Below are 44494 nucleotides of genomic sequence, written 5' to 3'. Positions count from 1 at the left end.
CCCCCTCGGGGGCGGGCGGCGGGTCGGCGGTCACCTCCAGGCGGACCGGTTCGGAGACCGGTCCGGGGTCGCCGCCCTTGAGCGGGCGGACCTCGAACTCGTAGGAGGCCCCGGCGAACAGGCCGGTCGCCTCGTAGCTGCCGCCGCCGTCCGCCTCGGCCGCGACCTCGGCGAGGCGGACCCGCTCGTCGGGGTCGGGGGCGGTGCGGCGCTGGAACACCTCGTAGCGGGTGGCGCCGGGAACGCCGTCCCAGCTCACCCGGGCTCCGTCGGCGGTCTGCTCGGCGTGCACCCGCGGCGCGGCGGCGGGGCCGACCGCGACCTCGGGCAGCGGCCGGGGGTAGGGGCTGCCCAGCCCGAGCGGGTCGGCGAGGGCGTCGGCGAACGCCGCGGCGACCTTGACCTCGCCGCGCGCGTTGGGGTGGACCTCGTCCCAGTGGTCCTCGGCGGGCACGTAGTCGGCGGCCGTGCGCGCCACCACCACCGGGGAGTCGGGCCGGGTGAGCTGGTCGGCCAGGGCGGGCAGGGCGGCGTTGTACTCGGCCGCGGCGGTGTTGACCGCCAGGTCGTCCTCGGTGCCCCACACGGGCAGGATCTCCCCGATCACCACCTGGAGGTCGCCCTTGGCCGTGCGCGCGGCGGCGACGATGTCGCGGGTGCGGTCGAGCACCTCCGCGCCGGAGGCGCCCTCCACGAGGTCGTTGACCCCGACGAGCAGCAGCAGGTAGTGGGGATCGGTGTCGAGGACCTCGCGGCCGATCCGCTCGGCGACCTCGGCGGCGGTGGAGCCCCAGACCCCGGCGTGGTCGGTGTCGAAGTCGGCGACGGCGTAGCGGCTGTCGCCGTAGCGGCCGGAGACGGGGTCGAACAGGTCCGTGCGCGGTCCCACGAAGTCCACGTCGAGGCCCTCGCGCCCGGCCAGGTGCTCCCACAGGCGGTAGCGCCAGGTGTAGTCGCCCGTGCTGCCCTGCACGCGGGAGTCGCCGGAGACCAGGATGCGGGCCGTGCCCGCGGGCGGGGCCCACCCGCCGGTCGGCCGGGGCGCGGGGGGCGCGTCGCCGTCGACCCGGAAGCCCTCCCAGAGGGGCTGGAGCAGCAGCAGGGTGAGGGCCGTGGAGGCCGCCACGAGTGCGAGCAGCCCGGTGGCGGGCAGCCGGATCCGCACCCGCCGGCGACGGGCGTCGCGGTCCGTCTCCCCCTGCGGCGGGGTGGCTGCCTCCTCCACACCGGACAGCCTAGGACCTGCCGTTCCCGGGCGGTCAAGGGCGGGGGTGCCGCTGGGGGCGGCCCGCCGGAACGGATGTGATCCGGGTCTCGTGTTCTGCCCCACAAGGGGTTACTCTTGGGTAACCCGCGTTGGGGCGCACGCCCCGCACCCCCGTCCCCGGAAAGGCGGTCCGCCCGTGACCGGTCTGCTCGCCGCCCTGGCCTCGGCCGTGGTCTACGGCCTCGGCCTGGCCGTGGAGCAGCGCGCCCTGCACCGCTGCGCGGCCATCAGCGTCCGCCGCCCCCTGCACCTGGCGCGCGTCCTGTTCGGCAACCCCCGCTGGCTGGGCGGGTGCGCGCTGGCGGCCGCGGGCAGCGTCGGGCTGGTCGTCTCGCTGGGACTCGCCCCGGTCTCCGTGGTCCAGCCCGCCTTCGCGGGCGGGATCTCCCTGACCCTGCTGGTGGTGGCCCTCCTGCAACGCCAGCGGATCAGCCGCGGCGAACTCGCGGCCCTCGGGGCGATGCCCGTGGCGCTGCTCCTGCTGGCCCTGTCCCTGGGACCGCGGGACGCCGCGGCCGGAACCACCGCCGACCTGCCCCTCCTGCTCGCGGTCAGCGCCGTCACCCTCGTGGTGTGTGCGGGCGGCATGGCCGTGGCGGGCGGCGGCAACGCGCCCGCGGCGGTCATGGGAAGCGCCGCGGGCCTGGCCCAGGGGGTCGCGGGCTTGCAGGGCAAGGGCATCGGGGGGCTGCTGGCCGACCACGGCATCGTCGGCGCGGTCGGACCGGTCCTGCTCTCCCCCTTCCCCTACCTGTACGCGTTGGGCTGGGCGGTGGGCATCGCGCTCTTCCAGACCTCGATGCAGCGTTCGCGCGCCTCGGTGACCGCGCCCGCCGCGAACGTGGTCGGCAACGTCTTCATGGTGGTCGCCGGGACCGCGGTCTTCGCCGAGTCCCTGCCCGCCGAACCGCTGCCGCTGGCGCTGCGCGCCCTCGGCTTCGCGCTGACCCTGGCCGTGGTGGCGCTGGTGCACCGGGCCGCCGGGCGGGTGGAGGAGGAGACCGCGCGGCAGCGCGCCACTGCCCTGCCCGCCGTCTCCTAGACGGCCACGCTGAGGGCCTGGAGCAGTGCGGGCGCGGTGACCTCGGCCCAGGCGTCGATGACGCTCAGCGGCTCGGTGACCTCGGTGCCGGTCAGCACCAGGCCCGGCTCGGCCACCCACGCCCCCAGGTCGGACAGCAGCACCCGCAGGTCGCTCTCGATGTTGTAGCCGTTGCGCAGGTCCTCGACGGCCGCCAGCGGCAGCGCGATGACGTGGGCCAGGCCCAGCTCCGGCAGCCGGTCCAGGAAGACCTTGAGCAGGCCCGCGTAGCTGCCGTGCACCTGGGGGGTGGCCACGACGAGCACGTCGGTGGCGGCGATCGTGGCGAGCGCGTCGGCCACGCCGTCCGTCACCTCCTCGGCGAGCAGCTCCGGTCCGAGTTCGGCCAGGTCGATGGTGTCGATGTCAGCGGCGAGGCCGGTGTGTGCGGCGATCGCGTCGGCGGTGTGGACGGCCGCGGCGCGAAGGGCGGAACGGGTCTGAGGAGCGGCGACGAGCACGGTGAAGCGAGTCATATGTGGTGATCTCCAGGTGATTGCGGCCCGCGGGAGCCGCGTGGGACGTAGCGCGAGGGAATCGTCGGTATCGGGACGGCGACGGAGGGTTTCCCGGGCACGGCAGACGTACGTTCCTGTCACCGGGGATCCAGAAGGGGCCGGGGGCTCGAACGCACGCGTAGGGAAACCGCGACAACAGCAGCGGGGGCAGCGGCCCCGCAACAGGCGCTAGCTACGACAGAGTGCACTCGCCTGCTGCCGCAGATCGACATGCAGACGCTGGACGAGCAGCTCACCGGCAGACATGTACACCATGATGAAGCGGAGGCAAGGATAACGTCAATGTATGATCGACGGTTTTTCTGTGTTAACGGGTGATGAAGGACACAGGGGGTATGTCCCGGTGGCCACGTTCACCAACGCGCGTCTGGTGACCCCTTCCGGAACCGTCGAGGGCTGGCTGCGCGTCGCGGGCGAGCGGATCGCCGCGGTCGGCCCGGGCACCGCCCCGTCCTCCCCCGGAAAGACCGTCGACCTGGGCGGCCGCCTGCTCGCGCCCGGCTGCGTCGACGTCCACGTCCACGGCGGCGCGGGCGTCTCCTTCGACGAGGGCGACCCCGAGCGCGCGCTGGCCGCGGTCGCCTTCCACCGGCGGCGCGGGGTGACGACCCTGGTGGCCAGCCTGGTCACCGCCGCCCCCGCCGACCTGCTGCGCCAGGTGGCGGCGCTGGCCGAGCTGTGCGACGCCGGGGAGCTGGCCGGAATCCACCTGGAGGGCCCCTACCTGGCCCCCGGCCGGTGCGGGGCGCACGACCCGGCGCTGCTGCGCCTGCCCGACCCGGCCGAGTTCCGCCGCCTGCTGGCGGCCGGGCGGGGGCACGTGCGGATGGTCACCCTCGCCCCGGAGCTGCCCGGGGCCCTCGACCTGGTCCGCGCCGCCGTGGCCGAGGACGTGGTCGCGGCCGTGGGGCACACCGACGCCGACCACGCGACCACCCGCGCCGCCTTCGACGCCGGGGCCACCGTGGCCACCCACCTGTTCAACCAGATGCGCCCGCTCCACCACCGCGACCCGGGGCCGGTGGCCGCCGCGCTCAACGACGACCGGGTGACGGTGGAGCTGGTCAACGACGGCGTGCACGTCCACCCGGAGGCCGCCCGCATGGCCTGGAGGGCCGCCGGGGCCGCGCGGCTGGCCCTGGTCACCGACGCCATGGCGGCGGCCGGGCTCGGCGACGGCGACTACCTCCTGGGCGGCCTGCCCGTCCGCGTCTCCGGCGGCACCGCCCGCCTGGCCGCCACCGGGGCGATCGCCGGCAGCACGGTCACCCTGCCCGAGGCGGTCCGCCGGGCGGTCCGCGACCTCGGCGTGCCCCGGCACGAGGCGCTGCGCGCGGCGAGCGCGGTCCCCGCCGCGGCCCTGCGCCTGGCCGACGTGGGGGAGCTCACTCCGGGCCGTTACGCCGACCTCGTCGTGCTCGACGACTCCCTGGCCGTCACCTCCGTGTACCGCAGGGGACGCCCGGTTGCGGCCCCTCACGACGCCACCGCCGTCTACGAGCCGGATTCGCCTTTTCCGGCCGACTGACTCACTCTGTCAGCTTAAAGTTGGATACGGCCTTGGAAAGCGCTCCGGGAACACCTCGCCGGTGCGGACGGACGGAGACGGTACGGCGTCCCCGGGGTGCTCCAGGAGCCGGTGCGAGTCACATCCCCCGGTCTCGGTCGTTCGAGGCTGTTCCACACCACCGCGTCCCGCCGCGGGTCCTGTGACCCTCCTGTCACGGCTCGGTCCTGAGCCACGACGTCTGGAACATCCGGTGTCTTCACCCATCGGGAGAGAGATTGCCTAAGAAAGCTCAGTCCGGGTCCCATCCCCGGACCGTCGCCGTGGTCCTCGCAGGAGGCAGCGGCCAGCGCATCGGTTTGAGCACTCCCAAGCAGTTGCTCAAGATCGCCGGCAAGCCGATCCTGGAGCACACCCTCGCCCTCTTCGAGGAGGCACCCGACGTCGACGAGATCGTCCTCATGATGAACCCCGGCTTCGTCAAGGACGCCGAGGAGATCGTCCGCAAGGCCGGGTTCACGAAGGTCTCCCGAGTGCTGCCGGGCGGCACCTCCCGCAACGCCACCACCCAGCTCGCCCTCGACGTGCTGACCGACTACGACCCGACCACCAAGGTGCTCTTCCACGACGCGGTGCGCCCGCTGCTGTCGCAGCGCATCATCGCCGACTGCGTCAAGGCCCTCGACGACTACTCCGCGGTGGACGTCGCCATCCCCTCGTCGGACACCATCATCGAGGTCGACGACAACGACATCATCACCGACGTGCCCCGCCGCTCCCGGCTGCGCCGCGGCCAGACCCCGCAGGGCTTCCGACTGGGCACCATCAAGGACGCCTACGCCAAGGCGTGGGAGGACCCCGCCTTCGAGGCCACCGACGACTGCACCGTCGTGCTGCGCTACCTGCCGGGCACCCCGATCTTCGTGGTCCCCGGCGACGAGCACAACATGAAGGTCACCCAGCCCGTCGACATCTTCATCGCCGACAAGCTGTTCCAGCTCGCCTCCAGCACCACGCCGGAGTTCGGCGAGGAGGACTACCGGCAGCGGCTCACCGGCAGCACCATGGTCGTCTTCGGCGGCAGCTACGGCATCGGCGCGGGCGTCGCCGACCTGGCCGAGCAGTACGGCGCGCGCGTCTTCCGCTACAGCCGCAGCGCCACCCGCACACACGTGGAGAACCCCGCCGACGTGGCCGCCGCACTGGCCCAGGCGTACTCCGCCACCGGACGGATCGACTACGTGGTCAACACCGCCGGCGTCCTGCGCATCGGCCGGCTCGACCAGACCGACGAGGCGACCATCGAAGAGGCGCTGCGCGTCAACTACCTCGCCCCCGTGCACATCGCCAAGGCATCGTTCCCCTACCTCTCCCGCACCCGCGGCCAACTGCTGCTCTACACCTCCAGCTCCTACACCCGGGGCCGGGCCGACTACAGCCTCTACTCGTCGGCCAAGGCCGCCACGGTCAACCTGACCCAGGCGCTCGCCGACGAGTGGGCGGCCGACGGCGTCCGGATCAACTGCATCAACCCCGAGCGCACCCAGACCCCGATGCGCACCCAGGCGTTCGGCGAGGAGCCCGCGCACACCCTCCTCAGCGCCGAGAAGGTGGCCCGCACCTCGCTCGACGTCCTGCTGTCGGATCTGACCGGCCACGTGATCGACGTCCGCCGCGAAGACCCGGTCGCGGCCAGTCGCCAGGAGGCCGAATCCACCGGAAAGGGCTCCGAGTGAACCTGACACAACTGATCCAACGACTGGGCACGGGCACGCTCGTCCTGCTCGCACTGATCGGTGTCGGCTACCTCGCCCTGGTCGCGGGGACCTTCACCCTGTCGGTGTGGCTGTTCGCCCTGGGCGCGGTGCTGGCCTACGGCGCCGACGCGTTCGTCCAGGCCACCAGCCACGACCTGGGCAAGTACCTGACGCAGTTCCGCCTGGGCGGCACGACGCGGGCGCTGCTGCGGCAACTGCTCGTGGTGGGCTTCGTCGGCCTGCTGGCCTCCCCCTCCGTCGCGGGCTTCTGGTGGATGGTCGGCGGCGCCGTGGCGCTGTTCACCCTCCAGACGGGCTACGACCTGATGCTGCGCAGGCTGCGCCGCGTCCGGCAACTGCCGGTGGTCACCCGCAACATCGACCTGGGTCCGCTGAACATCCCCGACGGCCCGCCGAACTGGCTGGCCCGCAACGGGATGAACCGGGTTCTGCTGCTGGACGCCCCCCTGGTCGCGGGGGGCATCGGCTTCGCGGCGACCCACGATCCGGTCTACGCCGCCGGAGGAGCGCTGCTGTCGGTCGCGGGCATCCTGGTCGCGGCCGTCGTGCTGGCGCCGTTCCTGCTGAGCTCGAACCGCATCCCCGGCACCGGCAAGGTGCTCAAGTACGTCCAGCAGTGGCTGCGCGAGTACCGGCCCGAGGTGATCCTGTACTTCTCGGGGTCGGCCGACTCCGCCTACCAGATCAACATGTGGCTGGACTCCGTGGCCAAGCTCCCCCGCCGCTCCCTCATCGTGCTGCGGGAGCGGGCCGTGGCGGCGAACCTCGGGCTGACCTCCATCCCGGTGCTGTGCGTTCCCAAGGCCAACGACCTGATGGCGCTGGACTTCGAGCCCGCCGGGGTCTGCCTGTACGCGGCCAACACCGGCAAGAACATCCACATGCTGCGCAACCCGAAGATCAAGCACGTGTTCATCGGGCACGGGGACAGCGACAAGATCGCCAGCGTCAACCCCTACAGCAAGGTCTACGACGAGGTCTGGACCGCCGGCCAGGCCGGGCGCGACCGCTATCGCGTCGCCCAGGTCGGGGTGCGCGACGACGAGATCGTGGAGGTGGGGCGGCCCCAGCTCGACCCCATCCGGGTGGGTCCCACCGACAACCGGGTCCGCACCGTGCTCTACGCGCCCACCTGGGAGGGCTGGACCGACGACCCGGGCAACACCTCGCTGATGGCGGCCGGTCCCACCCTGATCGCCAAGCTGCTGGAGGTGCCGGGCATCAGGGTGATGTACAAGCCGCACCCCTTCACCGGCATCCGCGACCCGCGCGCCCGTGCCGCGCACCACCGCATCACCGCCCTGATCAACGAGGCCAACCAGCGTGCCGGTTACCCCTCCGGCACCGAGGAGGCCCGGCGTCGGCTCGCCCAGTTGGAGAAGCGCCTCGCCGAGGTGGGGACCTTCGACGAGCGGGTGGACGAGGCCCAGCGCTCCCGGGACAACGGACGCCTGGACCCGGCGCTGCTCGACGAGCTCAACCGGCTCGTCGAGGAGTGGCACCAGGTGTACTGGGCCGACCAGGGCGAGCAGCGCCACCTGGTCATCCAGGGTCCGCGTCCCACCCTGTACTCCTGCTTCAACCGCAGCGACCTGCTGATCAGCGACATCTCCAGCGTGGTCGCCGACTTCATCTTCAGCGGCAAGCCCTACGCGATCACCAACTGCGTGGGAATCTCCGATGAACAGTTCCGGATCGAGAACCCCACCGCCGGGGCGGCCTACCTGCTGCGGCCCGACGGCACCGGTCTGGAGCAGGCCCTGGAGGCGATGGAGAACCCCCTCTCCGACGCCTTCGCCGAGGAGCGGCGCAAGCTGAAGACCTACCTGCTCGGCCCGGACGAGCCGCCCTCCCAGGTCCGGTTCGCCCAGGCGGTCGACGACCTCTACGAGCGGGCCCGCGAGGCCGTGGCCCGGCGGGAGAAGTCCTCTGTGACGCTGTGATCGTCTCCGGCCCGTGAAAGGGGCGGCGGTCCACCGGACCGCCGCCCCTTTGCGTTGTCCGGCGTCTGTGCCGCGGGGCCGCGGGCGGGTCTCGCAGCGGGCGCGGTACGGCCGCGGAGTCCTCGGTTCCGGTCCCGAGGGCGGCGCCCGGACCGCTTTCCGGAAACCGCGGAGCACCGGGTCCTTTTCCGAAAGAACCGGAGATTCTCTTCAGGAAATTCTGCCGAGTCGGGTCCTGCCCGTCGGGAGCCGCGGCGGAAAAGAGGAGGACGAGGCGGATCCCCGTGGGAAGCGGGGTCCGCCGGGACCGCCCCGGCGTATTCGGCCCCGGCTGTCCGCCGTTGCACTGCCCCGGGAAACCTTGGGCAATCCATCCCCACTACTCCATGTTTTCCCTATTTCGGGCTTTTTCGGTAGATTGCCGGAAGCACGTGAGCCGAAACACTGCCGAAACACCACCGAAACAGTCCCGAAATCCCAGGCTGTCGGACGGCACCCGCCACCCCGGAGTCCCCCGCCGCACGCCCAGCCCGGACCACCCCGATCCGTCCGTGGTCCACCAGCGACAAGTCGGAGTCTCCTCGATGTCCCAACCTGACGTCAGCGTCGTCATCGGCGCCTACAACGCGATGCCGTATGTGGTCAAGTGCGTCGAGTCCGTGCTCGAGCAGTCGATCGGCGTCGACCGGCTGGAGGTCATCGCGGTCGACGACGGGTCCACCGACGGCACCGGAGAGGAACTCGACCGCTTCGCCGCGCGCTGCCCCAGCATGAGGGTGGTCCACCAGGAGAACTCGGGAGGCCCCGCCAAACCGCGCAACGTCGGGCTGGACCTGGCCACCGGCCGCTACGTCTTCTTCCTGGACGCCGACGACTGGCTCGGCGCCGAGGCGCTGGAGCGCATGGTCGCCATGGCCGACGCCAACGGCTCCGACGTGGTCCTCGGCAAGATGGTCGGGGTCGGCGGACGGACCGTGCCCGTCTCGATGTTCCGCCACAACCAGCCGAAGACCACCGTGTTCGACTCCAACGTCTACTGGGCGCTGGGGCCGACCAAGCTCTTCCGCCGGGCGTTCCTCGAAGACCTCGGGCTCCGCTTCGACCCGCGCCTCACCGTCGGCCAGGACCAGCCGTTCACCGCCACCGCCTACCTCAACGCCTCGGTGATCTCGGTGGTGGCCGACTACGACTGCTACTACGCCGTCCTGCGGGACGACGGCGGCAACAACACCTCCCGTCCCGACGGGGCGCTGCGGCGGCTCCCCTTCCTGCGCGCCGTGTTCGACCTGCTCACCCGCGAGGTCGAGGAGGGGCCGAAGCGGGACCGGCTGCTGCGCCGCCACTTCCAGAGCGACCAGCGCGAGTTCCTCACCCACCTGCTCGCCGAGGCCGACCCCGAGCAGCGGGCAGCGGTGTTCGAGGAGTTCCGCGGCTTCGTGCGCGCCTGGTGCTCCGAGGGGGTCCAGCAGGGCATGCCCGCCGCGGACCGGCTGCGGCTGTGGCTGATCCGGGTCGGGCGTCTCGAGGAGACCCTGGAGGTCATGCGGCACACCCTGGAGGGGCGCACGACCCCCCTGGTGGTCGAGAAGGGTCGGGTCTACGGCGCCTACCCCTTCTTCCGGGACCCGGAGCTGTCCGTCCCCGACGAGGTCTTCGACGTCACCGGGGAGCTCCCCGTCCACCACCACGTCCACGAGGTCTCCTGGAACGGCCCGCGGCTGCGGCTGCGCGGGCGGGCCGCCCTCGACCGGCTCGGCGGCCTGGCGGAGGGCAGCGAACTGGTGCTGCGCGAGCGGGAGAGCCGGGTCGAGCACCGCCTTCCGGTGGCGCCGCTCCCCGCGGCGGAGCCGGTGGACGGGGACGGGGGGACCGTGCCCGCGGAGTTCGACACGGTGGTGGACCTGTCCCGCGCCGCCGACGGCGCACCGCTCCCCCGCGGCCTGTGGGACGTCTCCCTCAACGTCGTGGTGCAGGGGGTGTCCCGGGAGGTGCGGATCGGCTCGCGGCGCTCCCCGGAGGTCTCCGCCAAGCGGCAGCACCGCGTCGTCCCCGCCCTCGGCGGGTTCGTCACCGCCTACTACACCCAGCCGTACAGCAACCTCACCCTCGACGTGGACGGGGCCATGCACAAGCCGCCCGCCTCCGCCGAGGTCGGCTCCGCGGAGTGGGCCGCACAGAAGCGGGCCGCCCTGCTGCTGCGCGGCTCGGTGGACGCCGTCGGCCCCTTCCTGCTCCGGGCCCGCGACGGGGACGGCCGGACCGTGGACCTGCCGGTCGAGGCGGCCGAGGACGGCTCGTTCACCCGCCTCCTGCGGCTGCTGGACGGCGAGGAGGCGCTGCCCTTCGGCAGATGGTCGTTCTCCCTCGTCCCGGCCACGGGCGGGGACCAGGTTCGCGGGCTGGCGCTGCGGGGGTCCCTGAGCGCGACCGGGCGGCGCTGGTGGCGGCGAGGCCGACCGGTCTACGCCAAGCTGTGGGCGGACCGCAGGGGAGTCTTCCTCACCGTGGCCCCGGTGCGCCTGACCTCCGCGGTGCGCAGGGCCGTCGGACTGCGCTGACCGTGCCCCGCCCCGGACGGCCGGGCGGCGTGTCACGGTGACAATACGTGATCGAAGGTGGCCCCACGTTCACAATACGTGAAAGCGAACTGGAGTTTACCCAGCTTGTGAGGACACCACCATGGCCCACTCCACCCACAGCCGCCGCGCCCCCGCGCCGGCCACGATCCTGACCCACTCCCTCCAGCGGCGGCGGCTCGCCCGCCTGGCCGAGGCGGTCGCCCCGCACGGGATCTGGGCCCGGGTCATCGAGGACGGCACGCCGTTCCTGCGGGTGAGCAACCCCCGGTCCGAGTTCGCCGTGGAGGACGTCTTCTGCGAGCGGCGCGAGGACGGCCACGTCTTCGTGACGTCGTTCGGCATGTACCTGGGCGACTGCGACGACCTGGCGCAGAGCGTGGAGCGGACCGCCCGCCTGCTCGGCGTGGAGCTGTCCTGAGCGGGCCGCCCGGCCTACTCCTCCCGCAGCAGGGTCTCGACCGCCTCGACCTTGCGGGTCAGGCCGTCGGTGACGCCCTCGCGGATGTCGGCCTTGAGGACCAGGCTCACCCGCGACGCGCCCTCTGCGGCGGCCTCGACGGCGCGCCGGACGACGTCCATCACCTCGTCCCACTCCCCCTCGATGCTGGTGAACATGGCGTCGGTGCGGTTGGGCAGCCCACTGTCCCGGACCACCTTGACGGCACGGGCCACAGCGGGGGCCACGGACTCGCCGACGCCTATCGGAGTCACGGAGAAAGCGACGATCATGCCGCCAGTCTAGGTCGCCGGGAGTAGGCACTCCGGAGCGCCGCGCCTCGGAGCGGGGACACGGAACGGTCCCGGGTCAGCAAACGGGGACTGCCGAAATCGCGTCTCAGGCGGCGATCAGATCCCGCGCCACACGGGGCTGCGGGGTGGCACACGCAGGCGTTCGGCTGTGCCCACGCCGCCCGTCTCCCACCCTGACGCGGTCGACGCCCTGACTCCGGTTCAGGGCTTGAGGGCTTCGCTGAGGGCCGCGAGGGTGCCCTCGACGAGGCGGTAGAACGCCCACCTCCCGCGCTGCTCGCGGACGACGAGTCCCGCGTCGACCAACTGCTTCATGTGGTGGGAGACCGTCGGCTGCGCGAGCCCGACCGGCTCGGTGAGCTCGCAGATGCAGGCCTCACGGTCGGGCCGCGCGGCGATCAGTGACAGCAGGCGGACCCGGGTGGGATCCCCCAGCGCCCTGAACACGCGTGCGAGCCGCTGCGCCTCCTCCACGCCGAGGACGCCGCCCGTGACCGGCGAGCAGCACGCCGCCGCGGCCGCTTGGACGTCCAGGACCGGCAGCACTGTTCGGGTGGCCATGGACCCATGATGCCAAACCCATTGACAATCGTCGATACATCGAAGAATCTCGATGCATCGAAACCCGTCGATGCGAAACCGGAGGAGCGTACCGCCGTGACCACGAGCAGCCCGCAGCCCCGCACGCAGACTCCCGACGAGGTACGCGAGGAAGTCCGCAACCGCTACGCCCAGGCTGCTGCCGCGGTCGCGGCGGGCACGGCCAACACCGAGCTCAACGACCAGCTTCAGGAGCTCGACGACCGCCGAGAGGCCTCCTCCTGCTGCGGCAGCGACAGCGCCGGGACGGTCGACGAGTCCTTCGGTGCGGCGCTCTACAGCAGCGACGAGCAGGACGCCCTGCCCGCCGAGGCGGTCGCGGCCAGCCTGGGCTGCGGCAACCCGACCGCGGTGGCCGACCTCCGCGCCGGCGAGCGGGTCCTCGACCTCGGCTCCGGCGGCGGCATCGACGTGCTCCTGTCCGCCCGCCGCGTCGGTGAGACCGGATTCGTCTACGGCGTCGACATGACCGACGAGATGCTCGACCTCGCCCGGGCCAACGCCGCCAAGGCCGGAGCCGCCAACGTGGAGTTCCTCAAGGGCACCATCGAGGACGTGCCCCTGCCCGACGCGTCGGTCGACGTGGTCATCTCCAACTGCGTCATCAACCTCTCGGTCGACAAGCCCAAGGTCATCGCCGAGATGTTCCGCGTCCTGACCCCGGGCGGCCGGATCGGGATCTCCGACGTCGTCGCCGAGGACCACCTCAGCCCCGAGGAGCGCGTCGAGCGCGGCTCCTACGTCGGCTGCATCGCCGGCGCCCTCTCCCGCGCCGAGTACCTCGCCCACCTGGCCGCCGCAGGCTTCGCCGACGCCGAGGTCCGGTTCACCCACGAGGTCGCCCCCGGCATGCACGGCGCGATCGTCCGCGCCACCAAGCCGAGTCGGCCGACGGACCGGCCGAGCAGCCAGGAGACCGCCTGACCGTCGCGGTTCCCGATACGCCCGTGCCCCGGCGGCCGACCGCGCTCGGGGCGCTCCCGGTGAGGACGCGTACCGGAGCAGCCCCGGGCAGCAGACAACGGAACGGCCCGGCCGGGCGGACAGTGTCCGCCGGGCCGGGCCGTTGCCGGACAGTGGAGGTGGCGGGAATCGAACCCGCGTCCTTCAGTGCTGCAGCAGGGCTTCTCCGGGCGCAGTCTGCTCAGCGTTCTACTCGGCCCCGGCGCTCACGCAGACAAGTCGCCGACAGGCCCAGCCACATGAATGTCCCGAACGGACCCTGTGGCCTGGTCCGAGCGGTGAGTCTCCTCAACGATGCCGGACACTGGAGCGGAGACACCCCCAGGCCGACAGAGTCGCTGTCGCTTAGGCGGCGAGAGCGAACTCAGTGCGCTTAGAGTTGGCACTTATTGTTTTGCGGTCGCATTTTTACGAGGCTGCGTCCGCCGTCCTCGGCCCGCTTCCCCTACAACAACCACCGAAGTCGAAACCGATCACCCCCTGTGCAGTTGTCAACGGGCTCTGCGGCCCGCACGCGGAAGCGCTTCCGCTGCTTCCAGGTTACTCGTTCAACACCGGCGGGGCCAACCTGATTCCCGCCCTGGGAGGGCGCTCCCGCCCAGGAGAAAGCCCCCGCGGGCGCGGACGAGAGCCGTCAACGCTGCCCGCGGGGGCTCGGGCCGGCAGGGTCGGGCCGGCCTCGGACGACAGGGCCTCCCCCGAGACGAGGTCCTGTCCCAGACTGTCGTCCGCGACCCCCCATCACGGACCAGTCACCCAGGAAGACGCCTCGGCGGAGGCTCCAGGTTGCTTCTCCCAGTGGAAATTTCAGGACGAACTCAGGCGTTCCCCTCGCTTTCCGCCGCGTCGGCCGCGGTGTAGCTGTCCGGGAGCAACTGGAGGAACGACAGGGCCGAGTTCACCGCGAACTGGTAGGTGTAGGAGGGCTCGGTCTCGACGACCACCGCGAAGGCCAGGTTGCCCTGGTAGCCGACGAACCACTGGACGGTCTTCTCCTCCCCGTCGATCTCCTGCTGGACCGTGCCGGTCTGGCCGCGCACCGGGTTGAGGTAGTCGATGTTGAGCGCGCCGGCGCTGCCCTGCTGCACCGGGGTGAGCATCAGCTCCCGCAGCGGGTCCAGCACCTGGGAGTCGAGGGCGATGTCCTCGACGTCGACCTGTTCGCCCTCGACCAGCCGCGGCGCGTGCCACCGGCCGTCCGCGACCGCCCCGGCCACCAGGGCCATGCCCAGCGGGCTGACCGTGACGTTGTCGACGCCCACCACCGTGGCGGCCACGGACTCGGCGTCCCACACCTCGACGAACTCGCCGGAAAACGCCGGGACCGGCAGCCGCCACGGCTGCCCGATGCCGAACTGCTGCGCCGTCCTGGCCAGCAGGGCGCCGTCCACCGACTCGGCGAGCTCGGCGAACGCCGTGGTGCAACTGTAGGCGAAGTTCGTGCGCAGGTCCGGGGTGCCCAGCAGGCCGCTGCCGTTGGTGGTGAAGGTCCGGTTGCCGACCTTGGTCTCCCGCGGGCACTCCGCGGTGGTGTCCAGCGTGGTGCCTCCGGCCAGCATCGCCGCGGCGGAGACGATCGTGAACGCCTCTCCGGGCCGGTACTGCTTGGTGAACGCGCCGTCGTTGGCGGTCCCGGAGGGCTGTCCGGCCGCGGCGAGGATCTCCCCGGAGCGCGCGTCGACCGCCACCAGGTAGGCGGTGCCGTCGATCGTGGCCAGGGACTGCTCCGCGGTCTCCTGCACGGTGCTGTCGATGGTGGTGGTCAGCGAGCCGCTCTCCACCCCGGTCCAGGTCGCCAGGACCCCGGTCTCCTGGCCCGAGGCGTCGAGGGTGACGATCCGGGTGGTGGCGGTGCCCGCGAGCAGTTGCTGGAAGCTGCTCTGCAAGCCGTTCAGGCCCACCGTGTCGCCCGCCTGGTAGGGGCCGGAGACGCGGTTGGAGACTTTGTGCTCGGCGGTTCCGGCGACCTCGCCGACGACCCCGGCGGCCAGGTCGGGGATGAGCGGCATCTTCCGCTCCTCGGTCTCCGCCCCGGGGATCTTGGAGACGTCCCTCAGGAGTGCGGAGGAGACGTCCGCGGTGCGCTTGAGGACCAGCGGCTGGAACTCCTCGGGCGGTGCGGAGCGGACCCGGTTGAGCAGCGGCTCGGGGTCCTCGCCGAGGAGCTCGGCAAGGCTGTTGATGCCCTCCGTCATGTCCGCCATGTCGGCGGGGCGCACGCCGAAGGCGGTCACCTCGGTCTCGCTGACCAGTGCGGTGCCGTTGCGGTCGTGGATCTGGCCGCGGTCGGGCACGTCGTAGGTGACGGCGAGCCGCTCGCCCTCCCCCAGTTCGGGGTGGATGACGGCGGGCGACCAGTTGATGGCCCAGCCGCTGGAGGTGCGGGTCAGCGGCATCGACCCGGTGTAGCGCCACACCGGGTCGCCGATGCCCAGGTCCGCCTCGACCCCGAACTCCGCGGTCGCCGTGTCGCCGTCCATCTCGATGGGACGCAGGCTCAACCGCAGGGCCGCCAGGTCGAGCTGGTCGTGCGCCTGCCGCAGCGCCTCGGCGACCTGGGCGGTGTCGCCGTCGGTGTGTCGGGCCGCACTCTCGTAGTCGCCTTCCTGCCAGTTCAGCAGGAAGCTGCGGACCGCCACCTCGGGGCTCGGTTCTGCGGCGCACGCGGCGGTGGCCGCGACCACGATCATCCCAGTGGTCGCGGCAAGGAGTCGCCGTAGGTTGTTTCGGGGGGGCACCCTAGTCGTCCTTTCAACGCCGACGGCGCAGCGCTCTCTCCATCTCGCGCTTCGCCTCGCGCTCGGCGATGTCGTGGCGTTTGTCGTATTCGCGCTTGCCTCGCGCCAGAGCGATCTCGACCTTGGCCCGCCCGTCGCGGAAGTAGAGGGAGAGCGGCACCAGGGTGCGCCCCGCCTCCTGCGTCTTGGCGTCCAGTTTGGCGATCTGCTCTCGGTGCAACAGGAGCTTACGCGGACGACGGGCGGCGTGGTTCGTCCAGGTGCCCAACGTGTACTCGGGGATGTGCACGTTGTGCAGCCAGGCTTCGCCGTTCCTGATCTGGGCGAACCCGTCCACCAGCGAGGCGCGGCCGGCGCGCAGCGACTTCACCTCGGTGCCGGTGAGCACGAGACCGGCCTCGTAGGTGTCCTCGATGTGGTAGTCGTGCCGCGCGCGCCGGTTCTGCGCGATGAGCTTCTGTCCTTTTTCCCGTGGCATGTGGCCTGCTCCTTTCGGCTTTGCCGCCTCAGACCCGCAGGTACCTCCGCAGGGTCAGGAAGGAGGCGATCGTGCAGAGCAGGACACCCAGGATGACGGACATGCCGATCACGGAGAGCAGCGCGCCCGTGCTCAACTCGACACCGGAGTAGAACCAGTCCTGGATCTTGTCCAGCAGGAAGAAGCGCGTCGCCACGATGAAGCCCGAGGCGATGACGCCGCCGATGAGGCCGCAGATCGCGCCCTCCAGGAGGAACGGCAGTTGGATGTAGAAGTTGGAGGCTCCCACCAGCCTCATGATGCCGGTCTCGCGGCGGCGGCTGTAGGCCGACAGGCGGATCGTGTTGCCGATGAGCAGCGCGGCGGCGGCCAACTGCACGACGGCGACGATCAGCGCGGCCCACTTGAGGCCGTCGAACAGTTCGAAGAACCGGTCGAGCACGTCCTTGTCGTTGGAGACCATGTCGACGCCGGGGCGGTCCTGGACGCTCTGCTGGACCCGTTCGTACTTGGAGGGGTCGGCCAACTGGACCCGGAAGTTGTCCGGGATGTCTCCCTCCTGGGTGGCCTCGACCAGGGCCTGCCGGTTGGAGAAGCGGTTCTGGAAGTCCTCCCACGCGGCCGCCTGGTCGACGTACTCGACGCTGGCGACCTCGGGCATGGCTTTCAGGTCCGCCTGGAGGGAGTTGCGGTCCTCGTCGGTGGCCGGGCCGTTCTCGATGCAGTGCTTGCTGGGCGAACTCTCGGTGCACAGGTAGATCGTGATCGAGATCCGCTCGTCCCAGTACCCTCGCATCGCGCTGACCTGCTGGTTGATCAGCATGCCGGCACCGAAGAGGGCCAGCGAGATGGCGACCGTGGTGATGACCGCGACGGTCATCGTCAGGTTGCGCCGTAGGCCGATCCAGATCTCAGAGAGTACGAACTGTGCGCGCATGATGTGTCAAAGGTCCATCCTTGTGGGGCTCCGCGCCACTTCGGGGCGTGCGAACAGAGCCGCTGGGCGGGGTTCCGCTACAGGCTCTGCGAGCCCGGGATTCACGAAAAATCGGGACCTAGTACGCCTGGCCGTAGACGCCACGCGACTGGTCCCGGATGACCTCGCCGTCCTCGAGCTCGATCACGCGCTTGCGCATCGAGTCGACGATGGCGGCGTCGTGGGTCGCCATGACGACGGTGGTTCCGGTGCGGTTGATGCGGTCGAGCACCTTCATGATGCCGATCGAGGTCGCGGGGTCGATGTTTCCCGTGGGCTCGTCGGCCAGCAGGATCTGCGGCCGGTTGACGAACGCCCGCGCGATCGCCACGCGCTGCTGCTCACCACCGGACAGCTCGTCGGGCATGCGGTCGCCCTTGCCCTCCAGTCCGACGAGCTCGACGACCTCGGGGACGACCTTGCGGATGAACCGGCGGGGCTTTCCGATGACCTCGAGCGCGAACGCCACGTTCTCGAAGACGTTCTTGTTGGGCAGCAGCCGGAAGTCCTGGAACACGCACCCGATCCGGCGGCGCAGGTGCGGGACCTTCCAGTTGGACAGTCGCGCGAGGTCTTTGCCCGCGACGTGGACTCGGCCCTTGGTCGGCTTTTCCTCTTTGAGGATGAGACGCAGGAACGTTGACTTACCCGAACCGGACGGTCCGACGAGGAAGACGAACTCTCCCTTGTCGACGTCGACGGAAACGCCGTTCAGGGCGGGGCGTTTCTGGGTCGGGTAGACCTTGGTGACGTTTTCAAACTGAATCACGGGCGCATCACAAGGATCTCGAAGGTTGGGGCCCACAGCGGGTGGGTCCGCTCGAAGCAGTACCGCGGCCACAGGGCCAATCGACAGTGTAGGGGGGAAAGCACCCCGGAATGTCCGGGTCCGCAGGGAACCGGGAATCTCACGGAGTGCACCGTTCGATCCCGGTGCCGAAGTGTCTTCCGCCCCCCACGGCGCTGCGGGTTCGGGGGCAACACCAATCAGCTACTAAGAGCATAGAGGAATTGTCAAGCAGTGATAACATTCACATATACGTGACTCTTCCGGACATGGCGGTTACTCCGCACACACTGCGCCGGACCGCCCGGGGCCGTGCCGCTTGCGGGCCCGGTCACCCCGCGGCCTGCTGCTGGTCCCGCTCCCGGCTGCGCAGCCATCTGATCTCGGCGTCGATGAACTCGTCGATCTCCCCGTCGAGGACCGCGCTGGTGTTCCCCGTCTCCACCCCGGTGCGCACGTCCTTGACGCTCTGGTACGGGTGGAGCACGTAGTTGCGCATCTGGGTGCCCCAGGCGCCCGCGGACTCCCCGCGCAGCGCGGCGAGCTCGGCCTCCTCCTCCTGGCGCTTGCGCTCCAGCAGCTTGGCCTGGAGGACCGACATCGCGGTGGCGCGGTTCTGCAACTGGGAGCGCTCGTTCTGGCAGGACACCACGATTCCGGTGGGCAGGTGGGTGATGCGCACCGCCGAGTCGGTGGTGTTGACGCCCTGGCCGCCCGGACCGGAGGAGCGGTACACGTCGATGCGCAGCTCGCTCTCGTCGATCTCGATGTGGTCGCTCTGCTCCACGACCGGGACCACGTCGACGCCGGCGAAGGAGGTCTGGCGCCGGCTCTGGTTGTCGAACGGCGAGATGCGCACCAGCCGGTGGGTGCCGTGCTCGCCGCGGAGCAGGCCGTAGGCGTAGGGCGCCTTGACCACGAAGGTCGTGGACTTGATCCCGGCCTCCTCGGCGTAGGAGGTCTCGTAGATCTCCGTGGGGTAGCCGTGGCGCTCGGCCCAGCGCAGGTACATGCGCTGCAACATCTGCGTCCAGTCCGCCGCGTCCACCCCGCCCGCCTGGGCGTTGATGCTGACCAGGGCCTCGCGTTCGTCGTAGGGCCCCGACAGCAGGGTGCGCACCTCCAGCTCGCTGACGTCCTTGCGCAGTGCCTCCAGCTCCCTGCGCGCCTCGGCGAGGGTCTCGGCGTCGTCCTCGGCCGCGGCGAGTTCGAAGAGCACGCCGATGTCGTCGATCCGGCTGCGGATGCCCTCGACCCGGGTGATCTCGGACTCCAGGAAGGACAGGCGGCGCGTGACCTTCTGCGCGTTCTCCTGGTCGCTCCACAGCTCTGGATCGGCGGACTGCTCCCGCAGTTGCTCGATTTCCGTGCGCTTGGCGTCGAGGTCCAGGACCGCCTCGATGCTCTCCAGCGTGGACGAGAGTTCCTTGATCTGCTCTGCGGGGTCTAGTTCTGCCACGCTGCCCAGTCTAGACGGCTGCGGCGGCCGCCTCGTCACCACGATCGGCCCGGCCGCCGCCCGGGCTCACAGTCCGTGCTGGGCGCGCAGGTGCTCCACCCGCCGGTACAGGTCGGCCACCTCGGGGTGGTCTTCGGCGTCGCGCAGCCCGCGCAGCCGGGCCAGGCCGAGGACCGCCTCGGAGACCCGTCCCAGGCGCAGTTGGGCCTCAATGGCCTCGACGAGCGGCAGCGGACCGTGCGACGCGCTCCAGTGGGCGGTCACCAGGGCCACGCACTCGGCGTCGTGGCCCCTGGCGGCCAGGGCCCGGGCGGCCCGCCGCAGCGCCTCCCCCCGGCGGCCCGCGCGGGCGCAGGCGGCGCCGAACAGTTCGACGGCCTGGGCCACGTCGTCCCGGTACAGGACGCGCTCCCCCAGCATCACCGTGGCGCGCCAGCTCCCGGGCGCCAGTTCGGCGAGCCAGGCGTCGGCCTGCTGCGGACCGTGCCGCTCCGCGTGGCGGCGCCAGCCCCACACCAGGGCGTCCGCGTGGTCGGGGTCGCAGCGCAACGCCTGGTCCAGGGCGGTGGCGACGTCCTCGTCGTCGTCGCGGCGGTCGGCGAGCCCGGCGAGCGCGAACCAGGTGTCGGCGTGCCCGCCGCGGGCCCTGATGTGCCGGACGAGCTCCTCCTCGGCCCGGTCGTCCCGGCCGCAGGCGGACAGGGCCTGCGCGTACAGCACGACGCCCCGGTCGAGGTCGGGGTCGAGGACGCGCACCCGCTCCGCCGCGGGCAGGACCTCCGGACCGAATCCCGCGTCCAGCGCGCCGTGGACGAGCGCCCGCAGGCGGTCGACGTCGTTCCAGACGGCGTCCACGGCCTCCAGCAGCTCGTCGACGCTCGGGCGTTCCCTGTTGGCTTCCACGGCTGCCATGACACCAATTCCGGCCCGGCCGCGCCAACTCGCCCCGGCACGGGAGCGGGGCCGCGCCCCGGAGGGAGCGCGGCCCCGCGGGTCTCCGCTCAGTTGCTGGAGTCCACCAGCGACCGGATGGAGCGCACCGCCACCGAGAGGGTGGGCAGGTCGAAGCGCTCGGTCTCCCAGATCTCGGAGAGCAGCTCGGTGGCCCGCCGGACCGCGGCGCGGTTCTTCTCGGTCCAGTGGGCGCGCAGCTCGTCCGGTCCCTCTCCGGTGTGGCCCGAGCGCAGGATGATCGCGCTCAGGTCGGCCTGCGCGGCGTACAGGTCGTCGCGCACGGCGCCGCGGGCCATCGTGCTCCAGCGGTCGTCGCGCGGCAGGGCGACGACGCGCTCGCGCAGCCGACTGAGCTGCAACTGGTCGGCGAGGTCGAAGTAGACCTCGGCGACCTCGCGCAGCGACCGGCCGGTCTCCTCCGACACCCGCACCAGGTCGAAGGTCGAGTAGGCGGGGACCATGTCGGCGACCCGCACGGCCAGCTCCCGGGGCACTCCGCGGGCGGTGAGGAGGTCCCGCCGCTCGTTGAAGGACTCCAGGTCGCGTCCCTGCAACATCTCGGGGAGCTGCGGGACGATCTCCCGGACGCCCTCCCGGAACCGGACGATCTCGGCGTTGAGGTCGGATCCGAAGGAGCGGTAGCGCATCAGCCAGCGGGCCGAGCGCTCGATGAGCTTGCGCGCCTCCAGCAGCATCTTCAACTGGGTGTCGACGTCGACCCGGTAGTCGAGGGCCTCCACCTCCGCCCAGAAGTCCCGGAGCCCGAAGACCTCGGTGACCAGCAGGTAGGCCCGGGCGATCTCGGGCGCGTCCGCGCCGGTCTCCTCGTTGAAGCGGAAGGCGAAGGTCGACCCGCACCGGTTGACCATGTCGTTGACCACCATGGTGGTGACGATCTCCCGGCGCAGCGGGTGCTGGGCGATGGCGTCGCCGAAGCGCTCGCGCAGCGGCGTGGGGAAGTACTCCACGAGCACCGAGCGCAGGTAGGGGTCGTCGGGCAGGTCGGAGGCGAGGATCTGCTCGGCCAGCGCGATCTTGGTGTAGGAGATCAGGGTGGCGAACTCCGGACCGGTCAGGCCCTGTCCGGCGGAGCGCCGCGCCGCGATCGCCTTGTCGTCGGGCAGGCACTCCATCCCGCGGGTGAGGTACCCGTCCCGCTCCAGCTTGCGCATGTAGCGGGTGTGCACGTGCAGCATGCTGGCGCTCTGCTTGCGGGCCGCGGCCAGCACCGTGTTCTGCTGGTAGTTGGTGCGCAGCACCAGGCGGGCGACCTCGTCGGTCATGCCGACGAACAGCTCGTCCCGCTCGGCCTTGTCCAGCCGCCCGGCCCGCACCTCCCGGTCCAGCATGATCTTGATGTTCACCTCGTGGTCGGAGGTGTCCACGCCGGCGGAGTTGTCGATGAAGTCGGTGTTGACCCGGCCGCCCGCGAGCGCGAACTCGATCCGGGCCGCCTGGGTCATGCCCAGGTTGCCGCCCTCGCCGACCACCTTGCAGCGCAACTGGGAGGCGTCGACGCGGACCGGGTCGTTGCTCTTGTCGCCGACCTCGGCGTGGGTCTCGGTGGACGCCTTGACGTAGGTGCCGATGCCGCCGTTCCACAGCAGGTCCACCGGGGCGGTCAGGACGCACCTGATCAGCTCCTGCGGGGTGAGCGTGGTGACGCCGTCGGCGATGCCGAGCGCCTCGCGGACCTGCGGGGTGATCGGCACGGACTTGGCGGTGCGCGGGTAGACGCCGCCGCCCTCGGAGATCAGCGAGGGGTCGTAGTCCTCCCAGGAGCTGCGCGGCAGCTCGAACAGCCGGCGCCGCTCGGCGTAGCTGACCGCCGGGTCCGGGTCGGGGTCGAGGAAGATGTGCCGGTGGTCGAACGCGGCGACCAGGCGGATGTGCTCGGAGCGGAGCATGCCGTTGCCGAACACGTCCCCGGACATGTCGCCGATGCCCACGGCCGTGAAGTCCTCGTTCTGGACGTCGACGCCCATCTCGCGGAAGTGGTACTTGATCGACTCCCAGGCGCCGCGGGCGGTGATGCCCATCGCCTTGTGGTCGTAGCCGACCGAGCCGCCGGAGGCGAAGGCGTCGCCGAGCCAGAAGCCGCGCTCGGCGGCCACGGAGTTGGCGATGTCGGAGAAGGTCGCCGTGCCCTTGTCGGCCGCGACCACCAGGTAGGAGTCGTCGCCGTCGTAGCGGACCACGTCCTCGGGGTGGCTGACGTGCCCGTTGACCAGGTTGTCGGTGACGTCCAGCAGGCCGCTGATGAACTGCTTGTAGCAGGCCACCACCTCGGCCATGACGGCGTCGCGGTCGCCCTTGGGCAGCTGCTTGCAGACGAAGCCGCCCTTGGCGCCGCTGGGCACGATGACGGAGTTCTTGACCGTCTGCGCCTTGACCAGTCCGAGCACCTCGGTACGGAAGTCCTCCAGCCGGTCCGACCAGCGCAGGCCGCCGCGCGCCACGGTGCCGAAGCGCAGGTGCACGCCCTCGACCCGGGGCGAGTAGACGAACATCTCCAGCTTGGGCCGCGGCTGGGGCAGGTCGGGGATGCGCCCCGGGTCCAGCTTGTAGACCAGGTAGGGCTTGGTCCCGCCGTCCTGGAAGTAGTTGGTGCGCAGGGTGGCCTCGATCGCGGCGAGGAAGAACCGCAGGATGCGGTCGGAGTCGAGGTTGTCGACCTGGTCGAGCTCTCCGCGGATCTCCTCGGTGATCCCCTCGCAGCGCTCGGCGCGGGCCTCGTCGAGCCGCGGGTCGAACCGGGACTCGAAGAGCCGCACCAGCAGCCGGGCGATGTGCGCGTGGGAGGTCAGCACGTCCGCGATGTAGGCGGGGGTGAAGGTGGTGGCGGTCTGGCGCAGGTACTTGGCGTAGGCGCGCAGCACGGTGACCTGGCGCCAGTCGAGCCCGCCGTGCACCACCAGGGCGTTGAAGCGGTCGGACTCGACCCGCCCCTGCCACAGCGCGACGAACGCCTCCTCGAACAGGTCCTTGACCTGGTGCATGGCGTCGCCGTCCAGCGGCGGGTCGACGAGGCCGAAGTCGTAGATCCAGGCCCACTCGCGCCGCCGGCCGTCGTCCTCCTCGCGTTCGAAGGAGTAGGGCCACTCGTCGACGATCTCCAGTCCCATGTGCTCCAGCAGCGGGAGCACCCGGGACAGCGAGATGGGGCTGCCGGTGCGGTACACCTTGCAGCGCCACTCTCCCGGCAGCGTCCCCCCGGGCCGGTAGAGCTGGACCGCGATGTCGTCGGGGCCGAGCCGGTCGATGCGGTCGACGTCGTCGACGGCGACGGCCGCGGGCACGTCGACCTTGTAGCTCTCGCTGATCGAGGCGAGGTGGCGGTCCAGCAGCTCACGGGCGCGTTCGGGGCCGAAGCGTGCGGCCAGCTCCGCCGCGAAGTCGTCGTTCCAGGACCGGGTGACCCGGGCGACCTCGGCCTCCAGTTCGGCGCGGTCGACTCCGGCCAGCGAGTCGCCCCGGTTGGCACGGACCACGATGTGCAGGCGGGCCAGCGGGGAGGAGCCCACCATGACGCTGTGGTCCATGGTGGCCCCCCGGAAGGCGCGGGCCAGCACGTCCTGCACGGCCAGGCGCACCTTGGTGGTGTAGCGGTCGCGCGGCATGTAGACCAGGCAGGACATGTACCGGCCGTAGGGGTCGCGGCGCAGGAAGAGCCGGGTGCCGCGGCGCTCCCGCAGCCGCAGCACCCCCAGCACGATCTCCTGGATCTCCTCCACCGACATTTGCAGCAGTTCCTCGCGGGGGAAGCCCGCCAGGAGGTCGACGGCTTCGCGGCCGTCGTAGCTGTCGGGGGCGAAGCCGGAGCGCCGCAGGACCTCCTCCTGCTTGCGGGCCAGGATCGGGACCTGGCTGACGGCCCTGGTCTCGGCCTCGCGGGTGTACAGGCCGAGGAAGCGGTGCTCGCCGACGACCCGGCCGTGCTCGTCGAACTTCTTGACGCCGATGTAGTCGAGGTGCTTGGGCTGGTGGACGGTGGAGCGGGAGTTGGCCTTGGTGAGCACGAGCACGTGCGGTTCGCGGGCCCGGCTGCGCGCTTCGGGGGGCAGGGGGCGGACCGTCTGGGCCGAGGGGGAGTCCATCCGCAGCAGTCCCAGGCCGGTGCCGAGGACGGCGCGCAGCCCTTCGGCGCCGGTCTCGTCGGTGTCCAGCCGGTACTCGCGGTAGCCCATGAAGATGAAGTGCTGGTCGGTGAGCCAGCGCAGGAACTCCGCGCTCTCGGCGATCTCCTCGTCGGTCACGCCCCCGGAGACGAGGGCGGCGGCGGAGGCGGTCACCTGGTCGGCCAGCCGGAGCGCGGTGTGGCGCATCCGGGCGTGGTCCTCGTCGACCAGGCGGACGTCGGTGAGGACGGCGTCGAGGTCGTCGGCGAGCTCCTTGCGGGCGGCCTCTCCGGCCAGGCGGTCGATCCGCAGGTGGATCCAGGACTCGTCGAGCGGTCGCAGGGTGTAGTCGTCGGGCTCGATCTCGACGATGCCGCCCATGGTGTCGCGCTCCACCCGCAACTGGGGGTGGATGATCAGCCGGACGCTGATCCCCCGTTCGGCCAGGCGCGAGGTCACCGAGCTGACCAGGAACGGCGCGTTGTCGGTGACGATCTCCACGATGCTCTGGCCGGCGGCCTCGCCGTCCTCGGGGTCGCGCACCCGCACCTTGGCGCGTCCCTGCGTCCGCTGCGCGCCGAGCTCCCAGTGGGCGAGGGCGTGGCGCACGATCTGCGCGGGGTGCCACTCCTTGAGTTCCTCGGAGTCGACGTGCCAGTAGTACAGCCGCAGGAACCGTCCGAACCGGTCGGGGTCCATCGGCAGGGGTTCGGACTGGGGCCACTGGAAGACGGCGTCGTCAAGCAACTGGGTCTTGACGGCGTCGGGTTGCCCTGACATCTGCGATCTCACTCCTTTGTGAGTCGTAGGGGGTCACAGGACGCGGCGCTCGCTACCGCGCGCCTTCATGTGAAGTTGTGTGAAAGAGACGGAAGAAGATCACAACCGCCCCCCTTGACCGAGACATCGGCGTGAAAACCCGCGCGCGCAGGAAAAGACGCTGGTGGACGGGACTCCTTTGTCCGGTCCGCGTCGTGTTCCAGGCTACTGGGGTTCACGGAGAGCGATCACGAGCAACTCGGTCAACAGTATGTTTCGCCCGTTAAGAGTGGGTTTCAGCCACAGACCCTACTATCAAAACATCACATGACAAATCACACCCCTGCCGCCTTACCTGCGGCCGGGCGTGTGGTACATCCCACCTATTCGAGGGTACCTCCGGCGGTGCCGCCGCGAAATGGAGTTGTACCGGTCTGCTGCGTAAGGCCGGTGTCAGTCACCGTCCGTGGCCGCCCTGACCGCGGCCACCACCGCGGCCGGGTCGGTGAGGTCGGCGAGGACGTGCTCGGCCCCGGCGGCGCGCAGTTGGGACTCGGTGGAGGAGCCGCTGACCACGGCGATGGGCGTGACCCGGCCGATGCGGGCGGCCTCGACGTCGCGTGCGGACTCGGTGATGTAGACGGTCTGGGACTCGGGGAAGGCGCGGCCGTAGGCCTCCTCGGCGCGCATCCGGGTGAACTGGATGAGGCTGGCCTTGGGGTAGTTCTCCGACCCGTAGCCGCCGATGCTCAGGTCGAGCCTGCTGTCCAGGCCGAACGCGGCGAGCTTGGCCTTGGCGCTGGCCCTGATCGCGCCGGTGACGACCGTCTGCACGGTGTCGGGCAGCCGCATGACCGCGTCCAGCGCCTCCGCCGCTCCGGGCATCATCCGCCCCCGGTCGGCGAGCTGGTCGCCGCGCCGCGCGAAGGCCGCGCCCAGCTCCTCGGTGAAGCGCGGCAGCAGCGACTCGTCGGCGTCGTCGACGTCGTTGCGGGCCAGGAAGTCGAAGAACAGCTCCGAGTCGGTCCGTCCCGCCACAGGCGCCAGGTACACCAGGGGCACGCCGGTCACCTTCTCGAACGCCTCGGCATAGGCCTCGCGCGTCACCTGGGCGACGTCGAGGAGGGTGAGGTCGATGTTCCACAACACCAGGCGGCTGATGGGGGGCTCCTTCACGTAGGGAACGGCTCTACCGCTGCATACCGGGTCCCATTCTGCCGTACCCGCCCGACTCCCGCCCGATCGGTCGCCGACGCGGGAACTTCCGGGCTCCCCGCGTAGTCAGGGATAGCGGAGGAACCACCCGGAGAAACGACCGGAACACCAGAAGTGAGCGAATCGGACCCGCCCTTCGAGCTGTTCGAGCAGTTCGGAGAGCGCCGCCAGAACCGCAGGATCCAGGACCTGGAGGACTCCCTGTCCCTCCTCCGCGCCGAGCAGTTCGACCGGAGCTGGCGGCTCCAGTCCGAGCTGCGCCACGTCAGGGGCGCCCTGGAGCAGCGCCTCCACCGGCTCGCCGTGAGCTTCGACGCCCTCGTGGAACTGAGCGACCTGCGCAGCCTGCTGGTTCCGTTCGCCCCCTACGCCCTGGTGCGCCACCAGGTCCGCCGCCTGCTGGCCGACGGCGCCTCGTCCCCTCCCCTCCTGGCCGGCGCGCCCGCCGACTACTGGCTGGCCCCGGCGGCCCGGGGCCTGCACGCCGCCCTCGGCGGCTCGGTCGACGCGGCGCTGCACCACTTCGGGGCCGCGGCCCGCCTCGATGCGGTGCGCACGGGCGTGTTCGCGCTGCTGGCCACGGCGACCGCGGGGGGCCGTCCCGCCCCCGAGCGGGCCGCCCCGTTCGCCGAGCGGTTCCTGCCCCGCCTGCTCGCGGCCTTCTCGGCCGACGTCCGGCGCCACGAGCGCGCCCTGTGGCTGGCGGCCGCCGGAGGGCTGCTGGGGGCGGGGGCGCGCGACCTGGTCCGCCGCCACCTGGCGGCGGCGCTGGAGCGCTTCCCCGAGGAGGAGCGGTCCACCCCGGTCGCGTCGCTGCTCCCGCCCCCTCCCGCCCAGGTGCGGTCGGAGCTGGTGAACCTCGGCGAGACCCCCTCCCGCCTGGACGCGGCCCACCGGCTCTCCGCGCTGCGCACCGCCCTGGAGGGCGCCGCGGCCCCGGGGGAGCCCGTCGCGGCCCCCGAGGTCACCGCGGCCCTGGAGCTGCTCGTGGGGGAGGGCTGCGCCGACGAGGCCCCTCTGGTGCGCCGGGTCGAACCGTTGCGCCGGGTGCTGGAGAGCAGCGGGGAGCACTCCCCCGACGCCGAGCCGCCGCTGTGGGACGAGCCAGTGGGCGACCTGCGGGAGCTGCTCGCCGCGGACGTCGTCGCGGTGCGGGAGGACCCCGCCCGGGGCTGGTTCGCGCTGGAGGTGTGCGCCGCCCCGGTGCTCGCGGCCGCCGAGGGCCTGGCCGACAGGGCACGCCGTCCCCTTCCGGACGACCGGACCTCCGTCTCCCACCGCAGCGCCCGGGTCGTCCTCACCTCCCGGGGCGCGGACCAGGACAGCCTCGCCGCGGCCGAGCAGCGGCTGGAGCGGCTCTTCGCGGCTCCCCCGTCGATGCGGGCGGTGTGGTGGTCCGCGGGGAGTGCCGCGGGGGCGGTCCTGCTCGCCCTGGTGACCGGATGGTTCCCGCTGTTCCTGACCGTGGCCGTGGTCGCCGGTGTCGTGGGCGGCTGGCGGTACGTCGACGTGCGGGCCGAGCAGGCCCGGCAGCGCGACGCGGTGGGGGCCGAGCTCGCCGCCCTGCACAGCCGGGTGGAGGCGGGGGTCCGCGAGTGGCGCTCCCTCCTCGAGCGGGTCTCCCGGGCCGCCGAGGGCGCCGAGCGCGACCTGGCCGCCGTGCGGGAGAGGCTGGCGCGGTGGTGAGCGGGCGGGCGCGGGCCGGTCACTCCAGCAGGTAGCGCAGCTCCTGGGTGGCGTACCAGAGCAGTTCGTGCTCCTCGGTGCGCCCGGCGGCGACGTCGGCGGCCGCGGCCTCGTCGTCGACGTGCGCGGAGGCGACCCGTCTGAGCGGGACCACCCCGGTCACCCGCACCCGGGCGGGAGCGGTGCCGTCGTCGTCGGGGTGGACGACGCGCTCGGGCAGTTCGGCCGCGACCACCACCCGTCGGGCGGGGGCGGCGGGGTCCGCCGCCAGCATCCGCGCCGACTCCTCCGCCGCCGCGTCCATCGCTGCGTACTCCAGCTCCTCCTCGTCGTCGGTGCCGAGGGCGGCGCGCAGCGCGGGGGTCACGGCGTAGGCGGTGTAGGGGCCCTTGCGGAACCCGTCGTCGGCCAGGGCCGCCGCGAGGACGGTGAGCGTTGCGGGCAGATAGATGCGCATGAGCCATTGTCCCCAGATCCGCGGGGGCGCCGGGGACGACCGCCCCTCGGCTCCCCGCGCTTGCGGACGTGATCCGTCTCACGTGAGGGAGGTGAGGCTGATCCCGCAGGCCTCCTCCAGCCGCTCCCGCGTCTCGGCGGGGTCGCGGTGGAGGATGCCGGTCATGCCGAGGGCCTCCGCGGCCTCGACGTTGCTCTCCACGTCGTCGACGAAGACGCAGTCCCGCGGCCCCAGGCCCACCAGTTCCAGGGCGTGGAGGAAGATCTCCGGCTCGGGCTTGCGCATGCCCACCTCGCCCGAGATGACCACGCCGTCGAAGGTGTCGGCGAACCGTTCGCGCGGGTAGACGTTGCCCCAGGAGTTGGAGAGCAGGCAGGTGCGCACGCCCTGCCCGCGTGCGGCGCGCAGCACGGCGTACATCTCCTCGACCGGCTCGAAGCCCGCGAACATGCGGGCGATGAGCCCCTCGGAGGGGACGGGGCCGCCGTCGACGAGCCGCAGCCGCTCGGCGAGCATCCGTTCGAACTCGGCGAGCTCCACCTCGCCGCGCTCCAGCGCGTGGACCGGGTTGCGCGCGCCGTCGTTGTAGGCGGCGTGGACCCAGGTGCGCATGACGTCGCGGTAGACGGCGCGGTCGATGCGCTCCTGCTCCAGCCAGGCCGAGATGGTCTCGGTCAGCGGCGAGGTCAGCACCCCGCCCCAGTCGGTGATGATTCCCGTGCAGCTTCGGGACATTCCGCCTCCATCCTCCCGAACTACCGGGCGATGTTAGTTCCCCGCACACCTCGGCTGTACCCGCGGCGCTGCCCCGACGCACACCCCAAGATACCGACTGGTCGGTCTAGTGCGATACTCGTCCCATGGACTTCGAACTCAGCCCCAAGGCCAAGGACTACCTGGCCAACCTCCAGGAGTTCATGGACGAGCACGTCTACCCGGCCGAACCCGTCTACCACGCCTGGCGCCGCGACGCCGGCCCCGACAACCACGACCTGCCCCCGGTGATGGAGGACCTCAAGGCCGAGGCGCGCCGCCGCGGCCTGTGGAACCTGTTCCTGCCGGACGTGAGCGGGCTCAGCGTCCTCGACTACGCCCCGCTCGCCGAGCTCACCGGCCGCTCCAGCCTCGCCCCGCAGGCGCTCAACTGCTCGGCACCCGACACCGGCAACATGGAGGTGCTGCACATGTTCGGCACCCCCGAGCAGCGCAAACGGTGGCTGGAGCCGCTGCTGGAGGGCCGGATCCGGTCGGCCTTCGCGATGACCGAGCCCGACGTCGCCTCCTCCGACGCCACCAACATCCGCACCTCGATCGTCCGCGACGGCGACGAGTACGTGATCAACGGGCGCAAGTGGTGGATCAGCGGTGCGGCCGACCCGCGCTGCGCGGTCTTCATCGTGATGGGCAAGACCGCCCCCGACGCCGACCTGCACCGCCAGCAGTCCATGGTCCTCGTCCCGCGCGACACCCCCGGTGTGAAGGTGCTGCGCTCCCTGCCGGTCTTCGGCTACCAGGACCAGGAGGGCCACTGCGAGGTCGAGTTCCACGACGTCCGGGTGCCCGTGGCGAACCTGATCGGCAACGAGGGCGACGGCTTCATGATCTCCCAGGCCCGGCTGGGCCCCGGCCGCGTCCACCACTGCATGCGCGCCCTCGGCAAGGCCGAGCGCGCCCTGGAGCTGATGGTGCGCCGCGCCACCAGCCGGGTCGCCTTCGGCAAGCCCCTGGCCGAGCAGGGCGTCGTGCAGCAGCAGATCGCCGAGTCGCGGCTGGAGATCGAGCAGGCCCGGCTGCTGGTCCTCAAGACCGCCTGGATGATTGACAAGTACGGCGCCAAGGCCGCACGCAACGAGATCGCCGCGATCAAGGTGGTCGCGCCGCGCGCCGCGGTGTCCGTCATCGACCGCGCCATCCAGGTCCACGGCGGCGCCGGGGTGAGCGACGTGGTGCCGCTGGCGGAGATGTACGCCGCGGCGCGCGCCATGCGGATCTTCGACGGCCCGGACGAGGTGCACCTGCGCTCGCTGGCCCGCCGCGAGATCAAGCGCCACTCCTGACCGGGCCCTCCCGGCGGCCCCGCGGACGCCGCGGGGCCCCGGGACGCCGCGGCCCGGATCAGTAGCCCAGGCCGTCGCCGAAGACCAGGTCGGTACCGGGGATGTCGACCGGCAGCCGCCCCGACGGGGACACCTCGCCGACGATCGCCCGGGCCGCGGCGGTGCGGGACACCTCCATCGAGGAGTAGACGGCCAGGTAGGCGTCGACGTCGGGCAGCACGCCGAGGTCGTAGGGGGTGCCCTGGGCCACCACGACGACCGGGGACCCCGAGGTCACCGCCTGGGCCACCAGGTCCCGCTGCTCGGCGTCGCCGCGCGCCCCGTCGGTGCCGACCACGACCACGTCGGCGCCGCTCACGGAGTCGGCGACGGTGACCCCGAGGTCCGCCAGCGCCGCACCGATCTCCTCGGCGCCCGCGCCCAGCACCCGCACCGACGTGCCCTCCCGCAGCGGCAGCACGCCGCCGTTGTTGCGCAGCAGGGTCACCGAAGCGTCGGCGACCCGCTGGGCGGCCTCGTGGTGCGCGGTGTTCCCGGCCACCCCGGCCGCGGTCTCCGCGTCGGCGGGGGAGGCGTCGAACAGGCCGCGGCGCAGCTTCAGCTTCAGGACGCGCAGCACCGACTCGTCCAGCCGCTGCTCGCTGATGCGCCCCTCCTGCACGGCCTCCAGCACCGCGGAGTAGGCCAGGTCCAGGTCGGGCGGCATCAGCAACTGGTCGGCCCCGGCCAGCACCGCGCGCACCGCGACCTCGCCGTCGTCGTGGGTCTGGCGCACCCCCTCCATGTTGAGCGCGTCGGTGGTGACCACCCCGTCGTAGCCGAGCTCCCCGCGCAGCACCCCGTCGATCAGCTCGGGCGAGAGGGTCGCGGGCTCCTGCGAGCCGTCCAGTTGCGGCATGAGCACGTGCGCGGTCATGATCATGTCGACCCCGGCCTCGACCAGCCTCCGGAACGGCGGCAGGTCGACGCGCTCCCACTCCTCGCGGCTCTTGTCGATGACGGGCAGGCCGGTGTGGCTGTCCACGTCGGTGTCGCCGTGGCCGGGGAAGTGCTTGGCGACCGCCACCACCCCGCCCTCCTGGAACGCGGCGGTCTCGGCCGCAGCCATCTCGCCGACCAGCTCGGGGTCGGCGCCGAAGGAGCGGATGCCGATGACCGGGTTGTCGGGGTTGACGTTGACGTCCGCCACCGGCGCGTAGTCGAGGTTGATGCCGACCGCCGCCAACTGCTCGGCGGTGGCCGCCGCCAGTCCGGAGGCCGCCTCCGGGTCGCGGGTGGCGCCGACCGCCATCGCGTCGGGGAAGCGCGCGCCGAACGGCAGCCGCGAGACCAGGCCCTGCTCCTCGTCCACGCCGAGGAACAGCGGCACGCCCGCGCCGCTGTCGGCGGCGAGCTCCTGGAGTCCGTTGGACATGGCGGCGACCTGCTCCGGGCTCTCCAGGTTCTCGGGGAAGTAGATGAACCCGCCCGGGTGGTACCGCTCGATCACGTCGGCGTTCTCCTCGGCGGTGGTGCCGGTGAGGACGGGCACGAACAACTGGCCGACCTTCTCCTCCAGGCTCATCTCCGCCAGCAGCTCCGCCGCCGCGGCCTCCGGGTCGGTGGAGCTGAGGGTCTGCGCGGGCCGCTCGCCGGGTCGGGAGCCGCCTCCCCCGCCACAGGCGGTCGTGAGGAGCAGGGCAGCGGCACCGGCCAGCACGGGGAGACGTCGAAGGGACATGGCCACCTTCCGCGGAGGGTTGACGGGGATCGGGGGCCAGCCTAGAACGTCCGGCGGCCCGGAGCGGCCCTGATCGGCGCCGAGGTCCCGCCGTGTGTCAGTCCGCGGTGCAGGCCGCGATCTCGGCGAGGCGGTCCAGCAGCTCCTCGGCGCCGTCGCCCTCGGCGGTGATGACGATCTCCTCCCCGCCGCGCACCCCCAGGGTCAGCACCGCCAGCATGCTCGCCGCCGACACGCGCGGACCGCCCGGCCGGGCGAGGTAGACCTCGCCGTCGAACGCGGCGGCGGCCGTGACGAACCGGGCGGCGGGCCGGGCGTGCAGCCCGACCGGGGAGGCCACCGTGACGCGACGCTCGGCCACGGTCACCCCTGCCCGGCCAGCGCGGAACGGTCCTGGCCCGAATCCCGCAGGACCAACTGCGGCCAGGCCACCTGGGTGAGGTGGTCCACGACCAGGTCGGCCTGGCTCAGCGCCTGCGGCGGATGGGTGGTGGTGACGCCCACCACCCGCATGCCCGCGCTGCGGCCCGCCGCGACGCCCGCCGGGGTGTCCTCGAAGACCACGACGTGCTCGGGCCGGTGGCCGAGGAGCTCGGCCCCGCCGAGGTAGCCCTCGGGGTGCGGCTTGCCCACGGTGACGTCGTCCGCGGTGATCAGCCCGCGGAACATGCCGCGGACCCCCATCTGCTCCAGGGCGCTCTCGGCCCAGCGTCGGCCCGCGGAGGTGACCAGGGCGAACGGCACGCCCCGGGCGTGCAGGTGGTGCAGGAACGCCACCGACTCGGGCAGATGCTGCACCGGCGGCAGGTCGGGGTCCTGGCCGTACCGCCAGACGTCGGCGAAGACGTCCTGCGGGGTCTCGCCGGGGAACAGGTGGGAGAACTCGGCGATCACGTCCTTGCCGCGCCGCCCCATGAACCGGCGCAGCAGCGCCTCGTCCGGCTCGACGCCGCGGGCCCGCAGCACCCTGGCCCACACGGCGACGCTGCGCGGCTCGCTGTTGACCAGGGTCCCGTCGAGGTCGAACAGGGCCGCGCGCGGCTCGGGCCTCCCGGTCCTCACGCCCATCGGAACAGCGGTTCCCCTCGTCTGACTTCTCCTCTGACCGGCCGCGAGATGACGTCGCCGTCGGCGTCCAGGGCCACGATCGGCACGATCGGGGAGACCCCGCTGGCCACCACCTCGGCGGGGTTCCACCGGATCAGCGGCTGTCCGGCCGTGACGTCCTGGCCCTGGGCGGCCAGGAGCTCGAACCCCCGGATGAGGGGCAGCCGGACCGTGTTGATCCCCAGGTGCACCAGGACGCCCCGGCCCTCGGCGCTGCGCACCACGAAGGCGTGCGGATGGAAGCTGACGATCCGGCCGGTGATCGGAGCGACCGCCTCCTGCCACTCGCGCCGGGGGTCGATGGCGGTTCCCGGTCCGACCAGTCCCTGCGCGAACGTCGGTTCGGGGACCTTGTCGAGGCCCACAGCCACACCCGTCACGGGGGCGAGTACCGTAAGCACGCTCCTACCTCCTTTACCGGTCAGGGCGTCGTCGGACGGCGGAGGCCACCCGGACTGGCAAGGTGCCGTGGGTCACAGGAGAGCTTAGGCACGAGAATGCCGGAAGCCTAGACGATTGACCGAAAAACGTGTGGCCGCTCTGTGACAGGACCATTCCCGCGGCACGGTGACGCCGCCGGAGCCGCAGGTGGGCAGCCGGCTGCGCGGGACGTGCGAAACGGGCGGCGGCCCCGGGATGGTCCCGGGGCCGCCGCCGTTCACCTGTGGTGTCACACGCGCGTCCTGGGTGCGCCGTGGCACTTCTTGTACTTCTTCCCGGAGCCGCACGGGCAGGGCGCGTTGCGCGGGGTGTTGGCGTACTGCGCCCCCTCGTCCTCGGTGTGCTTCTCCACACCGCCGCCCTCGCTGGGCCCGGTGTACTGGAGCCTTGCGGGCTTGTCGGCCTTGCTCAGCCCGGGGATCACGACCTTCGGCTCCTGCCCGGCGGCCTCGGCCTCCTCCTCGGCCTGCGGCTTCTCGCCGTCCTCGGCGGCCTCCTCCGCCGCGGCCCCGGCCTCCCCGGACTCCTCGGCCGCCTCCGGCTTCTCGCCGTCCTCAGCCTTCTCCTCGGCCTTCTCCTCCTTCTCCCCGGCGGGGGTGACGACGGGGATCGCGGCGGCGGTGGCGGCCGCGGAGGTGGCGGTGAGCTGGCCCGCCTGCGGCTGGGCGACCCGGACCTCGACGTTGAACAGCAGGCGGATCGACTCCTCCTTGATGCCCGCGAGCATCTCCTGGAACATGTCGTAGCCCTCCCGCTGGTACTCGATCAGCGGGTTGCGCTGCGCCATGGCACGCAGGCCGATGCCCTCCTGGAGGTAGTCCATCTCGTAGAGGTGCTCGCGCCACTTGCGGTCCATGACCTGCAAGATGACCTGGCGCTCGACCTCGCGCATGGTCTCCTCGCCGATCTCGGCCTCGCGGCGCTCGTAGATCTCGTGGGCGTCCTCGCGGACCCGCTGGCTGATGATCTCCGGGGTCAGCGCGCTGATGTCGCCGCCGTTCTCCTCGATCAACTGGTCGGCGGTGAAGCTCACCGGGAAGATCTGGGAGAAGGCGGTCCACAGGCGGTCGAGGTCCCAGTCCTCCGGCTCGCCCTCGACGGTGGCGGAGGCGACGTAGGAGTCGAGCACGTCGTCGATCATGGCCTCGACCTGCTCGCGCAGGTCGGCGCCCTCCAGCACCTTGCGGCGCTCGGCGTAGATCACCTTGCGCTGCCGGTTGAGCACCTCGTCGTACTTGAGGACGTTCTTGCGGATCTCGAAGTTCTGCTGCTCGACCTGGCTCTGCGCGCTCTGGATCGCCTTGGTGACCATCCCCGACTCGATCGGCTGGTCGTCGGGCAGGTTCAGGCGGTCCATGATCATCTGGACCCGCTCGCTGTTGAACAGCCGCATCAGGTCGTCGCGCAGCGACAGGTAGAAGCGGGACTTGCCGGGGTCGCCCTGGCGGCCGGAGCGGCCGCGGAGCTGGTTGTCGATCCGCCGGGACTCGTGGCGCTCGGTGCCCAGCACGTACAGCCCGCCGACCTCGACGACCTTCTCGTGCTCGGCCTCGACTTCCTTCTTGGCCCGCTCCAGCGCCTCCGGCCAGGCCTTCTCGTACTCCTCCGGGGTCTCCAGCGGGGACAGGCCGCGCTCGCGCAGCTCCTCGGCGGCGATGAAGTCGGGGTTGCCGCCCAGCATGATGTCGGTACCGCGGCCGGCCATGTTGGTGGCCACCGTGACGGCGCCGAGCTTGCCCGCCCGGGCCACGATGGCCGCCTCACGCGCGTGGTTCTTGGCGTTGAGGACCTCGTGCGGGATGCCGCGCCGCTTGAGCATCTTGCTCAGCAGCTCCGACTTCTCCACGCTGGTGGTGCCGACGAGGACCGGCTGGCCCTTCTCGTGGCACTCGGCGATGTCCTCCACGACGGCCTCGAACTTGGCCTCTTCGGTCTTGTAGACGACGTCGCGCAGGTCCTCGCGGATCATCGGCTTGTTGGTGGGGATGGGCACCACGCCGAGCTTGTAGGTCTGGTGGAACTCCGCGGCCTCGGTCGCCGCCGTACCGGTCATGCCGGCCAGCTTCTCGTAGAGGCGGAAGTAGTTCTGCAGGGTGATCTTGGCGAGCGTCTGGTTCTCGTCCTTGATCCGCACCTTCTCCTTGGCCTCGATGGCCTGGTGCATGCCCTCGTTGTAGCGGCGCCCCTGCAGGATGCGTCCGGTGAACTCGTCGACGATGAGGACCTCGCCGTCCTTGACGATGTAGTCCTTGTCGCGGCGGTAGAGCTCCTTGGCCTTGATCGCGTTGTTGAGGAAGCTGATCAGGGGGGTGTTGACCGCCTCGTAGAGGTTCTCGATGCCCAGCCAGTCCTCGACCTTGGCCACACCGGCCTCGGTGATGCCCACGGTGCGCTTCTTCTCGTCGACCTCGTAGTCGACGTCGCGGCGCAGCCTCGGGGCGATCTTAGCGAACTCCACGTACCACCGGGAGTTCTGCTCCGCGGGGCCGCTGATGATCAGGGGGGTGCGCGCCTCGTCGATCAGGATGGAGTCGACCTCGTCGACGATCGCGAAGTAGTGGCCGCGCTGCACGCAGTTGTCGATCGAGCGCGCCATGTTGTCGCGCAGGTAGTCGAAGCCGAACTCGTTGTTGGTGCCGTAGGTGATGTCGGCCTGGTACGCCTTGCGGCGCTCGGCCTGGGACATCTCCGGGGAGATGACCCCGACCTCCAGACCGAGGAACTGGTAGATGCGGCCCATGGTCTCGGCGTCGCGGCGAGCCAGGTAGTCGTTGACGGTGACGACGTGGACGCCCTTGCCCGTGAGCGCGTTGAGGTAGACGGGGAGCGTGGCCGTGAGCGTCTTGCCCTCACCGGTCTTCATCTCGGCGATGTTGCCGAAGTGCAGCGCGGCGCCGCCCATGAGCTGCACATCGAAGTGCCGCTGGCCCAGGGTCCGCTTCGCCGCCTCGCGGACGGTGGCGAATGCCTCGGGCAGCAGGTCGTCCAGCTCCTCACCATCGGCGAGCCGCTGTTTGTACTCGTCGGTGAGCTCACGCAGTTCCGCGTCGCTGAGATCGACGAAATCATCCTCGATGGAGTTGATCTGGTCCTTGAGCTTCTTCAGCTTGCGCAGGACTTTGCCCTCGCCTGCGCGCAGGACCCTGTCGAGTATGCCTGGCACTTCTAATGCGCTCCTCGCGATTGTGGCCCGCATCCGGAGACGGGACGCATCCATCCCCCGTGGCTTCCATCCATCGTAGGAGAGCCTATTGCCTTCCCAGGCACATCTGCGTACCGCAAAGTCGGAAACACGCAGAGTGGTCACTTGCCTCGGGGGACGGGACCTCCCTCGTCGGTGTCGTCGGCGTCCAGGAACTTCTCCCTGATCGCGTAGACCGCGGCCTCGGTCCGCGAGTGGAGCTGGAGCTTCTCCAGGATGTTGCGGACGTGGTTCTTGACGGTGTTGTCGGAGATGAAGAGCCGGTCCGCGATGTCGCGGTTGTTCAGCCCGCGCGCGACCAGGCGCAGCACCTCGGTCTCCCGGCCGGTCAGCCGGGGCGCCGTCGAGGGCTGGGCGCGTCCCCGCTCCTCCTCCCGGCGGGCCAGCGCCGCGAACTCGCCGATGAGCTTGGTGGCCATGGAGGGGTTGATGAAGGACTGGCCGTTGGAGGCCGCGCGCACCGCCTCGGGCAGCTCGACCACCGAGATCTCCTTGAGGAGGTAGCCCGTCGCGCCGGCCTTGATCGCCTCGAAGAGGTCCTCCTCCTCGTCACTCATCGTGAGCATCACGATCTTGGCGTCGGGAACGGCCTCCTTGATCCCGGCGCAGGCGGCGATCCCCCCCCGCCTTGGGCATGCGCACGTCCAACAGGACGATGTCGGGACGGAGCTCGGCGGCCCGGGCGATCGCCTCCTCGCCGTCCCCGGCCTCCCCCACCACCTCGATGTCGGGCTCCTCTGCGAGGACGGAGACCAGCCCTCTCCGGAAGAACGCATGGTCGTCGACGACGAGCACCTTGATGGATCCCAGTCGGGTGGGGGGAGTCCCGCTCACTGCTGTTCCTTCCTCCCGCGCGGCGCGGCGTCACACGGGTGCGGGCGTCGCGCGGAGGCGTCCGTGCCCCTCCGCCCGCGCGACGCGGGGCCGTGGCCCCGGATCCCGACGGCCCACGGGCCGCGGGAGATCCCGCGGGAACGCCGTATCCCACGGTGCGCCGCGCTCGGCTGCGGGACCGGGCACGGCGCACCAGGACGCTATTCGGATGTAGGAAACTTTATTCCATCAGGCGCAGCACGCCGTAGTTGAACCCCTTGCGCCGGTAGACCACGCTGGGCGAACCCTGTTCCTTGTCGCGGAAGAGGTAGAAGTCGTGGCCCACCAGCTCCATCTCCATCAGCGCCTGGTCGATGGTCATGGGGGCGGCGTGGTGGAATTTTTCGCGGACGATCACGGGGGCGTCGCCCTTGGTGTCGAGTTCGACGAAGTCTCCGGTGAGGGCGCTGCCCAGGGCGCTGCCGTCGAGCTCCTCCTCGATCCGGGGCACCGCCTCCTCCCCGCGCTGCTCGGTGTCTGCGGGCTGGAGGACCTCACCGAGCGGCTGCTGCTCGGTGGGCAACTGCGCGGTGGCGGCGGCGACGGAGACCAGGCTGCGGCTTCCCTTGTGCACCTTGCGGCGGTCGGCGACCTTGCGCAGACGGGACTCGATTCGGTCAAGGGCAAGGTCCAGAGCGGTGTAACGGTCGTCCGCGGCGGCCTCGCCCCGGACCACCGGGCCGGCGGAGCGGATGGTCAGCTCGACCCGCTCCCGGTGGTCGGCGAGCTTCGGGTTGCGCTCCTTGGACACCTCCACATCGACGCTCATCATGTTCTTGTGGTCCCACTTGTGGAGCTTGGCCAGCTTGTGTTCCACGTGGCGCCGGAACTTGTCGCTGACTCCGGTACGTCGACCCTTGACGATGATGTCCACAAGACCCCCTTCGTCGCGTGGCCGTCCTCGTCGACGGCCAGCTCATGGTGTGCGTCCCGTTCGCGGTACGCGCCGGGTTGTCGGTCTCTTCCTCCTCTCCAGCCACAGTGGCCACAGATCTTCTTGTTGGGCGTATACCCCGTGGAGCCCACGGTCATCACTGGTCATTGGTCCCGTGTGCCGCCAGGGGGAGGACGGGGTGTCCGGGAGCGCGGCAGCCGGTCGCAACGGCGCGCGGGGCGCACCCGGGAGGGAGGAGGGCACCGGCGCGGGCGTGCGGGCCGCGTCCGGTGGACACGAGGTCCGCGGAGGGGCGCCCCCAAGGGCGCGCCCCGTGCGGACAGAAAGTGCCACCCGCCCGGCCGACCTGGTCTTCGTCCCCACATCCGCCTGCTGAGGGGCTCGCGGCGCTTGTGCGCCACTACTACCCTTCTCCCTTGTCCGGAGGGCATCGGGCCCTCCCAAGAGGCAGGACTTACCTCTAAGCCGCACCGTGATCAGTCGACGAAAAGTCGCCTTACGTGGGCCGTTTCGCCTGCGGCTGGCATCGGCTTGCCGACCCGGAGCCCTCGCGACGAGGGCGCCGCGTTCGACGCAACCACGGACCCGGGCGGGTGCCATACTGGAACGCTAGCCCGAGATCGGCGAGTTGTCAGGTACTGTTCCCCAACGACTTCTCGGAACTGCCCGAAGATCTTCTCCGCCCCGGTACCGCGACCGGTGCGGGAGCGGGGCCGCACCCTCCCGGCCGCCCGCGGTGCGGCCGTCCTCACCCCGCCTCCAGCGGTCCGCGTTCCGCGACCACGGCGGCGCCGTCCACCCGGACCCCCGCCGCGCCGAGCGCCCGGGCCGCCTCGGCCAGGGTGGCGCCCGTGGTGAGCACGTCGTCGACGACGACGGTCGCGCCCCGGTCCGGGGGAAGGCCGCGGCGCCGCACCCGCATCGCCCCGGCCAGGTTCGCCCACCGCTGCGCGGCGTCGAGCCCCACCTGGTCGCGGGGGGTGCGGGCCAGCCGCAGCCCGGGCACCACCCGAACCGCCACGCCCCGGGCGCGCAGCCGGACCGCCGCGGCCTCGCCCAGCGTCCGCACCGGGTCGTAGCCGCGCTTCCGGACGGCCGAGGCCCGCCCCGGCACGGGCACGAGACTGATCTGCTCCGCGGCGGGCGCCGCCGCGCGCACCGCCTCCGCCAGGCCGTCGGCCAGCCACTCCGCCAGCGCTCTGCGCCCGCCGTTCTTGAAGGCCAGCAGGACCGCACGGCAGCGGCCCGCATACGGGGCGGCCGCCCAGGCCGGCGGGCAGCCGCGGCGGCTGCGGCAGCGCCACGGCCCCCGGCCGATCACGTCCGCGCACGCCGCGCACACCGGCGCGCCGGCGCTGCCGCATCCGGCGCAGCGCTGCTCGAGCACCAGGTCGCCCAGTGCCGCCGCCCAACCGGAGAGAACCGAGAGAATCGCCATGCCTCCACGGTGGCCGCGCGCCGCGGGGCGTCGCCCCCCGTTTCCCCGGGCTGTGGACAACCGGTGCGGCCGCGGGTCAGCCCGGGTAGACCGGGTTGGTCCCCTCGACCGCGCGCCGCCACATGAGCCGGTCGCTGGAGGAGGAGATGGTGTCCTCCTCGGTGCCCGACAGCAGGGGCATGCCGGGAGCGGCCGTGATGGTCTTCATGTCGGCGCCCGTCACCGCGCCCGCGCTGGTGGACTCCCCGCTGCCGTTGAGCGAGACCAGGTACGCCTGGACGGCGCCGCGGTCCTTCTGCCCCAGCACCGCCAACTGGTCGGAGCCGCGCCACGACAGGCCGGTGACGGTGGCCAGGTCCCGTGCCAGCGGCAGGAACGCCTGGAGGGACACCGACGCCTCCCCGTGCACCACCCGGCCCACCAGGACCTGCCCGGAGTCGGCGGGACCGGTGAGCACCGCCGCCCGGGTGCCGTCCCGGGACAGGCGCAGTTCGGTGACCGGGATCTCGGCCAGCTCCGGCGCGTGCACCTCGACCGGGTCCTCGGCGCCGTCGGGCACCAGCCACAGCCGGGTCAGCCGGCGTCCCTCGGCGCGCTCCCGGTCGGACCGCGCGGAGCCGTCCGAGGGGGTGCCGCCGGGCTCGGTGTCGTCGTCGAGGTCCTCCTCCTGGCGGCTCTCCTCCGCCTCGGCGGACAGGTCCTCCAGGACCCACAGGTTGCCGTAGCGGTCCCAGGACAGCGAGGTGTAGTCGCCGCCGTCGAGGACCGTGGTGAAGTCGCCGTCGCCGGTGAGGGGCGCCACCCGGACCGAGCCGTCGTCCGCCGAGACGCCCGCGACCCGGCTCTCGTCGAGGGAGACCGCGTGCTCCTCCAGCAGGACGCGCCCCTGCCCGGCCGCCCCGGGGACCAGCGTCTCGTGCTGGTCGACGTCGAGCGACCACAGCTGGCTGTCCCGCACGAAGTAGGCGTTGGGCGACCCGGCCAGCCCGGCCGGGTTCACCGCGTTCCAGTTCGGGCTGCTGGCCTGGAGCACTCCGTCCTCGGCCCCGGGCAGCTCCACCTCCTCGCCGCCGACGAGCAGGGTGAACTCCTGGATCTCCGGAAGCTGCTTGAGGGTCCACACGAGCTGGGCGCTCATGTCGGAGAGGCGCCCGGAGTCGACGGTCGCGGAGCCGGGGGAGAGGTCGACGACGACGCTGCCGGAGGAGTAGTCCACGGAGGCGGTGGCCCCCTCGGGGAAGGCCGTGCGCACCGCGGGCGCCAGCCAGTCGGTGGGCCCCTGCACCAGCATCGAGACGAGGTGCTGGGCGAGCTGCCCGGTGATGTCCACCGTGGAGCGCACCGGCAGGAAGACCGGGTCCGGCACGAGCGTGCTCATGTCCCGGTTGAAGTAGTACAGGTTGAGCGGGCGGTACACCCGGTCGACGTCCTGGCGGCTGAGCAGGATGTCGTCGGGCAGGTTCGCGATCCGCCACTCCCCGTCGACCTTGGCCAGGTCGAAGAGGACGTCGATCGTCTCCCCCTGCTGCGCCGCCACGTACTGGCCGTCCGGGCGGATGGTGGCGTAGAGCTGGGTGCGCACCCGGACCTGGGCGGTGCGCCCCTCCTCGACCGCCTCCACGTCGAAGCGGACGGCGTCCATCTCCTCGTAGACGAGCACCCGGTCGCTGGGCTGCCAGACCTCGCTGCGCTCCTCGGTCATGTAGAGCCGGGCCGCCGCGTGGTTCTCCTCGAAGCTGCCCATGTCCTTGAGGAAGCCGCGCACCAGCGCGTTCTCCCCCCAGCCCGGCTGGGGTCCGGCGGGCAGCAGCCGGGTGAAGGTGTCCACCTGGCCCGACACCCCGCCGCCCCGCCCCTCGAACGTGGGTCCCCCGGTGGGAACGGTGGCGCATCCCGACAGCACCGCCGCGAGACAGGCCGTCCCGGCCACGGCGGCGATCCGGCTCGCCCGTCCGATCACGCTTCCTCCCCCGCGCCTGCGCCCCGTACGCTCTCCAGCCCGACCTGCTGGCCGCTGAACACCGACAGCGTCCCGCCCAGCGCCACCTCCGGCGGCACCAGCGGCAGCGGGGAGCCGCGCAGCTCGGTGCCGGACACCCGCGGCAGCGACAGCCGGAACTGCGAGCCCATGCCCGGCCGCCCCCACGCCTGGAGCCAGCCCCCGTGCAACTGCGCGTCCTCCTTGGCGATGGACAGCCCCAGCCCGGTTCCGCCCGTGGTGCGGGCGCGGGCCGGGTCGGCGCGCCAGAAGCGGTCGAAGCAGAGGTGCTCCTCGCCCTCCTTGAGGCCGACCCCGTAGTCGCGGACCGCCACCGCCACCGCGTCGCGGTCCCCGGCCGCCGTCACGACGACGTCCTTGCCCTCGCTGTGCTCGATGGCGTTGACGATGAGGTTGCGCAGGATGCGGTTGATGCGGCGGGCGTCGAACTCGGCGATGCACGGCTCCGCGGGCAGCCGCAGCACCACCTTGATCCCGCGCTTCTCCGCGATCTGCTCGGCCTCGCTGACCGCCCGGAGGACCGCGTCGCGGATGTCGGCGCGCTCCACGGCGAGGGTGGCCGCGCCGGCGTCGTGCCTGCTGATCTCCAGCAGGTCGGTGAGCAGCTCCTCGAAGCGCTCCAACTGGCTCTGCAACAGCTCCACCGAGCGCCGCACCGCCGGGTCGAACGCCTCGCGCTCCTCGAACAGCAGGTCCCCGGCCATGCGGATGGTCGTCAGCGGGGTGCGCAGCTCGTGGGAGACGTCGGAGACGAACTGGCGCTGGACCTTGGACAGCTCCTCCAGCTCCTGGATCTTCTCCTGGAGGCTGCCCGCCATGTCGTTGAAGGAGACCGCCAGGCGCGCCAGGTCGTCCTCGCCGCGCACCCGCATCCGCTCCGACAGGTCGCCGGAGGACAGCTTCTCGGCCGAGCTGGCGGCCTGCCGCACCGGAGTGACCACCTGCCGGGTGACCACGTAGGCGATGGCGGCCAGCAGCAGGACCATCACGGAGGCGACCAGCGCCAGGGTGCGCTGCACCAGGTCGAGCATCTGCTGCTCGTGGTCGAGGGGGAACAGGTAGTACAGCTCGTAGGCGCTGGAGAGCTGGGCGCCCACGGCCAGCCCGGGCTCGCGTTCGGAGCCGCGGATGATCTCGGTGTAGCGGCCGTGCTGGGTGTCGCCCCCGCTGTTCTGCACCTCCTCGCGCAACTGGGTGGGCACGCTCGCCTCGGCGACGCCCCCGCTGGCGCGGCCGGTCATGCCGCCCACCGACGGCAGGATCACCACGTCGTACAGGCCGGTGGAGCCGCTGCGCGCGCTGAGCTCCTCGACGATCTCGTCGAGCTGGCGCTCCGGGTCCTGCTGGCCGCTGTCCTGAAGGATGCCCAGGGCCGCGGTCAGCCCGATGTGGTGGTCGCCGAACGCGGCCTGCTCCTTGGCCTTGAGCAGGTCGGAGCGGACCTGCTGCACCATGAAGAACCCCAGGACGGCGGTGACCAGAACCGAGGCGAGCAGGGTGGTGGTGACCACGCGGAGCTGGAGGGAGCGCCGCCACCGCGAGTGCATCGCGGCGACGAGGGTGCGCGCCAGCCGCTGGGTCACCAGGTATCCGGCGCGCAGCGCACTGCCCAGCCGCTGCCACCGCGTGGACGCGGGCTCCCCGTCCACCGTGGGGGGAGCCGCGTTCGCACCGTGGACGCTGTCCGACACCGTTTCCGTCCTCGGAGCCGTCAGGCGGCGCCGGCCTTGTAACCGACCCCCCGTACGGTGACCACGATCTCCGGGTGCTCGGGGTCCTTCTCGATCTTGGCCCGGAGCCGCTGGACGTGCACGTTGACCAGGCGGGTGTCCGCGGCGTGGCGGTAGCCCCACACCTGCTCCAGCAGCACCTCGCGGGTGAAGACCTGCCGGGGCTTGCGGGCCAGCGCGACGAGCAGGTCGAACTCCAGCGGGGTGAGGTTGATCGGCTGGTCGCCGCGGCGGACGGAGTGCCCGGCGACGTCGATGGTGATGTCCCCGATCTGGAGGATCTCGGGGGCGGGGCCCCCCGGGGGGGGCCGGCCGGCCCCGCCCACAGCGCCTCCGCGCCCCGGCCGCTAACCCGCCTGCACGGCCCCCTCCCCTTCGTCTCCGGCGTGGTGTTCGGCCCCCCCGCCGAGGCCGAGCGG

The 44494-nt window shown here is 71.7% G+C and carries 32 protein-coding genes, 1 other RNA gene and 2 pseudogenes; 9 read left to right on the top strand and 26 right to left on the bottom strand.

All coding sequences use genetic code 11. From position 1 onward, the window contains the following. On the bottom strand, positions 1-1225 hold a 1225-nt coding region (locus AC529_RS20620; RefSeq protein WP_068758363.1), incomplete at its 3' end, for a GDSL-type esterase/lipase family protein. A gap of 178 nt (positions 1226-1403) precedes the next feature. Here AC529_RS20620 and AC529_RS16970 point away from each other — a divergent pair. Next, on the top strand, positions 1404-2309 hold the full coding sequence (locus AC529_RS16970; protein ID WP_068758362.1) for a DMT family protein: 906 nt from the start codon (positions 1404-1406) through the stop codon (positions 2307-2309). Here AC529_RS16970 and AC529_RS16965 read toward each other — a convergent pair. Beyond that, a complete protein-coding gene (locus tag AC529_RS16965) occupies positions 2306-2824 on the bottom strand; it encodes an NADPH-dependent FMN reductase (protein ID WP_068758361.1) in 519 nt (172 codons plus the stop codon). The genes AC529_RS16970 and AC529_RS16965 overlap by 4 nt on opposite strands. Before the next feature lie 385 nt (positions 2825-3209). Here AC529_RS16965 and nagA point away from each other — a divergent pair, with 385 nt between their 5' ends. The 5 genes from nagA (at position 3210) to AC529_RS16940 (ending at position 11091) form a co-directional block, all read left to right on the top strand. After that, positions 3210-4394, top strand: a complete 1185-nt coding sequence (gene nagA / locus AC529_RS16960; protein ID WP_068758360.1) for an N-acetylglucosamine-6-phosphate deacetylase — start codon at positions 3210-3212, stop codon at positions 4392-4394. A 338-nt stretch (positions 4395-4732) separates the two neighbouring features. Next, complete coding sequence (locus AC529_RS16955) at positions 4733-6109, top strand: bifunctional cytidylyltransferase/SDR family oxidoreductase (RefSeq protein WP_232306797.1); 1377 nt, start codon at positions 4733-4735, stop codon at positions 6107-6109. Then, positions 6106-8094, top strand: coding sequence for a glycerophosphotransferase (locus tag AC529_RS16950; RefSeq protein ID WP_068758358.1), 1989 nt, complete (start codon positions 6106-6108; stop codon positions 8092-8094). Before AC529_RS16955 ends, AC529_RS16950 begins: the two co-directional genes overlap by 4 nt. 584 nt (positions 8095-8678) lie before the next feature. Next, positions 8679-10652: a glycosyltransferase family 2 protein gene (locus AC529_RS16945; protein WP_068758357.1), complete on the top strand. Its 1974-nt coding sequence runs from the start codon at positions 8679-8681 to the stop codon at positions 10650-10652. A gap of 121 nt (positions 10653-10773) precedes the next feature. Then, the gene (locus tag AC529_RS16940) at positions 10774-11091 is read left to right on the top strand and encodes a hypothetical protein (protein WP_068758356.1); all 318 of its coding nucleotides are present in this window, start codon (positions 10774-10776) and stop codon (positions 11089-11091) included. Between the two features lie 14 nt (positions 11092-11105). Here AC529_RS16940 and AC529_RS16935 read toward each other — a convergent pair whose 3' ends face one another. Together AC529_RS16935 and AC529_RS16930 are read right to left on the bottom strand one after the other, a co-directional pair. Next, the gene (locus AC529_RS16935; RefSeq protein ID WP_068758355.1) at positions 11106-11402 is read right to left on the bottom strand and encodes an MTH1187 family thiamine-binding protein; all 297 of its coding nucleotides are present in this window, start codon (positions 11400-11402) and stop codon (positions 11106-11108) included. A gap of 222 nt (positions 11403-11624) precedes the next feature. Continuing rightward, complete coding sequence (locus tag AC529_RS16930) at positions 11625-11984, bottom strand: ArsR/SmtB family transcription factor (RefSeq protein WP_083948369.1); 360 nt, start codon at positions 11982-11984, stop codon at positions 11625-11627. A 96-nt stretch (positions 11985-12080) separates the two neighbouring features. Here AC529_RS16930 and arsM point away from each other — a divergent pair, with 96 nt between their 5' ends. Further along, a complete protein-coding gene (gene arsM / locus AC529_RS16925; RefSeq protein WP_068758354.1) occupies positions 12081-12947 on the top strand; it encodes an arsenite methyltransferase in 867 nt (288 codons plus the stop codon). Between the two features lie 150 nt (positions 12948-13097). Here the strand turns inward: arsM and ssrA are convergent. The 9 genes from ssrA to AC529_RS16880 all read right to left on the bottom strand — a co-directional run bounded on the left by ssrA (position 13098) and on the right by AC529_RS16880 (position 26431). Further along, positions 13098-13467, bottom strand: a transfer-messenger RNA (tmRNA) gene (gene ssrA, locus AC529_RS16920). 337 nt (positions 13468-13804) lie between these two features. Beyond that, positions 13805-15676 carry a penicillin-binding transpeptidase domain-containing protein gene (locus AC529_RS16915; protein ID WP_232306796.1) on the bottom strand — a complete coding sequence of 624 codons (1872 nt, stop codon included), beginning with the start codon at positions 15674-15676 and terminating at the stop codon, positions 13805-13807. A 61-nt stretch (positions 15677-15737) separates the two neighbouring features. Beyond that, complete coding sequence (gene smpB / locus AC529_RS16910; protein ID WP_068758352.1) at positions 15738-16202, bottom strand: SsrA-binding protein SmpB; 465 nt, start codon at positions 16200-16202, stop codon at positions 15738-15740. A gap of 28 nt (positions 16203-16230) precedes the next feature. Then, complete coding sequence (gene ftsX / locus AC529_RS16905; protein WP_068758351.1) at positions 16231-17139, bottom strand: permease-like cell division protein FtsX; 909 nt, start codon at positions 17137-17139, stop codon at positions 16231-16233. 118 nt (positions 17140-17257) lie between these two features. Beyond that, positions 17258-17947 carry a cell division ATP-binding protein FtsE gene (gene ftsE / locus AC529_RS16900; protein ID WP_068758350.1) on the bottom strand — a complete coding sequence of 230 codons (690 nt, stop codon included), beginning with the start codon at positions 17945-17947 and terminating at the stop codon, positions 17258-17260. Between the two features lie 349 nt (positions 17948-18296). Further along, entirely contained in the window at positions 18297-19424 is a 1128-nt protein-coding gene (prfB, locus tag AC529_RS16895; RefSeq protein WP_068758349.1) for a peptide chain release factor 2, read from the bottom strand. A 66-nt stretch (positions 19425-19490) separates the two neighbouring features. Beyond that, a complete protein-coding gene (locus AC529_RS16890; RefSeq protein ID WP_232306795.1) occupies positions 19491-20336 on the bottom strand; it encodes a hypothetical protein in 846 nt (281 codons plus the stop codon). Between the two features lie 89 nt (positions 20337-20425). Continuing rightward, entirely contained in the window at positions 20426-25276 is a 4851-nt protein-coding gene (locus tag AC529_RS16885) for an NAD-glutamate dehydrogenase (protein WP_068758348.1), read from the bottom strand. Positions 25277-25708: 432 nt separating this feature from the next. Next, positions 25709-26431, bottom strand: a complete 723-nt coding sequence (locus AC529_RS16880; RefSeq protein ID WP_068758347.1) for an HAD family hydrolase — start codon at positions 26429-26431, stop codon at positions 25709-25711. Positions 26432-26584: 153 nt separating this feature from the next. On the opposite strand from AC529_RS16880, the gene AC529_RS16875 reads away from it, so the two are divergent. Continuing rightward, positions 26585-28156: a hypothetical protein gene (locus AC529_RS16875; RefSeq protein ID WP_068758346.1), complete on the top strand. Its 1572-nt coding sequence runs from the start codon at positions 26585-26587 to the stop codon at positions 28154-28156. Between the two features lie 19 nt (positions 28157-28175). Here the strand turns inward: AC529_RS16875 and AC529_RS16870 are convergent, their stop codons facing one another. Both AC529_RS16870 and AC529_RS16865 read right to left on the bottom strand, forming a co-directional pair. Then, complete coding sequence (locus tag AC529_RS16870; RefSeq protein ID WP_068758345.1) at positions 28176-28613, bottom strand: DUF6912 family protein; 438 nt, start codon at positions 28611-28613, stop codon at positions 28176-28178. Positions 28614-28691: 78 nt separating this feature from the next. After that, positions 28692-29348: an HAD family hydrolase gene (locus AC529_RS16865; protein WP_068758344.1), complete on the bottom strand. Its 657-nt coding sequence runs from the start codon at positions 29346-29348 to the stop codon at positions 28692-28694. 125 nt (positions 29349-29473) lie between these two features. Between AC529_RS16865 and AC529_RS16860 the strand changes: the two genes are divergently transcribed. Beyond that, a complete protein-coding gene (locus AC529_RS16860; protein WP_068758343.1) occupies positions 29474-30670 on the top strand; it encodes an acyl-CoA dehydrogenase family protein in 1197 nt (398 codons plus the stop codon). A 58-nt stretch (positions 30671-30728) separates the two neighbouring features. On the opposite strand, the gene AC529_RS16855 is transcribed toward AC529_RS16860, so the two are convergent. The 11 genes and pseudogenes from AC529_RS16855 to AC529_RS16805 form a co-directional block, all read right to left on the bottom strand. Beyond that, entirely contained in the window at positions 30729-32390 is a 1662-nt protein-coding gene (locus tag AC529_RS16855) for a glycoside hydrolase family 3 protein (protein ID WP_068758342.1), read from the bottom strand. Between the two features lie 97 nt (positions 32391-32487). Further along, positions 32488-32751, bottom strand: a complete 264-nt coding sequence (locus AC529_RS16850; protein WP_068758453.1) for an HPr family phosphocarrier protein — start codon at positions 32749-32751, stop codon at positions 32488-32490. A gap of 2 nt (positions 32752-32753) precedes the next feature. Next, positions 32754-33458 (bottom strand): HAD family hydrolase, encoded by a 705-nt coding sequence (locus tag AC529_RS16845; RefSeq protein WP_068758341.1) that lies wholly within the window; start codon positions 33456-33458, stop codon positions 32754-32756. Further along, positions 33449-33898: a PTS sugar transporter subunit IIA gene (locus tag AC529_RS16840; RefSeq protein ID WP_068758340.1), complete on the bottom strand. Its 450-nt coding sequence runs from the start codon at positions 33896-33898 to the stop codon at positions 33449-33451. Before AC529_RS16840 ends, AC529_RS16845 begins: the two co-directional genes overlap by 10 nt. Before the next feature lie 269 nt (positions 33899-34167). Next, complete coding sequence (secA, locus tag AC529_RS16835) at positions 34168-37101, bottom strand: preprotein translocase subunit SecA (protein ID WP_068758339.1); 2934 nt, start codon at positions 37099-37101, stop codon at positions 34168-34170. Between the two features lie 140 nt (positions 37102-37241). Then, positions 37242-37974 (bottom strand): annotated as a pseudogene (locus AC529_RS16830) (response regulator). A 220-nt stretch (positions 37975-38194) separates the two neighbouring features. Beyond that, positions 38195-38887, bottom strand: a complete 693-nt coding sequence (gene hpf / locus AC529_RS16825) for a ribosome hibernation-promoting factor, HPF/YfiA family (protein ID WP_068758338.1) — start codon at positions 38885-38887, stop codon at positions 38195-38197. Between the two features lie 769 nt (positions 38888-39656). Next, on the bottom strand, positions 39657-40346 hold the full coding sequence (locus AC529_RS16820) for a ComF family protein (protein WP_068758337.1): 690 nt from the start codon (positions 40344-40346) through the stop codon (positions 39657-39659). A gap of 76 nt (positions 40347-40422) precedes the next feature. After that, positions 40423-42306 (bottom strand): LpqB family beta-propeller domain-containing protein, encoded by a 1884-nt coding sequence (locus AC529_RS16815; protein ID WP_068758336.1) that lies wholly within the window; start codon positions 42304-42306, stop codon positions 40423-40425. Beyond that, complete coding sequence (mtrB, locus tag AC529_RS16810) at positions 42303-43994, bottom strand: MtrAB system histidine kinase MtrB (RefSeq protein ID WP_232306804.1); 1692 nt, start codon at positions 43992-43994, stop codon at positions 42303-42305. Before mtrB ends, AC529_RS16815 begins: the two co-directional genes overlap by 4 nt. A 62-nt stretch (positions 43995-44056) precedes the next feature. Next, positions 44057-44368, bottom strand: a pseudogene (locus tag AC529_RS16805) (winged helix-turn-helix domain-containing protein); the annotation flags it as partial. Positions 44369-44494: the final 126 nt, after the last annotated feature.

Origin of the sequence: Thermobifida cellulosilytica TB100 (assembly GCF_001517975.1) — a bacterium.
GTDB lineage: Bacteria > Actinomycetota > Actinomycetes > Streptosporangiales > Streptosporangiaceae > Thermobifida > Thermobifida cellulosilytica.
This window is presented reverse-complemented; position numbering and strand designations above follow the sequence as displayed.

Excerpts from the sequence above, each read along its gene's own strand:
- AC529_RS16865 (WP_068758344.1), bottom strand. The coding sequence starts at position 29,348 with ATGTCCCGAAGCTGCACGGGAATCATCACCGACTGGGGCGGGGTGCTG.
- AC529_RS16855 (WP_068758342.1), bottom strand. The coding sequence starts at position 32,390 with ATGTCCCTTCGACGTCTCCCCGTGCTGGCCGGTGCCGCTGCCCTGCTC.
- ftsX (WP_068758351.1), bottom strand. The coding sequence starts at position 17,139 with ATGCGCGCACAGTTCGTACTCTCTGAGATCTGGATCGGCCTACGGCGC.
- AC529_RS16945 (WP_068758357.1), top strand. The coding sequence starts at position 8,679 with ATGTCCCAACCTGACGTCAGCGTCGTCATCGGCGCCTACAACGCGATG.
- AC529_RS16940 (WP_068758356.1), top strand. The coding sequence starts at position 10,774 with ATGGCCCACTCCACCCACAGCCGCCGCGCCCCCGCGCCGGCCACGATC.
- smpB (WP_068758352.1), bottom strand. The coding sequence starts at position 16,202 with ATGCCACGGGAAAAAGGACAGAAGCTCATCGCGCAGAACCGGCGCGCG.
- AC529_RS16890 (WP_232306795.1), bottom strand. The coding sequence starts at position 20,336 with ATGGCAGCCGTGGAAGCCAACAGGGAACGCCCGAGCGTCGACGAGCTG.
- AC529_RS16870 (WP_068758345.1), bottom strand. The coding sequence starts at position 28,613 with ATGCGCATCTATCTGCCCGCAACGCTCACCGTCCTCGCGGCGGCCCTG.
- AC529_RS16935 (WP_068758355.1), bottom strand. The coding sequence starts at position 11,402 with ATGATCGTCGCTTTCTCCGTGACTCCGATAGGCGTCGGCGAGTCCGTG.
- AC529_RS16885 (WP_068758348.1), bottom strand. The coding sequence starts at position 25,276 with ATGTCAGGGCAACCCGACGCCGTCAAGACCCAGTTGCTTGACGACGCC.
- AC529_RS16930 (WP_083948369.1), bottom strand. The coding sequence starts at position 11,984 with ATGGCCACCCGAACAGTGCTGCCGGTCCTGGACGTCCAAGCGGCCGCG.
- AC529_RS16820 (WP_068758337.1), bottom strand. The coding sequence starts at position 40,346 with ATGGCGATTCTCTCGGTTCTCTCCGGTTGGGCGGCGGCACTGGGCGAC.
- AC529_RS16915 (WP_232306796.1), bottom strand. The coding sequence starts at position 15,676 with ATGATCGTGGTCGCGGCCACCGCCGCGTGCGCCGCAGAACCGAGCCCC.
- AC529_RS16860 (WP_068758343.1), top strand. The coding sequence starts at position 29,474 with ATGGACTTCGAACTCAGCCCCAAGGCCAAGGACTACCTGGCCAACCTC.
- AC529_RS16965 (WP_068758361.1), bottom strand. The coding sequence starts at position 2,824 with ATGACTCGCTTCACCGTGCTCGTCGCCGCTCCTCAGACCCGTTCCGCC.
- AC529_RS16845 (WP_068758341.1), bottom strand. The coding sequence starts at position 33,458 with ATGGGCGTGAGGACCGGGAGGCCCGAGCCGCGCGCGGCCCTGTTCGAC.